Source organism: Saccharothrix deserti, assembly GCF_009769385.1.
GTDB lineage: Bacteria > Actinomycetota > Actinomycetes > Mycobacteriales > Pseudonocardiaceae > Actinosynnema > Actinosynnema deserti.
This window is the reverse complement of the sequence record NZ_VKAB01000022.1, coordinates 171,548-213,494: the sequence shown is the minus strand read 5'-3', so window position 1 is coordinate 213,494 and position 41,947 is coordinate 171,548. Positions and strand designations below refer to the sequence as shown.

Genomic DNA, 41,947 nt, shown 5'->3' with positions numbered 1-41,947 from the left:
GGATGCGTCGGCCTGACCATCTACGCGGTTCTCCGCGAACTGCAACAACTCCTCACCGCCATGGCCGGCGCGTGCCACACCTGCAAACGCCCCTTCCCTTGACACACAACGACCTAACAAAGTACTACTAGTCGCCCGCGGTAAAGATCCGCACATCGCACGCGTCGAGGTGCACGTGCCGGCCGGCGCCGACCGCATCGCCGGACAGCACGTCGGTCAGGTCGCGCGGCGCCCGGACCTCGGTGGGCAGCGGGCTCCAGTTGTGGACGACGTGCACGCGACGGCCGTCCGGTGACGTCCCGGTGGTCGCGGTGGCGGAGGCGGGCAGGTCGGTCCAGCCGCTGACGGGGGAGGGAGCGAGCCAGGTGGCCAGCGACCGGGCCAGATCGCGTCCGGGCACCGTGCCGACGCAGGTGACGCGGCCGGCGCCGTGGCGGCGGGTGGTGACGGCGGGCCAGCGGCCGAAGTGCGGGTGGTCGTACTCGGCGAGCACGTCCGCGTCCACCGTGGTCAGGCCTTCCAGCCACCGCGTCGCGGTCGCGTCGGCGGTGAGGTCGAGCGGGCTGTCAGGCGCGGCGCGGACCGGCAGCGGGGTGGCCAGGTTGCTGAACTCGTCGTACCACGCGCCCGCGGCTTCGACGAGCCGCGGCGGGGCGGGCTCGGGTCGTGCGCGCGCTTCGTGGTCCGCGTAGCCGGTCCGGGGACCGAGGACGAGGTGGCCACCGGCGTGCGCGTAGGCGGCGAGCCAGTCGAGCGTCGCGTCGTCGGCCATGTACAGGCCGGCGGCGATCAGCACCGGGTGGCGTCCCACCGCGGCCTCGGGCGTGAAGCGCTGGTGCAGTTGGCGGGCGTGGATGATGCGCGCCTGTCGGCCCGCCTCGAAGACGCCGCGGTAGAACGAGTCGAAGATGCGGTGGTACGAGGAGTGATCCGGACTGCCGTCCGCGGTCCCCAACGGCGGGTACTTCTGCATCAGCCACTTGTTCGGCATCGAGTAGACCAGCGCGATGTCGGCGTCCGGCTCGATCCCGGCCACCAGGGCGCCGGCGGTGTCGAACTCGGCGCCGAGGCGGGCGATCTCGGCGTAGACCCGGCCGGGACGACCGCTGTGCGGCAGGACGCCGCCCCAGTGGGTCTCCGCGCCGAAGTGCAGCGTGTGCCAGTGCCAGTACTCCACCATCCGCGCGCCGCGCGAGACCAGTGCCCAGGCCGCCTGCCGCCACTGCCCGTCGTAGCCCGGTCGGTTGTCCGACGTGCCGCCGACCGCCTGTGCGTTGGTCTCGGTGATCAGGAACGGCTCCTGGCGGGAGGAGAAGACGCGGTCCGCGTTCTCGTAGAGCGCCCACACGCCGGTGGTCTTCCAGTGCTGCTGTTCGTGGTCGTCGGGTGTCGGGTCGGGCAGCAGGAGGCCGTCCTGCATGTCGTAGTACGGGTTGCCCGCGGTGACGTCCAGCGCGTCGGTGAGTTCGTCGTCCTCGAACGCCGGGTGGCCGTAGGAGATGCACGTGGTGACGAACTGCTCGGGGCCTGCGTACTCCCGCACGATGTCCGTCTGCCAGGCGACGAACTCGGTGGTCTGGCGCGCCTGGAACGCCCGCCAGGCGACGTCGTACTGCGGCTGCGCGTTGTTGTCCGGCGTCCAGAGGTCGGCCCAGGTGGACAGGCGGTGCGACCAGTAGACCAGGCCCCACTCCTGGTTGAGGGCCTCCACGGTCCCGTACCGCTCGCGCAGGTGGTCCACGAACCGCTGGAAGAGGCCGTGGTTGTGCGGCAGTCGCAGGCCCGGTTCGTTGTCCACCTGGAAACCGATGACGGCGGGGTGCGAGGCATACCGGGCGAGGATCTCGCGGGTCACGCGTTCGGCGTGGAAGCGGAACGCGGGGTGGGTGAAGTCCACCTCCTGGCGGGCACCCCAGCCGATGCGCTGCCCCGTGGCGTGCTCGGCGGCGATCTCGGGGTACTGCCTGGACAGCCACGGCGGCACCGCGTAGGTGGGCGTGCCGAGGACGACGGAGATGCCGCGCTCGTGGGCGCCGTCGAGCACCGGTTCCAACCAGTCGAGGTCGAACCGCCCGTTCTCCGGTTCCCAGGTGGACCACACCGACTCGCCGACCCGGATGACGGTGAATCGTGCCTGCGCCATCAGGTCGAGGTCTTCGTTCAACCGGTCGTAAGGCTGGTACTCGTGGTAGTAGGCGGCGCCGAACAGGACGCGCGGGGGCAGGGTGGCCATGGCGGTCAGCCTCCGAAAACCGTGCTGGGTGGCCCGGCGACCGGAGTCCGGTGTGGACTCCGGTCGCCGGGACCGGTCAGGACGTCGTGCCGGTCACCGATGTGCCCGACTTGGTCACGTGGTAGGTCACGGTGGCGCCGCTCCAGAAGTGGAACGTCAGCGTCACCGGTGCGTCGTCGCGGACCGCGTCGAAGAACGCGGAGGGCAGGGTGATGGTCTCGGCGGTGTAGTCCGGCCAGACGTTCACCCGGAACTCCTTGAACGAGGTCCAGTCCGCCGGACCGGCGTTGCTGCCGTCCGCGTACTTGGCCTCCATCGTCGCGAGCACGTCACCCCGGAACCGCGTCGGGACGGTGAGGGAGTTGCCGGTGCCACTCGCGTCCGACAACACCGGCCGGTCATTGGTGATCACCTTGATCGACCAGGGGACCCCGCGCGAGAACCTGGCTTGGATCGTGGCGTTGACGCCGTAGGCGCGGTCGCCGACCAGCCTGGTCACCGCTGCCGCGGTGAGCGTGACCTGGTTGCCGGACACGGTGTAGTCGCGGCCCTCGATCAGCCGGGTGTCGCCCTTCCACAGCCCTCGGAACGCGGTGCCGTTGAGGTTGAGGGTGATGGTCTGGGGCGTGATCGGAGTGGACTTCGGCACGAAGAGCAGGTCCGACGACGCGGTGCCGGACCGGGTGTGCCAGCTCGACCTCATGAGGGCGAACAGTTCCGGGTCGCGCCACACCAGGGCCCTGCGGTCGAGGAAGGCGGCCATGTCCCACAGGGCGGTGGTGACCCCGGCGACGCGTGCCTGGTGCCCCAGGGCCTCGATGTACTTCAGGACCTCGCCGCGCTCGATGATGTCGGGCCAGAGGTGGTCGTAGGCGAGCAGTCCGTACTCGCCGACGTAGACCGGGATGCCCTTGGCGACGAACGTGTCCCGCATTCGGGCGAACACGTCGACCATGTCCTTCTCGACCGTGGCGTCGAAGCGGGTGAAGCCCATGATGTTCACGCTGAACGGCCAGTAGCTGTAGTAGTGCACGGTCGCGACCAGGTTGGGGTCGTGCAGCGAGGTGATCGTGGCGAACAGGTCGTCCATGAGGTTCTGGTCCGGCGTGCACCAGTGCGTGGGCAGCACGAGCAGGCGCGTCGCGTTCCGGCCGCCCGACTCCCGCACGATGCCGTGGAACGAGGTGTTCAACTCGTCCAGCAGCTGCACCTTCCGGGCGGTGTCGTCGGTGTTGAAGACCGGTTCGTTGACGCTCTCGAACAGCAGCCTGCGCGACGAGTCCTTGAACCTGTCGGCGATCTGGACCCAGGTCGCGTTGAACCGGGCCAGCACGTTGTCGTGGTCGGTGGGCATGTTCGCGATCCACTGCCAGGAGTCGTGGTGGATGTTCAGCACGACGTAGAGGCCGTCGGCCAGCGCCCAGTCGACGATCTCCTGCACCCGGTCCAGGTACGCGGCGTCGATGGTGTAGGGGGCCGTGGCCGACTGGCGGTTGGACCACGTCACCGGAATCCGGACGCTGCGGAAGCCCTGCCCCCGCAGCGTGTCGAAGATGGCCTTCGTGGTGGGCGGGTTGTTCCAGGACGTCTCGTCGGGGATGGCGTCGAGGCTGTTGCCGAGGTTCCACGAGGGCTGCATCGCGGCCACGACGTCCATCGCGCTGCGTGGGACGCCGAACTCCGCGTCGGCCTGGGCAGCGGGTGTCGTGCCGGCGGCGAGGACGCCCGTGACGACCAGCGCCACCGGGATGCTCACCGCCCGCCGGAGTCTGGTGCGCCAGGACGGCCGTTGTGCTCGTTCCATGTCGGTAGCCATTTCTGTCGGTGGAATCGGTTCTCCGCCGCCGACAGGGCCACCGTCGGCGGACACCGCTCAGGAGTCGAGCGGCTCGTAGTCGGACCAGTCGAAGTGGACGGCGCCCGCGGTGGCGTACATGCCGACGACCCGACCGGTGAAGCCGCCCGCCACCTCGGTGGAGAGGTAGCGGCCGTCGAGGGTGGCGAGGGTGGTGAACGTCCCGTCCGGTTCGCCGATGCCGAAGGAGACGGTGTCGGGGCCGGTGCGCGCGTCCCGGAGGTTCTTCTCCTCGTGCACGTCCACGCCCAGGACCAGCGGCCCGGCCGGTACCGCCCGGGACGCCACCACGGTCTTCAGCGAGCCGACGCGGGCGATTACCCGCACCTCGCCGGCGGTCGTCTCGATCTCGTAGTGGTGCTCCTCGTCCAGCCGCACCGCCAGACCGCCGGTTCCGCCCTCGACGTCCACGAGCGTGCGCACCTGGCAGGACGGGTGCTGCTGGCGGCGGCCGACGAACACGACGTCGAGCTCGTCCAGGGACTCGCCGCGCGCGCGGAGGGTCAGCCACCCGGCACGTTCCTTCGTCGTGCAGTGCCGCTCCTGGCGGTCGCGCAGCGAGATCCAGGACGGCTGGAGCTCCGGGAGGTCGAAGTCGTCGCGGCGCACCGCGGTCGGCCCCGGTCGCAGTGGCCAGGGCACGGTCGCCTCGGGTGCCAGCGGGCCGACGACCGGCCAGTCGTCCACCCAGGTCACGGGCGCGAGGAACGTCTCGCGGCCCAGCACGTGCCAGCCGGGGGTCCCGCCGCCCGGCCGCACGCCGAGCAGCACCATCCACCAGGAGCCGTCCGGCCCCTGCACCAGGTCCCCGTGCCCGGTGTTCTGGATCGGGTGGTCGGTGCCGCGGTGGGTCAGGACCGGGTTGGCCGGGCACGGCTCGAACGGGCCGGAGGGTGTGCGCCCACGGGCGATCGAGACGCCGTGGCCGCGTTCGGTGCCGCCTTCGGCGATGAGCAGGTACCAGTACTCGCCGATCCGGTACAGGTGCGGCGCTTCCGGGGCCTTCGCACCGGGCGCTCCGGACCAGATCCGCTGCGGTGCACCGAGCACCTGCCCGGTGTGCGGGTCGATCCGGACCTGCGACACCCCGGCGATCGTGCACCAGCACGTGCCGTCGGAGTCCCAGGTGAGGTCCGGGTCGATGCCGGGCAGGTCGGGCAGCAGGATCGGGTCCGACCACGGTCCGGCGGGATCGGTGGCGGTGACCAGGAGGTTGCCGTCGCCGCTCACGTTGGTGGTGATCAGCCAGAACCGGCCGTCGTGGTGGCGCAGGGTCGGCGCGTAGACACCGGCGGACGACGGCGAGTCGAGCGGGAGGCGAAGCTGCTCCGGCCGGTCCAGGACGTTGCCGATCTGCGTCCAGTGCACCAGGTCGCGGCTGTGGAAGATCGGCACGCCGGGGAAGTACTCGAAGCTGGAGCAGACGAGGTAGTAGTCCTCGCCGACGCGGCAGACGCTCGGATCGGGGTGGAAGCCCGCGATCACCGGGTTGGCGAACGTGCTGGGGTTCGGTGACATCCCATCAGGCCCTTCGTGGTTGGGGCGCGCTCCAGCGCTCCAGCGCACCGGTGCGGCACGGCGCACGGTGTGATCGACGGGGTTCGGTGACGGTCAGGGCATCCGGAGCACGGCACAGCCGTGGGGCGGCAGCTCGGTCAGCGGCCCACCGGTGAGCAGGTCGTGTGCGGTCTGGGGGAGCGGGACGGTGTCACCGCCGTGGTTGAGCAGGAACTGCCAGCCGCCGCGCGTGACGGCTTCGACGCCGGGCGGCCACTCGGTGACCACACCGGCTTCCTCCAGCAGGCGGCCGACCAGCTCGGCGTAGTCGGTGGTGTCGAGGACGGTGGAGAGGTACCAGCCGTGGCCGGCGCCGAAGGCGTGACGGGTGAGCGCCGGGCGTCCGGCGAGCATCCCGTGGGTGTAGGAGGCGACCGTTTCGGCGTCTTCCACGCGCATGGATTCGCTCCACAGCGTGCCTTGGGCGCCATTGGACAGCGTGATCCGTTCGTCCCGCCGCAACGGTCGCGGTTCCTCGACCCGGACACCGAGGGCTTCGCGCAGCGCCGGGGCCGGGTAGCCGCCGAGGCGCGCTTGCATCCGTTCGTCGACCGCACCGCTGAAGTGCTGGACGAGCAGCGTGCCGCCCTCGGCGACGTAACGGCTCAGGTTCGCCGCCCCCGCGTCGGACAGCAGGAACAGGGCAGGGGCGAGGACGAGCCGGTACCGGCCGAGGTCGTGCTCCGGGTGGGCGAAGTCGGTCACCACCCCGGCGTCCCACAACGCCCGGTGCGCGTGCCGCAGCCTCGTGTGGTAGTCGGGGTCCGGCGAAGGCAGACCGTCCACTTCGGACGCCCACCAGGCATCGGCGTCGTGCAGCACGGCCACTTCGGCCGTCACGGTCGACCCGGCCACCTCCGCGAGCCGGGCGACGGCCTCGCCGACCTCCGTCACCTCCCGGAAGATCCGGCTGTCCGGCCCGGCGTGCGGCACGATCGCCGAGTGCCACGTCTCGGCGCCCGCCTTCGACTGGCGCCACTGGAAGAACAGCGCGCCGTCCGAGCCGCGCGCGATGTGGCCGAGCGTGTGCCGCAGGATGTCGCCCGGGTCCTTCGGCAGCACCCGGCGTTCGGCGTAGACGGTGTTCGTGCCCTGCTCCATGAGCAACCACGGTCGGCCGCCGCCGAACGAACGGGCGCGGTCCGCGCCGAACGCCGTGTCCGCCGCGGCGTCGAGGCCCGGCCGGTCCGGGTAGTGGTCGATGGTCACGAAGTCCAGTTCGCGGCCGAACGCCCACAGGTCGAGGTTCTGGTAGCCGGGCAGCATCAGGTTGGTGGTCACCGGGCGGTCGCTGTGGGCGCGGATCGCGTCGCGTTGCTCCCGGTAGGCGGCGAGGGCCAGGTCGGACCCGAAGCGGCGGAAGTCCAGCGTCTGCCCGGGGTTGTGGTGCCACTGCGTGGCGCGCGGCGGCAGGACGTCGTCCCACGAGGTGTAGCGCTGGCTCCAGAACGCCGTGCCCCACGCCTCGTTCAGCGCGTCCAGCGTGCCGTGCCGGTCGCGCAGCCAGTCGCGGAACGCGGCGGCGGCGTGGTCGCACCAGCAGAGCGTGGCGTACTCGTTGTGCACGTGCCACAGCGCGACCGCGGGGTGCCGGCCGTAGCGCTCGGCCAGGGCGGAGGCGATGCGGCGGGCCGCGTCGCGGTAGGCCGGTGCGGCGAGGCAGTAGGTGTCGCGGCTGCCGTGGACGAGTTGGACGCCGTCGGGGGTCACCGGCAGCGCGTCCGGGTGTGCCTTGGTGAACCACGGGGGAGGGGAAGCGGTCGGCGTGGCCAGGTCGACGGCGACACCGTTGGCGTGCAGGCGGTCGAGGTGGGCGTCGAGCCAGGCGAAGTCGTAGCGGCCTTCCTCGGGCTCCATCAGGGCCCAGGAGAACACGCCGACCGTGGCCAGGTTGACCCGCGCCCGGCGCATCAGTTCGTCGTCCTCGGCCCAGACCGGCTCGTCCCACTGCTCGGGGTTGTAGTCACCGCCGAACGCGAGACCGCCGAGCCGCTCGATCAGTTCGCGCGCCGTCATGCCTGCTCCTCGTGCAGTGGCAGCCGTGCGTCGTCGCGCACGAACAGCGGGATGCGCTCGATCGGGGCGGCGACGGTGACCGTCTGCCCGCCCACGTGCTCCTGGCCGGTCCACGCGTCGGTCCACCTGGCTCCGGCGGGCAGGTGCACCGTGCGCTCCCGGGCTCCGGCGGCGGTCACGGGCGCGACGAGCAGGTCGGGGCCGAGCAGGAACGCGTCGTCGACCTCCCACGCCCGCTCGTCGTCGGGGAACTCCAGGAACAGCGGCCGCATCGGCGGCAGACCGGTCTCCGCGGCGGCGCGCATCTGCTCCATGACGTACGGCCGCAGGCGTTCGCGCAGGCGGAGGTGGTCGACCAGGATCGGGTAGACCTCGTCGCCGTAGGACCAGACCTCGTTGGGCAGGCCCGTCATGGCCGGCTCCAGGACCTGCGAGGGGCCGCGGAAGCCGTGCAGGCGGAACAACGGGCAGAACGTCCCGTACTGGAACCACCGCACCAGCACCTCGCGGTACGCCGGGTCGTCGGGGTCGCCGCCGTGGAAGCCGCCGATGTCCGTCGTCCACCACGGGATCCCGGACATCATCACGTTCAGGCCGGCCTTGATCTGCGCGCGCAGCGTGGTGAAGTCCGTGCCGATGTCGCCGGACCACAGCGCCGCGCCGTAGCGCTGCGCGCCCGCCCAGGAGGACCGGTTGAGCGAGATGATCTCGGTCTCGTCCGCCGCGCGCAGGCCGTCGTGGACCATGCGCGCGTTCTCGCGCGGGTACAGGTTGGCCACCTCCGGACCCGGGCCCGCGTGGTAGCGCAGACCGGTCTGGTGGCCGGGTTTGAGCTCCGGCTCGGAGGCGTCGAGCCAGAAGACGGTGATGCCCAGCTCGTGGTAGCCGCGGCGGATGCGCTCCCAGACGTACCGGCGGGCCTCGGGGTTGGTGCTGTCGTAGAACGCCACCTGCGCCGAGTACGCGCCCAGGCCCTTGTCCGGCCAGTCGGCGTGGGCCACCGGCCCGTAGTCGGAGCCGATGAACAGGCCCCGGTCCGACATCGGGTGGTAGTTCTCGCTCACCGGGCTGACGGACGGCCAGACCGAGACCATGAGCTTGACGCCCATCTCGTCCAGTTCACGCACCATGCCGGCCGGGTCGGGCCACTCCGCGGGGTCGAAGCGCCACTCACCGAGGTGGGTCCAGTGGAAGAAGTCGCACACGATCACGGACAGCGGCAGGCCGCGCCGCCGGTACTCGCGGGCGACTTCCAGCAACTCCTCCTGGGTGCGGTAGCGCAGCTTGCACTGCCAGAAACCGGCCGCCCAGGCGGGCAGCTCCGGCGCGTGGCCGGTCGCGTCGGCGTAGCGGCGCAGCACGTCGGCGGGGGTGCCCGCGGTCACCCAGTAGTCGATCTGGCGGGCGCTGTCGGCCACCCACCGGGTGCCGGTCTCGGCCAGCTCCACGCGGCCTACGGCCGGCGAGTTCCACAGCAGGCCGTAGCCGCGGTCGGACACCAGCAGCGGGATGGTCACCTCGCCGTTGCGCTGCACGAGGTCGACGACCGCACCCTTCTGGTCGAACATGCCGTGGGTGTGCTGACCGAGGCCGAAGAGCCGCTCACCGGCGTAGGCGCGGAACCGCTGCTCCAGGCGGTGGTAGCCGTTGCCGGTCGGCGCCGCCGACCGCGGACCCGGCCACCAGAAGTGGGCGGGCTGCTCGGCCAGCAGCTCCGCGCCGTCCTCCGTGCGCAGGAACGTCAACCGGCCGGCCGTCGCCGGGAGGTACGGGGTGACCGAGCCGTCGGTGTCGGCGTCGACCCGCACCGTCAGCGCCCCGTTGACCAGGGTCGCGTGGTGCTCGGCGATGCCGATCTCCGGCTTGCCGCCCGGCGGGGCGTCGAGCAGCGCGCCGGGCAGGTCGTCGAGCACCGGCCCGCCAGGGGTCGCCCGAACCCGGACGGCGTCGGGTCCCCACGCCTCGATGCGCAGGGTCTCGCCGTTGGCCTGCCATTCGAGGGCGTTGCCGAGATCGCGGAAGTGCATTCGGGTGCTCCTGGCGGTGGTGAAGGTCGCCCGCGTCCGGGCCGAAGGCGGCGGGACGCGGACAAAGCCGGTGGCGGCATTCAGGACAAGCTGGAGGTCCGGCTGCGGTGCGGACCGGTGCTCTCCCGGACGGTCAGGACGGGGCGGAGCAGGACGAGCTCGTCGTCCGGCTCCTCGTCGCGGCCGGCGGCGGTGATCCGTTGCATGACCTGCTCGACGGCGACCCGACCGAGTTCCTGTGCCGGGCCGGTGACCGCCGTCAGCGCGGGCGCGTACTGCTCGGCGAGCAGTTCGGGGCACAGCGCGATCACGGAGGCGTCCTCGGGAACCGTGCGCCCGCTGATGCGCAGCAGGCTGAGCAGCGGGCCGATCGCACCCTCGTTCTGCACCACGAACCCCGTGGTGTCCGGCCGGTCGGCGAGGATGCGGGCCAGCGTGCCGGCGGTGCTCTCGTAGGTGCCCTCGCACGGCCGGTGCACGAAGCGCAGGCCTCTTTCGTCGGCGCGTTCCCGGAAGCCCATCAGGGTGCGCTCGGCGTACCCGGCGTGCCGCTGGTACACGCCCGAGCCGTACCCGATGAACGCGACCTCCCTATGGCCGAGGTCGGCCAGGTGGTCGGCGCACATCGCGCCCGCGGCCGCGAAGTCGTGGTCCACGCAGGACAACCCGCTCCGGTCGTCGGGAAGGCCGATGAGCGCGGCCTGCGTGCGCAACTCGCGCAGCACCGGGATGCGCTCGTCGTCCAACCCGACGTCCATCAGGATCACGCCGTCCGCCAGCCCGCTCACCGCGACCCGGCGCACACCCTCCGGGCCCTCGTCGTTGGTGATCAGCAGCACGTCGTAACCGTGCTGGCGGGCCGTCATGGTGACCGAGATGGCGATCTGCATCATGATCGGCACGTAGACGTCGGCACGCAGCGGCACCACCAAGGCGATTATGTGGGAGCGCTTGGCGGCCAGCGCTCTGGCGCCGGCGTTGGGGTGGTAGCCGAGTTCGGCCACCGAACGCTCGACGCGGCGCCGGGTCTCCTCGGAGATCGAGCGCTTGCCGCTGAGCACGTAGCTGACCGTGCTGGCGGACACGCCCGCGTGCCTGGCCACATCGGCGAGTGTCACCATGCGTGATGCTCCTGCTTCTTCGTGCGTTTCCGGGCCCGCTCCGGCGCCCGCGTTCGCCCAGTTTGCCGGTTCAGCCCTTGACCGCCCCGGTGAGGACGCCGGTACGGAAGTGCTTCTGCATGAACGGGTACACCAGCAGCAGAGGCACGATCGTCAACACCACCACTGCCATCTGCAACGACAGCGGCGCGGTCTGCGAGAACTGCGAGCCGAAGCCGGAGTTCACCGATCCGGGCAGCCCGTTGCCCCGGTTGACGTAGGTCAGCAGCACGTACTGGAGCGGCCACTTCTCGCTGTCGGTCGGCATGTAGAGCATCACGTTGAAGAACGAGTTCCAGTAGCCCACGCCGTAGAACAGGGCGATCACCGCGGTCACCGCCCGGGACGTCGGCAGGACGATCGACCACAGGATCCGCCAGTCACCGGCGCCGTCGATCCGCGCCGCCTCGATCAGGTCGGTCGAGGTGTCGGAGTAGAACGCCCGCAGCACCAGGATGTTGAACACCGACACCGCGCCGGGCAGGATGAGCGCCCACCACTGCCCGTAGCCGCCGAGTTCGGTGACGACCAGGAAGGTGGGGATCAGGCCGCCGCTGACGAACATCGTGAGGATCAACAGCACCAGGATGAAGCGGTGGGCCACCGAGCCGGACCGGGAGAGGCCGTAGGCGCACAGGATCGACACGACCATGGACACGGCCGTGCCGACCGCCGTGATGCCGAGGCTGACCAGCAGTGCGTTGCGCACGGTGGAGTCGCCGAGCATCACGCGGTACGCCTCGAAGGTCACGTCGGTCGGCCAGATCACCAGGCCACCCGCGCGGTTGACCGCCGCCTGCGTGGACAGGCTGGTCACCACGATGATCCACAACGGGACCAGGACGACCGCGACGACCACGCCGAGGGTCAGGCCCTTGGCGGTCTGACCGGCCGCGGTCGGCGGCTCCTCCCAGACCGGGCGTTTCGCGCGCTTCCGGTGCCGGACGGGCTTGCGACCAGTCACGTCGCGCTTTTCTTTGGTCCGTTCGATGGTCAGCGTCTCGGTCATTTCCGGTACAACCCGTCTTCGCCGAATGCGTGCGCCAGCTTGTTCGCGCCCCAGATGAGCAGGAGCGAGATGACGCTCTTGAACAACCCGGCCGCCGCGCCGTAGCTGTAGTTGTTGGTGGCGATGCCGTAGTAGAACGCGAAGGTGTCGAGCACGTCGGCCGCTTCGTGGCCGACCGCCTCCCGCTGGATCAGGAACTGCTCGAACCCGACGGTGAGCGCGTTGCCCAGGCGCAGCACCAGCATGAGCATGATGACGCCGCTCATCCCGGGCAGGGTGATGTGCCACAGCCGCCGCCACCGCCCGGCTCCGTCCACCGCGGACGACTCGTACAGATCGGTGTTGATGGCGGCGAGCGCGGCCAGGAAGACGATGATCGACCAGCCGGCTTCCTTCCAGATCGCCTGCGAGGTGATCAGCAGCACGAAGGTGTCGGGGTTGGTCATGATGTCCCAGGTGCTCATGTCGTTGCTGCGCAGGAACTGGTTGAGCAGTCCTGCACCGCCGAACATCTGCTGGAAGATCGTGATCGCGAGCACCCACGAGAAGAAGTGCGGCAGGTAGGCGATGGACTGGATGAAGTTGCGCAGCCGTTCGCTGAGCACCGAGTTCAACAGCAGGGCCAGCGCGATGGGGATCGGGAAGAACAGGATCAGCTGCACGAAGCTGAGGTACAGCGTGTTCGTCAGCGATCCCCAGAACAGCGAGTCGCCGAACAGGGTCACGAACTGGTCGAAGCCCACCCACTCGCTGTTCCACACCCCCACCAGCGGGTTGTAGTCCTGGAACGCCGTGAGCAGCCCGAACAGCGGCACGTAGTTGAACACCAGGAGCAGGGCCACGGCGGGCACGGTCATCAACAACAGCGACCGGTCCCGCCGCAGCCTGACCCGCAGGCTCAGCTTGTTCTTCCGTGCGGGCGGCTCCGTGGACACGGAACTCATTGCCCGGTGCCGTACTTCTGGAGGACGTTCTCGTCCATCCACTGGACCAGCTTGTCCCCGCCGCCGCTGGACTTCCAGGTGGTGATGGCCTCCTTCACCTCGGAGACCTTCTTCTTGCCGTGGTAGCAGTCCTTGATGGCGTCCTCGACGGCCTGTGCCGCGTCGGCGGTGGCCATCGCCCGCGGCAGGCTGATGTTCATGTTCCAGAACACCGGCTTCTGCAGGTGCTTGACGTTCGCGGCCTGCCAGGCGGTGTAGTCCTTGGTGACGACGTCCGAGCCGGGGTTGCTGATCACCGCGGGCGGCGAGGCCAGGAACGGGAAGGTCTGCGCCTGGACGTTCTTCTTGCCCTCGTCGGTGGCGGTCGGCACGCCGTTGACCATCGTGTGGTGGACGCCTTCGACACCGTAGTTGACCAGCGTGTACTCCACCGAACCGTACGGCGCGGCCAGGTAGTTCGCGACCGCCAGCAACTCCTCGATCTGCTCCGACTTCAGGTTGCTGTTGAGGTAGCTCATGATGCTGGTGGAGGGACCCATGTAGATCTGCGGCTCGCCCTTGCCGTCCGCGGTGAAGAAGTTGAAGGCGCCCCGCCGGAAGTTCGGGTTGGCGGCCGAGCCGGACTGGTGGTCGGCCGCGTTCCACGCGCCGGTGCCGCCACCGCCGATCAGCACCTTCCCGGAGTAGAAGCGCACGTTGCCGTCGGCGTTGTTGCCGGCCAACGCGTCCGGGTGCAGGTAGCCCGAGGTCGCGAGCGTGTAGTGCCACTCAAGGGCGTCCAGCAGTTCCGGCATGTCGTACTTGTGGATCAGCTTGCCGTTGTCCACCTTCCACTTGAGGGGCACGTTCCAAGCCGGGAACATGTAGGTCCACACGTCGTCGAAGGCCCACACCCCGGCCTTGGCGTCGGTCAGCTCCTTGCCCAGGTTCATCAGGTCGTCGGCGGACTTCACCTGGTCCGCGGTGATGCCCTTGGCCTCGAGGACGTCGCGGCGGAAGAACGTGGCGCCGGCGACCACGAACCCGCTGGAGAACGACGGGACGCCGTAGATCTTGTCGCCCCAGGCGCCGGCCTGCCACGCGCCCGTGGGGATGGCCGCGAGGTTGGGGTACTTCTTGATGTTGTCACCGGACAGGAAGGGCGTCAGGTCCGCGAGCTGCGACCCGGCCAGCTCACCGACGTTGAAGTTGGAGTTCCACCAGGTCGGCAGCTGGATCCAGTCCGGCAGCCGCTTGGCGGCGGTCATGGTGGGGATGATCGTGGCGTAGTTGTTGCCGTCGGCCGGCTTCATGTCCAGCGTGACGCCCAGCGCCTTGTTCATGGCCTGGTAGAACGAGTTGTCGGCGGGTGGGATCGTGCCCCACAGCGGTGTGACGGTCGTGTACTTGCCGCCCTTGCCCGGCACGCCGGATACGGTGGCGACCCGGTCCGACGGGTAGGTGAGGAAGCCGGGGTCGGTCAGGACGTTCGGGCCACCGGCGATGGACGGGATGTCCGGCTTGAGCGTCGTGCTCGGCACGTAGTTCGGCAGCGCGGCCTTGAGGGCGTCGCTGTTGGCGCCGGTTTTCTGCGGCGTGCCCCCACCGCACGCGGACAGCAGGCCCCCCGTTGCCGTGAGCCCCGCGACCGAGGCCGTGACGCTCAGGAACCTCCTGCGGTTCAGCTCAATCCCCACGACTGGCCCACCCTTCTTCATTGAAAGCGGAGTGTCGAAGCGCTTAGACGATGCCGGGAGACTAATCATGTGACCTGCGGCACGGCAAGGGGTAGTTCCTGGGTGGATACGAGCCTGCCGTCTCGATTGACAGCGCTGCCGGCACCGTGTCAGCGTTGAAGCGCTTCACCTGATCTGACGTGAGGGGTTGTGCCGCGTGAGTTCCTCATCCCTGTCCGCCACCGGGCGGCTGCCGTTCCACGACTCCGATCTCGATGTGCGCAAGCGCGTCGATGATCTGCTCGGCCAGCTGACGCTCGACGAGCGGATCGCGATGCTGCACCAGCACGCACCGGCCGTGCCGCGGCTGGGCGTCGCCGCGTTCCGCACCGGCGCCGAGGCGTTGCACGGTGTGTCGTGGCTCGGCGTCGCGACGGCGTTCCCGCAGGCGGTGGGCCTGGGCGCGACCTGGGACGAGGACCTGGTGCGCCGCGTGGCCGAGGCGACCTCGGTCGAACTGCGCGCGTTCCACCTGCACCGCCCACCGGCCGAGGGGGACAGCCGGACGAGCCTGCAGGCGTGGGCGCCGGTGGTGAACCTGCTGCGCGACCCGCGCTGGGGGCGCAACGAGGAGGGCTACTCCGAGGACCCGGTGCACACGGCGCGAATCGCGGAGGCGTTCTGCCGCGGACTCGCGGGCGACGACCCGCGGTTCCTGCGCGCGGCCCCCGTGCTCAAGCACTTCCTGGCCTACAACAACGAGGACGACCGCTGCACCACTTCCTCCGGTGTGCGTCCCCGTGTGCTGCACGAGTACGACCTCGCGGCGTTCCGGCCCGTGGTGGAGTCCGGGGCGGCGACCGGCGCCATGGCCGCCTACAACCTGGTCAACGGTCGTCCGTGCCACGTCAGCCCGCTGATCGAGGACGAGCTGCGCCGCTGGGCCGAGCCGACCGGGCACGAGCTGTTCGTGGTCAGCGACGCGGAAGCGCCGTCCAACCTGGTCGACCCGGAGCACTACTTCGACGACCACGTGGAGTCCCACGCCGCCGCGCTCAAGGCGGGCATCGACAGCTTCACCGACCACGGCCTGGACAGCGACACCCCGGTCGGGCGGCTGCGCGAGGCGCTGGAACGCGGCCTGATCGACGAGATCGACATCGACCGCGCGGTGCGCCGGCAGCTCGCGCTGCGGTTCCGCCTCGGCGAGTTCGACCCGGACCTCGACCCGTACGCCGCGATCGGTCCCGACGTGATCGACCACCCGCACCACCGGGTGCTCGCCGCACGTGCGGCAACCGAGTCCGTGGTGCTGCTGAAGAACGACGGGCTGCTGCCGCTCGACAAGGCCGCGGCGCCCCGCGTCGCGGTCATCGGCCCGCTCTCCGACGTGCTGCACGAGGACTGGTACAGCGGCACGATGCCGTACCAGGTCACCATCGCCGCCGGTCTCGAAGAGGCGGTCGGCGAGGTGGTCCGCGTGTCGGGTGACGACCGCATCGCGCTGCGCTCCCGCACCACCGGCCGGCTCCTCGGTGACACCGAGTTCGACGTCACCGAGTGGGGCGACGACGTGGTGACCCTGCGGTCCGCCGACACCGGTCGCCACCTGGGCGCCAAGGACGGCTCACTGGTCATCGAGGAAGAGCGCATCAAGAGCTGGGACGTGCACGAGACGTTCTGGCTGGAGCCCGTCGCGGACGACGGCGACACGGTGCTGCTGCGCAACGTCCTCACCGGCCGTTACGCCGCGGTCGACCCGGCCGACGGCCGGGTGAACGTCACGGCCGAAACGCCCGAGGCCGCCGAGCGCTGGTCGCGGGAGTTGGTGCGCGACGGCGCGGAGGAGGCCCGCGCCGCCGCGGCCGCCGCCGACCTCGCGGTCGTCGTCCTCGGCAACCACCCGCTCATCAACGGCCGCGAAACCCAGGACCGCACCGGCACCGCGTTGCCCGAGACGCAGGCGGCACTGCTCCGCGCCGTCGCCGAGGTCCGGCCGGCGACCGTCCTCGTGGTGATGAGCAGCTACCCCTACGCCCTGGACTGGGCCGATGAGCACCTGCCCGCCGTGGTGTGGACTTCCCACGGCGGGCAGGAGACAGGTCACGCGCTCGCCGCCGTGCTGCTCGGCGACGCCGAGCCGGCGGGCCGGCTGCCGCAGACCTGGTACCGGGGCGACGACGACCTGCCCCACCCGCTCGACTACGACATCATCAAGGCGGGTTGGACCTACCAGTACCACCGGGCCGCACCGCTGTACCCGTTCGGCCACGGCTTGTCCTACACCGACTTCGCCTACGGCGACCTGCGGTTGTCGTCGGAGGTCGTGCCGCAGGACGGATCGCTCGACGTCTCGGTGACGGTGGCGAACACCGGTGCGCGGCCCGGCAGCGAGGTGGTCCAGGTCTACGCGCGGGCGTTGGGCGCCCGCTACGACGCGCCCCGGCTGCGCCTCGTCGACTTCCGCAAGGTCCGCGTCGGTGCGGGGGAGAGCGAGGCGCTGACCTTCCGGCTACCCGTCGAACGGCTCGCCCACTGGGACGTCGCCCGCGGTGCGTTCACCGTCGATCCCGGCGACTACGAGATCGTCATCGCCCGTTCCGCCGAGGACCACGTCCTCGTCGCACCGCTCACCGTCACCGGCGAGAACCCCACGCCGCGCGCGGTGGTCGACCGGCACACCCGCGCCGTCGACTTCGACGACTACTCGGAGCTCGTGCTCGTCGACGCGACCCGGGCCACCGGCGACGCGGTCGCCCCGGCCGACCCGGCGCGACCCGCGACACTGCTGTTCCGCTCCGCGGACCTGACCGGCGCTGTCGGCGTCGAGGTCGAGGTGGCGCGAGTGGGCGGTTCGGGGGAAGGGCGGCTGGAGTTCCGCCTGGCCGACCGGCCACTCGCCGTGGTCGACGTGCCGGTGACGGGTGATCGCTACACGTGGACGACCGCCACGGCCGAGTTCCCGGAGCGGTTGGACGGAGTCCACGACCTGTGGCTGACCCTGCACGGCGACTTCCGACTCGCCGCGTTCCGCCTCACCTCCTCCCACACGGCTGCCGAATGAGGAGCTCCTGACGTAGTGACTGGTGGCGTCGGAGTCGGCGCCGGCATGTGATGAACAGACCGTTGCCCTTGGTCGGACCCACTTGTGGGTCCGACCAAGGGCAACGGTCTGTTTGGCGTCGGTCGACCGGGACGACAACGCGCCCACCATGCGGACCGAAGGTGGTTCACGCTCATAGGCCAGGTGGAGGCGGAGCGCTCAACTATGAGTGCGACTCTCCACGTGCCGTTCCTTGACGATGGATGTGACACACCTTACTGTCGTGGGCGCTAACATTCGGTAGTTGCTTCGAAAGTTTCGGTCGGGTGGGTGCCTGCCCACTCCGGTGCCGCACTGCCTCCGGGCCGTGACGACCGAGCGCTCAATGCGGCCGTGCCGCCTGTCCCGTCGGTTTTGGAGGAGCGTCGTGAGACTCCGCTTACCACTGTTCTGTGCCGCTGTGGCCCTGGTCGCCGCCTGTACACCCGGCACCGGGGGCGGTGGCGGTGGTGACGGCAAGTCGTTCGAGTTCTGGTCGTTCTCCGCGATCAACCAGAAGCTGTCGGTCGACGCCTACAAGCAGAAGCACCCCGACGTCGACGTCAAGCTGACCGAGGTGGGCTCGTCGGTGGAGACGGCCCAGGCGCTCACCACCGCGCTGGCCGGCGGCAAGGTGCCGGACCTGGTGCTGATCCAGGGTGACGACCTGCCGAAGTTCGTGCAGCAGCCGCAGAACTTCGTCGACCTGCGGACGTTGGGCGCCGACGACATCAAGGGCGACTACCTGGACTGGGTGTTCAAGCAGAGCGTCGCCAAGGACGGCGAGGTGCTGGGCATCCCGACCGACGTGGGCGGCATGGCCATGGTGTACCGGACCGACCTGTTCGCCGCGGCGGGCCTGCCCACCGACCGGGAGGCCGTCAGCGCGCTGTGGCCGACGTGGGACGACTACATCGAGACCGGGAAGCGCTACAAGCAGCAGACCGGCAAGGCGTTCGTCGACAACGCGGCGACCAGCGTGTTCTACCAGGCGGTCAACCAGGTCTCCCAGAAGTACTACGACAACAACGAGCGCAAGCCGGTCTACGACAGCAACCCCGAGGTGAGGGCGGCCTTCGACCTCGGCATCAAGGCGGCCACCTCCGGGATCACCGCCGGGCAGACGTCGTTCGAGACCGCGTGGAGCGCGGGCATGGCGCAGGGCCAGTACGCGACCGTGGCCGCGCCGTCGTGGATGCTCAACAGCATCCGCAGCACCGCGCCCGACACCAAGGGCAAGTGGGACATCGCCCGCATCCCGGGCGGTTCCGGGAACTGGGGCGGCAGTTACCTGGCCATCCCCAAGCGCGCGCAGAACCCCCAGGCAGCCTGGAACTACATCAAGGAGATGCAGTCGCCGCAGGGGCAGTTGGAGCACTTCGGACGAGTCGGCGCCCTGCCTTCCACCCCGTCGGTCTACAAGGACGAGAAGCTCGCCACGGCGAAGGACCCGTTCTTCTCCGACGCGCCGACCGGCACGATCTACACCGACTCGCTGCTGGAGTTGAAGCCCTTCTACATCGGACCGGACAGCGCCACCATCGGCCAGGAGTTCCTCAACTCCATCACCAACGTCGAGCAGGCCGGTGGTAACCCGGCCACCGCGTGGGACGACGCGGTGCGCAACATCAAGACCGCCATCGGCGGGTGACGCCGTGGTCGCCGCGCTCACCCCGGTGCGCCCGGCGACACCGCCTCCCCCAGCCTCCGGGATTTCCCGGGGGCTGGGGGAGCGCCTGTCGCCGTACGCGTACATCGCCCCGTTCTTCGTCATCTTCGCGGCGTTCGGGCTGTTCCCGTTCGCCTTCACGTTCTACGTCGCCCTGTTCGACTGGAACCCCATCGGCGACCAGGAGTTCATCGGCCTGGACAACTTCACCCGCATGCTCGCCGACCCGAGGTTCTGGAACGCCACCCGCAACACGGTGAGCATCTGGGCGCTGTCGACGATCCCCCAGCTCCTGCTGGCCCTGCTGCTGGCCCACGTGCTCAACAACGCCCGGCTGCGGTTCGCGTTGTTCTTCCGCATGTCGATGCTGGTGCCCTACGTGACTTCGGTGGCGGCCACCGCGATCGTGTTCGTGCAGCTCTTCGACCGCGACTTCGGGCTGCTCAACTGGTTGCTCGGGCTGGTCGGTGTGGCACCGGTCGACTTCGTCCAGTCCACGTGGGGCAGTCACCTCCTGATCGCCACGATGGTGACCTGGCGGTGGTTCGGCTACACCACGCTGCTCTACCTCGCCTCGCTGCAAGCGGTTCCCCGCTCGGTCTACGAGGCCGCCGCCATGGACGGCGCGGGCCCCTGGCAGCAGTTCCGCCACATCACCGTCCCCTCGCTGCGGCCGATGATCATCTTCACCGTGGTCACGTCAACCATCGGCGGCCTGCAGATCTTCACCGAACCGCTGTTGGTCGGCACGGGCGGGCCGCAGTCCTGCGGTGTGGTGCGGCAGTGCCAGACACTGACGCTGTTCCTCTACGAGCAGGGCTTCGGGCAGTTCCAGTTCGGCTACGGCTCGGCGGTCGGCGTCGCGCTCTTCGTCATGGTCGTCGCCATCGCAGCGATCAACTACCTGCTGTCCACCCGGATCAAGGCGGACCGATGACGAGCACCACGCCGCAACCCCGACGCCACGGCCGGGTCCGCTGGTGGACCTACGTGCTGCTGGCCGCGGCCACCGTCGCGTGCCTGTTCCCGCTGTACTGGATGTTCATCGTCTCCACCACCGACAGCGCGACCGCGACGGAGATGCCGCCCGAGATCGTGCCGGGGGACAACTTCGTCCACCTCGCGGGACTGGTCCTGGACACCGTGCCGTTCGTGCAGTCGCTGCTCAACAGCCTGTTCGTGGCCACCGCGATCGGTGTGGGCCAGGCGGTGCTGTGCGCGCTGGCCGGGTTCGCCTTCGCCAAGCTCAACTTCTGGGGCCGCAACACCCTCTTCCTGATCGTCCTGCTGACCATGACCGTGCCCACGCAGCTCTCGGTCATCCCGCAATACCTGATCATGTCCTGGCTGGGCTGGGTCGACACCCTCCAGGCCCTGGTCGTGCCCGGCCTGGCCAGCGCCTTCGGCATCTTCTGGATGCGCCAGCACATCATCGCCACGGTCAGTGACGAACTGCTCCAGGCGGCGCGGATCGACGGCGCGAGCACCTGGCAGGTGTTCTGGCGGATCGCCTTCCCGATCGTGCGCCCGGCGGCGTTCGTGCTGGGCCTGTTCGGGTTCATCACCGCGTGGAACGACTTCCTGTGGCCGTTCATCGTGCTCAAGTCGCCTGAGCGGTACACCGCCCAGATCGCCATCAAGGCCCTCCAGAACAGCCTCGACGTCGACCTGGGCCTGGCCATGTCCGGCTCGTTCCTGGCCACCATCCCGCTGGTCGTGGTGTTCATCCTGGTCGGGCGGCGCATGGTCGCGGGCATCCTGGACGGCGCCTTCAAGGGCTGAGTGTGAGCCACCACGCTCTTTTCGGTGTCACGTGGCCGTCGAGTCATACGTGATCTCGACGGTCGTCTAGATTCTGAAACATATGAGATTGCCGATGCGGTCACGACCCGTGCACATGCGAAGGCCCGCACCCGCCGAGCGGGTGCGGGCCCTGGGGCGACTTGGTCAGACGGTGGCGGGTGCGGGCACGGCGGCGTCGAGAAGCGCGTCGACGCAGGCCTCGGCGGGACCGCGCAGCACGCTGTGCGCTTCCAGGAAGACCTCGTGGGCCGTGCGGCCGTGCCAGCCCGCCGGTAGCAGCTCGTGGGGCAGGTCCGGATCCCGGAACGGGAAGTGCCGGTAGTCGTGGACCAGCGTCATCCGCTCGACGAGCGCTGCCGTGCCCTGTAGGGCGCCCGCCCGGTAGCTCGGCAACTTGGGGCGGTAGACGTCGAGCAGTTCGGCGTACTCGCGGTCGAGTTCCGGCAGGTCCCACGCGCGGGCGGCGATATCGCGGTCGGCCTCCGCCCCCGCGGAACGCGACTGGAACACGTCGATCTTGATCGTCGGGTCGTCGACGAACGCGGCCGGCACCTGGCCGCCGCGGTCGTGCGGGCTGAGCCAGACGGCAGGCGAGAGCGGGCCGAACCCCAGCCAGGCCAGCTTCTTGCGCAACTGCTCGCGTGCCGCCCGGTTGGTCTCCGGCACCTGGTAGATCACCATGTGCCACTGCCCGTCCCAGGGACCCGCGGCGCGACCGAAGATGCGTTCGCGACCCTCGTCGAGCATCCGCCACGCCGTGTCGGTCAGCGAGTACACGGTCTCGCGCCCCTGCCGTTCGGTGGCGAGCCAGCCTTCCTTGCGCAACCGCGCGACGGCGACCCGCGTGGTGGCCTCGGGGACGTCGAAGCAGCTCAGCAGGGCCACCAGGCCGCGCAGCCGCACCGCGCCGCCCCGGTACCGCAGGTAGTCGCCGAACAGGTCGAACACCAACGACCGCGCCCGCATCGTCGCCCTCCCTCGCCGTCCGGCCGAGTCCGGCCGGCCCCGATCGAACGCTTGATGTGTGTCATTCTATTGACGCCCGTCGAATATTCGCAGCATACTCTGCCGCGTCTCGTGACGGTCGACGACAGTCACAACGCAGTGGAGGAGTCAGCGATGACCGAGACCTTCGTCCTGATCACCGGAGCGTGGCACGGCGGTTGGGGCTGGCGCCCGGTGACACAGCGGCTGCGTGCGGCGGGCCACGTCGTGGTCGCACCCACCCTGCCGGGGTTGGCCGACGGCGATGACCCGGCCGCGCACAGCCTCGCCGACGTGGTCGACGCCGTCGTGCGCACCGTCGAGGAATCCGACCTGCACGACGTCACGCTGGTCGGGCACAGCTGGGGCGGGTACCCGATCACCGGCGCGGCCCCGCGGCTGGCGGGTCGGCTGCGCAAGCTCGTCTACTGGAGCGCCTTCGTACCGACGGAGGGGCGGTCGCTGTTCGACGAGGTGCCTCCCGCGTACCAGGAGCTGTTCACCGCGCAGGCGGAGGCGTCGGGCGACAACTCCGTCACTTTGCCGTTCGAGGTGTGGCAGCACGCCTTCATCGGCGACGCGCCGGAGCCGGTCGCGCGGCTGCTGCACGAACTCCTGGTCCCCCAGCCCATGCGGTACTTCACCGAGACGGTCGCGCCGGTCGACTTCGACGCGCTGGGCGTGCCCGTCTCGTACGTGCTGGGTGAGCAGGACGTGGCGCTCCCGCCGGGCGAGTACGGCTGGAACCGCTTCGCCGACCGACTCGGTGTGCCGGCCCAGTCCGTGGCGGGAAGCCACGAGGCGTGCTTCACCCAGCCGGACGCGCTCGCCGACGCTCTGCTCAAGGCCTGATCAGCGGAGTCGACGTCGTGGCGGTGTCAGGGTTTCTTGACACCGTGTCCGCTTCGCTGCACCCGCCTTCTCCCACAGGGCAAAGCGTTCGTAGACCGTGGGCCACGGCGGGAAGTCCGCCGGCAGCGCCCGCCACTTGATGCCGTTGTCCACCACGGCCACATCCCGCTGACACCGCGTCGGCGGGATGTGGCCGTTGGCGAGGATCGGCGAACCGCCTACGCCCGAGCCCAGCGCTGGTTCGCGCCGGTGTGGCAGTTCCACACGATCACCGTGGTGCCGTTGGCTGTGCCGGCGCCGTTGACGTCGAGGCACAGCCCGTTCTGTGCGTTGCTGATCGTGCCGTTGCTGTTGACGTTCCACTGCTGGTTCGCGCCACCCTGGCAGTCCCAGATCCGCACCTGGGTGCCGGCGGCGGCGTTGGCCGGCATGTCCAGGCACTTGCCCATCACCTGCAGGGCCTTCCCGTTCACCGTGAACTGCTGGTTGGCACCGCTGTTGCAGTCCCAGATGATCATCTGCGTGCCGTTGGCCGAGTTCGCGCCGTTGACGTCCAGGCACCGGCTGCTCGCCTCGCCGCGCAACCGGAACGTGGTCGGGTCCGGGTCCGGGCCGGGGCCCTGCTCACCGGTGAAGAACTTCCACACCTCGCCCTTGACCCAGCTCCTGGCACCGCTCTCGCAGCCCGAGCACCCGTCCACGGGTCCCTGCTGGTGACCACCGTCGAACGGGGCCCAGACCACCGGGTACCCGGTCCGGCACCCCGAGTAGGCGGTGCTGATGTGCGTGTTGCTGCCCCGGGCCGGCTCCGGTGGGTTCTGCGCCGTGCAGCCGTTGTTGCGGACCCACCTGTCGCGCTGGCTGCGTCCACTGCCGATGTTGTCGTTGATGCCGTGGATGCCCATGTAGGCGACGGGCGCGGTGCCGCCCGCGCATCCACTGATCTCACCGGGCGAGGCGATGGCGGCGATGGCGCGGAACATCGTCGGCCGGGAGCACGCGAGCGAGATGCTCATCGCGCCGCCGTAGCTGAAGCCGAGCGAGAAGCGCTGCGTCGTGTCGACGCAGAGGTCGTCCTCGATCCGCTTGATCATGGCGTCGACGAAGTTGACGTCCTCGCCGCCGGAGTTGCCCCAGCCGTTGTTGAGGCCCTGGGGCGCGACGAAGATCGCGGTGTTGTTCGCCAGCCGCCGCAGCCCGTAGTGGGCGTAGACGTCCCCGTCGCTCCCGCCCGAGGCGACCTGGTCCATGGTGCCACCCAACCAGTGGAACCCGAAGACCAACCGGTGCTGGTAGGTGTTGTTGTAGGTGTCGGGGATGCTCAGGATGAAGCTGCGGGTCTTGCCGCCGCTCTGGATCGTGTGCGTGCCGCTGCGCAGGGTGGGTGTCTTGCCGCAACCCGGGGTGGCGGCGTTGGCGCCGACGTCGGACGCGGCCGCGGCGGGTGCGGCTGCGGGCGCGGGTGCGGACTCGGCGCGGGCGGACTCGGCGCCGGTCAGGAGGAGCACGGCGGCGGCGCCGATCAGCGTCCAACGCCGGTGGAATCTGTTGTCCTTCAACACTGATGTGCTTCCGTTCTGTGTGGTGTGCCTTCTTGATGGGTGCACGCCGGCTGATGGGTGCGGGCCGGCGTCACCCGCTGCCTTCCGGCGCGGTGTCGGCCGGGATCGTGCCGGAGTCCGGCCCGGACGGCAGGTAGACGTGCACGTGCCCCTTGCCCGCGTCGATGCTGATCACGTCCAACTGGAGCGCGGCGACCGACCAGGTTCGCAGTGCGAGCGTGCGCTGCGCGCCGGCCAGGGGCAGCAGGTCGCGCGCCAGTGGCTCGGGAGCGGTGGCCGCGGTGGCGAAACCGTCGACCGCGGCGGCGAGTTGTTGGACGGCGGTGCGCATCCCGGTGCGGGCGACGTTCACGCCGTTGCCCGCGGACGGTGTCTCCGCGTACCGCTGCACCTCCGCGGACACCACGTCGCGCCAGCCGCGCACTTCGTCGATCGTGGGCGCGGCCGGCGACGCCGTGTCCTGCAGGGGAGACGCTTTCGCCATCGCCTCCAGCACCGGTGTCAGGCGTTCCCGGCCACCCTTGGCGAGCTCGATCAACGTCCCGACCTGCTCGACGTCACGCTGCGCTTCGGCCTGCTTCAACTCGGCGATCCGGCGCTCCGTCGCGTCCGGCCCCGACGTCCACGAGCCGGACACGAACGCGACGGCGAACCCGAGCGCGAACGTGGTGACCAGGGCGGTGGCCGATCCCCACAAGGACCGCGGTGCTTCAGGGCGGCGGACGGGCTTGCCCGACCGTGTCCGTACCATCGGCGTGGTCCTGCCCATGAGCTTCCTCCTTGCGGGCTGGTGCGAAGGCGCGGCGGAGGTCCGCGGCTCCGGCTCGCGCCGGAGCCGCGGACGACCCGCTCAGGACAGCGTCCACCGCTGGTTGGTGCCGCCGTTGCAGGTCCAGATGATCAGTTGAGTGCCATCGGCCGAACTGCCGCCGTTGGCGTCGAGGCACTTGGTGCCGTTGCGGATCGTGCCGTCGGACTGCACGGACCAGTTCTGCGCGGAGGATCCGTTGCAGGTCCACAACTGCACCAGCGCGCCGTCCGCGGTGCTGCCACCGTTGACGTTGAGGCACTTGCCCAGGGCCTGGAGCGTCTGCCCGGTGCGCGTCCACGTCTGGTTGGTGCCGCCGTTGCAGGTCCACAGCTGGACCTTGGCGCCGTCGGTGCTGCTGCTGCCGTTGACGTCGACGCACTTGCCGCCGATGCCGACGATGCGGTTGGTCCCACCGCCAGGACCCGGTATGCCGACCCCGTTTCCGGTGAACGTCATCGAGTCGAGGTCGTAGGTGGTGCCTGTGCCCGTCTTGAACACCATGAACAGCTCCGTGGTGCCACCGGGGTTGGTGACGTTCACCGCGGGCGTGCTCGCGTAGTTGTCCCAGCCGCCGGTGCTCGGGACCGGGACCGTGGCGATCAACGCACCCGTCGGCGAACCGGCGCGCAGTTCGACCGATCCACCACCGCTCGGCGAGGACAGCCGGAGGGACACCTGGTTGATGCCGGTGAAGTTGTACGGGGTGAACGAGATCCAGTCGTTGTTGCCGATGTCGCCGACCCGCCCGCCGGACTCCGCACCGGACTGCGAGACCACGCGCACGCCGGAGGAGCCGGTGAAGAACTCGGCCTGCTTGCGCTTGGGCTGGAGCAGGACCTTGCGGCTGCCTTCCAGCGCGGGCACCCCGGTCGTGCCGTTGTCGGTGTACTTGCTGGCCGCCACCCAGAACGAGTTCAGCTCGGCGTGCGCGCTGTCGGTCTCGGCCTTGAGCGTGCCCGTGCAGCCGGGGATCGGTGAGAGGTCGTGCCCGTGCTGGTCGTGTCCCAGGGCAGGGGTCGTGGTCACCCTGGCGCAGTCGATGGTGCTGTCCTCGGGGTCGGTGACCGTGACCGTGTACGGGATCGAGTCGCCCCAGCCGAACATGCCGCCGTCCGGGATGCTCAGGTTGACCGTCGGCGCGGTGTTGCCCGAGGTCACGATCACGTTGGTCACGCCGGTCTTCCCACCGCCGTCGGTGACGGTGAGCTTGGCGTTGAACTGCCCCCTGGCGGTGTAGGTGTGCGTGGGGTTGGCCTCGGTGGACGTGCCGCCGTCACCGAACTCCCACCGGTAGGTCACCGGTCCGCCTTCCGGGTCACCGGAACCCGCGCTGGAGAACCGCACCGACAACGGTGAAGAACCCGAGGTGGGTGTCGCGGTCGCGGTCGCGACAGGACTGCGGTCGCCGCTCTTGTAGTCGATGCGGTAGAGCCCGGAGTCCGGGTTGTCCCGACCGTAGCCGGATCCCCACTCCAGCAGGTACATCGATCCGTCCGGGCCGAACTTCATGTCGATCGGCGACTTGAAGCTCAGGTTGGACAGGAAGTCGTTGATCTTCAGGAGCTTCCCGTCCTGGCCGACCCGGAACTCCCACATCCGGTTGCGCGACCACTCGCCGAAGAACGGGGTCTGGTCGAAGTAGGCCGGGAACTTGGTCGCCGACGGGTTGTTCGCGTCGTACTGGTAGATCGGGAACGCACCGGGCGCCTCGCCGCCGCTGGGGCTGCCCATCTCCGGGAACTTGTTCCCGTTCGCGCCGTTGCCGTACCAGACGTCGGCCTTGCGCGCGGCGGGCAGCTCGGTCAGGCCGGTGTTGTTGGGCGAGTTGTTCACCGGCCGGTCGCAGTTGAACTTCGCGCCGGACTGCCCGGTGGCGAAGTTGTAGTCGTTGAACGGGATGTTGTCGCCGATGCAGTACGGCCAGCCGTAGAAGCCGGGCGACGTGATGACGTTCCACTCCACGATCCCGGCGGGTCCGCGGTTCGCGTTGTCGTTGGCCGCGTCCGGGCCGTAGTCGGCCGCGTAGATCACGCCCGTCGTCGGGTGCACCGAGAACCGGAACGGGTTGCGGAAGCCCATCGCGTAGATCTCGGGCTTCGTCCTGGCCGTGCCCTGCGCGAACATGTTGCCGGAGGGGATGGTGTAGGTCCCGTTGGTCTCCGGGTGGATGCGCAGGATCTTGCCCCGCAGGTCGTTGGTGTTGGCCGCGGTGGCCTGGACGTCGTTGCTCGCCCAGCCCGGCCGCTCGTCGATCGGCGCGTAGCCGTCGGAGCGGTGCGGCTGGACGTCGTCACCGGTGCCGATGTAGAGGTTGCCGTTCGGCCCGAACGCGAGGTAGCCGCCGGTGTGGCCCGGCTCCGGGGCCTGCCGCGACGACGGGACCTTCATCAGCACCCGTTCGCTGGCCATGTCCAGCGTGTCACCGTTGACGGTGAACCGGGAGACGCGCGCGATGTCCTCGCCGCCGCCGGCGGGCGAGTACATCAGGTAGATCCACTTCGTGGTGGCGAAGTTCGGGTCGAGCGCGAGCCCGGTCAGGCCGTCCTCACCGCCCGTGTAGACGGGGATGGTGGCCGCGGTGACCGTGGTGCGGGTGTCCGGCTTGAAGATCTTCACCCGGCCGCCGTACTCCGCGTAGAACACGCGGCCGTCCTTGGCGACGTCGAGCTCCGCCGGTCCGACGGTGTTGTCGTCCAGCGCCACCTTCTCGAAGCTGCTCCACGCGGTGGGGCCGCAGTCGGCCTGGACCTTGCCGCCGGCCGACTCCACGCCGCCCTTGACGTGCTCGCGGAACAGCGGTTCGGAGTAGCTGGACGCCTGGTGGCCCATGGCGGTGGCCCACAGCCGACCGCCCTCGAAGTTGCGGCACCACGAGATCGGGTGGTCGTAACCCATCCTGCTCGTGCCGGGGTCGTACGTCGTCTCGTCCGCGGTCACCAACACGTGCGCGTTGCCGCGCGCCGAGCGGTTGAAGTTGTACCACTCCTCGGTGCGCGTCCACCGGTCCGGCAGCGCCGTGCCGGACGGGTGCTTGCGGTCGGCGACCTTGGCGGTGCCGGACACGGTGGCCGAGTGCTGCGTCATGGTCATGCCGAGCATCTGGTCCCACCACGGGAACTGCTGCTCGATGTTCATGTCCGTCGCGTTGTGGATCGCGACGAAGCCGCCGCCGGCGCGCATGTACTTCTGCGCCGCTGCGCGCTGCCCGTCGTTGTCCCACACCATGCCGGAGGTCTGGAGCATGACGACCACGTCGAACGTGGCGAGCGCGGCGTCGTTGAAGACCGACGAGTCCTCGCTCTTGGTCAGCTCCCACCCGTTCTGGGCGGCCAACTGCTCGAACATCGTGATCCCCGCCGGGATCGAGTCGTGTCGGTAGGCCCCGGCAGCGGTCTTGCTGAACAGCAGGACGTGGAACCCTTCAGGGTGTGCGGGCGCCGGCGGAGAAGCCAGCCCCGTCATCACCAACGCGCAACCTATGATCGATAACAGGCGCGCGAATCTGTGTCGCATTGCCACTCCTCTGGGGCATGTGAAGGCGACTGACTGGATTACGCGGCGGCGGCGTGCGGGAAGGTCGGCGGCGTCCGGCGGGTGTCACGGAACCGGTGGTTGCTGTACGCGTGCTGCGCTAGCCCGGTGCACGAGGGTCCGGCCGGCGCGGCGCACGGCACCGGCTCGGATTCGGCTGGAACACTCCGAGGTGTCGACCGCCGTGGGACTCAGGGCGTTTCACCAGGGGAGGCGGACTCTTCCGCACTCACCGGTGGCGATGATCGAACCCATCGACGAGCAGACATGAGCGCTCCCTCGGTGCGTCATTGCCCGGGTGCTGGATGTCATACAAGTACTCGTAGATCCGCCACGATTTGTAACACACATCCGCCGGGCGAGTCCAGATACGCGATCGCCGCGCGGGTGCTCCGACCGTCGCGGACAAGGGGCGCAACGTGGCCGATCGGCGCCCGGTCGCGGGTGTCAGCCGAAGAGGCGGCGCTGGATCTCGCGGCGGTAGTCCTGCAGGGTGTTGTCGAGGTGGAGGCCGGCGGCCGCCGCAGCGGCTTCGGGGTCGCCGTCGCGGATCGCCCGGTAGATCGCCAGGTGTTCCTCGACCGCCTCGGCCGCGTGGCCGCCGACGCTGCCGTGCAGCCCGATGGTGCTGGACTGGCGCTGCAGGCGGCGGGCTTCGCGCACCGCGGCCACCAGGAACTGGTTGTGGGACGCCGCGGCGACGGCGAGGTGGAAGTCCTCGTCGCCGCGATCGAACAGCGAGGTCTCGCCGGTCAGGTGGCCCTGTCGGCAGGTTTCGGCGGCGGCGCCGATGGCGCGCAGTTCGGCGGGGGTGGCATGGGTCGCGGCCAGTCGACTGGCCGCGGTCTCCTGCACGCGGCGGAACTCGAAGAGCATGTAGACGTGGTCGAGGTTGGTCGGCAGGAAGAAGCCTCCCCACCGGGAGGAGCCGAGCATGCCCTCGTCGTCGGCCACGTAGAGCCCGCGTCCCTTGTGCGCCCGCACCCTTCCGATCGCGGAGAGGATCTTGACGGCTTCCCGCACGACCGTCCGGCTGGTTCCCATCCGCGCGGCCAGTTCGTTCTCGGTCGGCATCCGGTCGCCCGGTTGCAACTCCAACTCGGCGATCAGCTGGAGGATCTGCTCCGCGACGAGCTCGTAGCCCGGCCGGTACGGACCGGTCGCCGGGGTGGTGTCCGGCTGCCCGGTCGGGTCCTCCGGCACAAGTGCGCCATCCGTCAACGCTGCTCCTTAGTGACGGGTCACCTGAAGAGTATGACGGCTCACCGCCGGCCACACAGCCTACATCTCAAGGGGGACGACCCGCGGGAGCATGCGGTGCGGTGCCTGACGCCGCACATCAGACGCCTGATGTGACGCGTCGCGGTCGCGGTGTGGTCGGCCCGCACCGGATAAGCATGCTCATCTGTCCTTGAGTGGATCCAGCCGGCAGTGGTTGTTCCTTGCTCACGCCGGCGTCGAACAGCGGTGTGCGGATGCCGCGTTCTCGACCCGCTCGGCTGCCCGTGCGGTGGGTACCAGCTCCACATCGCCCTCGCCGACGGCCTCGCCCAAGGTCACGGCGGTCACGTTCGGGCGGTCCGCCAGGCGGCGGCTGCCGGCGCCGTAGCCCGTGACGATCGCGGTCATCAGCGGCGGCACGTCGTACCGGGTGCCTGCGGCACGCAGCAGAGCGGCGCCGGTCGGCGTCACCGTCTCGCCGGGCACATCCGTTCCGGTGACGACCGCCCCGGTCAACAGGGCCGTTCACCGCGGACCAGCCGCGAGGTAGGGGATGGTCTGGGGTCCTTCCGGCGGACGCACACGCGCGCGCCGGGTGCCGTCGCAGGCCGAGATCGCGACCGTCTGGCCGGGGCGCACGCGGTCGCGCAACGGCGGTCCGGCGACGGGGGAGCGCAGCGCCGCGCGCAGGACGCCGACCTGATCGGCGGCGGCTTCGTGGTGCACGGGTTGGACCACGGTGGTGGCCGCCGGGTCGAGGTGGATGTCGAGCCCCGAGTCCCCGTAGGCGAGACGCACCTTCACAGTCGTTCCCCCGGCAGTCGGTAGGCGCGCGCGGCCGTGCCGCCGAACACCTCGCCGCGCTCGGCGGCGGTGAGCCCGGCGGTCAGCCCTTCGGCCGCCGCGACGACCTCCTCGTAGGAGGCCGCGAGCAGGCAGACCGGCCAGTCGGAGCCGAACATCACCCGCGACGGACCGAACGCGTCCAGCACCACGTCGGCGTACGGACGCAGGTCCGCCACGGTCCACCCGACCCGGTCGGCCTCGGTGACCATGCCCGACAACTTGCAGGTGACGTTCGGTTCGGCGGCGAGCTCACGGATGTGGGACGCCCACGGTTCGCGGTCACCGGCGGCGATCGGGGGCTTCGACAGGTGGTCCAGGACGAACGTCGCCCCGGGCAGCGCGCGCACGGTCTCGATCGCCGCCGGCAGCTGGTGGACGAGGGTGAGCAGGTCGTAGGCCAGCCCGGCCTCCGCCACCGCGCGCAGTCCGCGCCGGACGTCCGGCCGGGTCAGCCAACGCGGGTCCGGCTCACCCTGCACCAGGTGCCGCACACCGACGAGCAGGTCGCCGCCGGGACCCGCGCGCAGGGCGGCGAGTGCGTCGCCGATGCCGGCGTCGGTGAGGTCGACCCACCCGACGACGCCTGCCACCAGGCCTTTGCCCTCGTCGGCGGACAGGGACAGGAACTCGGCGGTCTCCTCGACGTCCGGGACGACCTGGACCAGGACCGTCCGGTCGATCTCCGCCGCCGCGGCGACGGACGACAGGTCGTCCAGGGTGAAGTCGCGGCGGATCGGGGCGAGGTCCGCTCCGTTCAGCCAGTCGTGGGCCCGAGGGCTCGGCCCCGTTCGGCCGGGGGCGCCAGGCAGGAGTCGCCAGACGTGGTGGTGCGCGTCGATCCGGATCATGTCGGGCGATGGCATCGGACTCCCTGCTCCGGCGCAAGTGTGCGCCGGCAGGCTAGCAATACATCCCATCTCATCGGAAGGGTGGTTTGTTCGCGCGGTCCCGGTGTTCGGCCTGTTCTATCGCTCTCACATGCGCATATGTCCTCGGGTGGCGCCTCGGTATGCCGTGTGATGCCGACGCGACTACGTCGGCGCCTCCCGAATCCATCCGATGTTCGCGTGCCGGTGGGCTGCCGGAGGTGACGGCGAGGTCAGGCGCGCTGGAGTTGGAATCGCTGGTTGTCGCCCCCGCCGGGGGTCCACTGCGAGATGCGCGCGCCGTCGGTGGTCGACGCGCTCCACACGTCCATGGCCAGGTTGCTGAGGCGGTTGACCAGGCTGACGACACCGCCGCCCTGGTCGACCACGCGCCACTGCTGGCTCGTGGCGTTGGTGTCCGGCCGCTGGGTGATGTCGGCGCCGGTGCTCGAGCTCGCGACCTGGAGCACCAGCCCGCTGTGCCGGGCCCGGACGCGGTAGTAGCCGCCGCCCGAGTCGACGAAGTCGAACTGCTGGTTCAGCCCGCCGGTCGACGACCACTGTTGCAGCAGGGCGCCGGAGGCGGTGGACACGCCGCTGATGTCGGCGAGCTTGCCGCTGTGCCGCGCGACGAGCCGGTAGTACACCCCCGGCTGGACGACCGACCCGCTGCCGCCGCCCTGCCCGGTCGCCCGGTACGTGTGCCCGGCCTGGCCGGGGAACTCGATGACGTCCGCCTCGGGCTTGGTCGGCTGCACGACCGCACCGCTCGTCGTGTCGCTCAGTTCGAACGTGCCGGTGAACACCCGGTTGCGGACCCGGACCGTGCCGTCGCGGTCCGGCGTGACGGAGAGGGTGATCGCGGTGCTGCTCCAGGTCGCCCCGACGGTGTGCCCGCCGCGCCCGCGCAGACCCGTCACGCTGCCGGCCGACCACGCCGGCGGCAGCGCGGGCAGCACGTGCAGCTCGCCGTTGTGGCTGTGCAGCAGCATCTCGGCGATGCCGGACGTGGCGCCGAAGTTGCCGTCGATCTGGAACGGCGGGTGCAGGTCGAACATGTTGGGCGCGAGCCTCGCCGGTGTCACGAGGTAGCGGATCAGGTCGTGCGCCCGGCCGCCCTCCTCCATCCGCGCCCAGTAGTTGATCTTCCAGGCCAGTGACCAGCCGGTTCCGTCGTCGCCGCGCAGCTGGAGGGTCCGGCGGGCGGCCTCGAACAGCTGGGGGGTGCCGCGTTTGGTGATCTGGTTGCTCGGGTGCAGGCCGTACAGGTGCGAGACGTGCCGGTGGTTCGTCTCGGGCTCGACCCAGTCGTAGAGCCACTCCATGATGTTCCCGCGCGAACCGACCCGCATCGGGGCGAGCCGTTGACCCGTCGCGCGGACCCGCGTGCGGAAGTCGGCGTCCACACCGAGCACCTCCGAGGCGCGGGCGCAGCCTTCGAACAGGTCGCGCAGGATCTGCATGTCCATCGTGGGCCCCGCGGCCACGCTGGCGTTCGCGTGGTGCGGCAGTTCCGGCGAGTTCGAGGGGTTGGTGACCAGCCACTTCAGCGTCGGTTCCTCGACCAGGGTGTCGAGGAAGAACTGGGCGGCGCCCTTCATCGCGGGGTAGTACGACCGCAGGAACTCGACGTCGCCGGTGAACAGGTAGTGGTCCCAGATCATGGTGGCGAGCCACGCGCCGCCCGTCTGCCACATGCCCCACATCGCGCCGTCGACGACCGAGGACCCCCGCCACCCGTCGGTGTTGTGGTGCGTGACCCAACCACCGGCGTTGTACTGCGCACGCGCGGTGCGTGCACCGGTCACGGTGAGGTCGTTGATCATGCGGAACACCGGCTCGTAGCACTCGGCGAGGTTCGTCGAGTCGGCCGGCCAGTAGTTCATCGGCAGGTTGGCGTTGATGGTGTACTTCGAGTCCCACGAAGGTGTCAGCTGGTCGTTCCAGATGCCTTGCAGGTTCGCCGGCTGGGTGCCCGGCCGCGACGACGAGATCAGCAGGTACCGGCCGTACTGGAAGAGCAGTGCGGAGAACTGCGGGTCGGACGTGGTGTTGTGCTGGGCGATCCGGACGTCGGTCGGCTGGTCCGCCGCCGCGGTGCGGCCGAGGTCGATGGCGACCCGCCCGAACAGCCGCTGGTAGTCGGCCACGTGCCGGCTGCGCAGCACGTCGTACGCCGTGCCCTGCGCGGCGTTGAGGCGTCCCCGGGCGATGCCCTGGTAGTCGCCCGCCACGTTCCGGTAGTCGACGTAGCTGGTGCCGATCGAGATCAACAGGGTGACGCTGTTGGCGTTGGTCACCCGCAGCGTGCCGCCGGAGCTGCTGGTGCTCCCGCCCTCGGCGATGGCCTTGGCCAACGCGAGGAACCGGACCGAGCCCGCGATGCCGCGCTGGTCGCCGGACCGGCCGTCCAGCCCGATCGTGGTGCCGTCCGGGCTCGACGCCGTCGCCCGCTGCGGCGTGCTGAACGACGCGGTGAACGAGATCGACCCGGGCGTCTCGGCCGTCAGGCGCATCGCGATCACCTGGTCGGGCGCGCTGGCGATCACCTCGCGCCGGTACCGCACGTTGTTCGCCACGTAGGTCACGACCGTCGTGGCGGTGGTCAGGTCGAGCCACCGCTGGTAGCCGGAGACCGTGCCGGGGCCGGGGAAGGCGAGCCTGAGGTCGCCGACGGTCTGGTAGGCGAGCTGGCCGGCCGGGTTGCCCAGCATCGCCTGGTCGATGAGGGTCTGCGCCTGCGACCACTGGTTCGCGAACACCAGGCGTCTGATCTCCGCCAGGGCGGCCGCACCTCGCGTGTTGGTGTAGTCGTGGGGACCGCCGGCCCACACCGTGTCCTCGTTGAGCTGCAACCGCTCCGTGTCGGCGTTGCCGAAGACCATCGCGCCGAGGCGGCCGTTGCCGATCGGCAGCGCGCGGAGCCACTCCGTGCCTGCCTGCCGGTCGTACCACAGCGCCAGGTCGTTGACCGCGCGCACTTCCGGCGGCGCGGTCGACCCGGCACGGGCCACCGCCGTCCAACCGCCCGGCATCAGCACGGCTCCGGCGCTCGCCGCACCGAACTTCATCAGTCGCCTACGTGGCAGATCGGGCATGCCGGGTCCTCCGGAGTGGGTGGATGGAGGCAGGGTTGTCCCTGTCGCAGAACCGGGAGCGAGGCGGAACCGTCCTCAGTGGAGCACCAGAAGCACGGCGCGTGTTCGAAGGTAGCCATCGGCGAACCTGGTCGTCAACGCAATGCCCGATCCGCTCGCAGCCGGATGAGGCAATCCCGAGCGCTAACAATTTAGCAATGGCGGTCCCCGGCCTCCGGTGTCGGCGCTCCATTGAGGACATTGGATGGGCCGAATGCATTAGACGTACGACGCCGTTGCTTTAGCCGGTTTTTAGCACCTAGCCTTCATCCCTGGCTCGAACCGGTTCGAACCCTGCGTTGCCCGATTCGTTCGGAGTCCTCATGGTTCAATGGCGAACTGTCCCTGTCGTGTCCGCCGCGTTCCTGATCGCGTGCGGAGTCGGTCCGCCGCGGCCATCTCGTGTCGGCGCCGGCCGGTCGACGGGTTGACCGCAAAGGGTCGTCCGAGTTTTCGCGAGTTCGCCTGGGAGCGCTCCCGGAGAGGGTGCTGCCCCGGTGCCGCGCGTCTTTTTCGCAAATCCGCTGCGCAATCCGCTCCCCGCGGACAGCGCCGGCCGTGTCGAAGCCCGTCAGATGAGATCAAAGGGTGTGAGCCTGCCATGAGATACCGAGTCAGGGCGGCGTTGACCGCCGCTCTCCTCGTGGCCGCCGGTGTGGTGGCGACGGTGATCGGCTCCTCGTCACCGGCCGCCGCGCACGCGGTCAACCCCGCCGACTTCCAGCAGGTCGAGCTGGCCCGAGGGGTCGGCGAAGTGGGTGAGCCGATGACGCTCGCCGTGTTGCCGGACCGCTCGGTGCTGCACACCGCCCGCAACGGGACGGTGCGCCGCACCACGGCCGCGGGCGTCACCAGCGTGATCGGCACGGTGCCGGTCTACACGCACGACGAAGAAGGCATGCAGGGCATCGGGGTGGACCCCGGCTTCGCCGCCAACCGGTTCATCTACCTGTTCTACGCGCCGCCGCTGTCCACCCCGGGTGGTGACGCACCGGCCACCGGAACGGACTTCTCGGCGTGGAAGGGGGTCAACCGGCTGGCCCGGTTCACCCTGAACGCCGACTTCACGCTGAACATGGCCAGCCAGGTCACCGTGCTGGAGGTGGGGACCGACCGGGGCAACTGCTGCCACGTCGGCGGCGACATCGACTTCGACGCGGCCGGCAACCTGTACCTGTCCACCGGTGACGACTCCAACCCGTTCGACTCCAGCGGCTACACCCCGATCGACGAGCGGACCAACCGCAACCCGGTCTACGACGCGCAGCGCAGCGCGGGCAACACCAACGACCTGCGGGGCAAGGTGCTGCGGATCAAGGTGAACCCCAACGGCTCGTACTCGATCCCGCCGGGCAACCTGTTCCCGGTCGGCACGGCCAACACCCGGCCGGAGATCTACGCGATGGGCCTGCGCAACCCGTTCCGCTTCAACGTGGACCAGGCGACCGGCGCGATCTACCTCGGCGAGTACGGGCCGGACGCGGGCACGAGCAGCAACACGCGTGGGCCCGCCGGCCTGGTGGAGTTCAACCGGATCACCTCTGCGGGCAACTACGGCTGGCCCTACTGCGTCGGCTCGAACACCACGGCGGAAGCGTACGTCGACTACACGTTCCCGTCGGGGCCGTCCGGCAGCCGGTTCAACTGCGCCGCGCCGGTCAACAACTCGCCGCGCAACACCGGGCTGGGCACGCTGCCCGCCGCGCGCTCGGCGTGGATCAAGTACGACAACTGCTCCTTCGCCGCGTTCGGCTGCGGCTCGGAGTCCCCGATGAGCGCGCCGGTGTACCGGTACGACGCGGCCAACCCGTCGTCGATCAAGTTCCCGGCCGCGCTGGACGGGCACGTGTTCGCGACCGAGTTCGGCCGGCGCTGGATCAAGGCCATCGACGTCAACGCCGACGGATCGGCCGGACAGGTCAGCGAGTTCCCGTGGCGCGGCACGCAGGTCATGGACGCCACCTTCGGGCCGGACGGCGCCCTGTACGTGCTGGACTACGGCACCGGCTGGGGCAGCGGGGACGCCAGCTCCGCGCTCTACCGCATCGAGTACAACCCGGCCGGGAACAAGGCGCCGACCGCGCGGGCCGGCGCCGACCGAACCTCCGGCAGCGCACCGCTGACGGTGAACTTCTCGTCGGCCGGCTCCTCCGACCCCGAGGGCAGCGCACTGACCTACTCGTGGAACTTCGGCGACGGCACGACCTCCACGGCCGCCAACCCGAGCCACACCTACACGGCCAACGGCCAGTACTCGGTGACGCTCACGGTGACCGACACCGGCGGACGCTCCGGCTCCGCCAACGTGTCGATCTCGGTCGGGAACACCGCGCCGACGGTCAAGCTGGACGCGCCGATCAACGGCACCCTGTTCAGCTTCGGGGATGCCGTGCCGTACACCATCACGGCGTCGGACGCGGAGGACGGCACGATCGACTGCAGCCGAGTGAAGCTGAGCTACGTGCTCGGCCATGACAGCCACGGACACCCGATCACCACGCAAACCGGCTGCTCGGGCACGTTGCAGATCCCGGTGGACGGTGAGCACGACACGGCGGCGAACCTGTTCGCCGTGTTCGACGCCGAGTACACCGACTCCGGCGCGAACGGTCAGCCGCCGGTGACCACGCACACGCAGCACGTGCTGCAGCTGCGGCACCGCCAAGCCGAGCACTTCTCGACGCAGTCCGGCACCGCTCTCTACGACAAGGCGACCGCCGAGGGCGGGCGGACCGTCGGCGACATCCAGAACGGCGACTGGATCGCGTTCGAACCGTACGCGCTGGGCGGGACCACGAGGTTCACCGCCCGGGTGTCGTCCGCCGGCTCGGGCGGCACGCTGTCGGTGCGGACCGGTTCGCCCACCGGACCGGTGCTCGGCACGGTGACCGTGCCGGTGACCGGCGGGTGGGAGACCTTCACCGACGTGTCCACCACCCTGTCCAACGTGCCGAGCGGAACCGTCGCGCTGTACCTGACGTTCGCGGGCGGCACGGGCACCTTGTTCGACGTGGACGCCTACACGTTCGGCACGTCGACGGGTGGCACGCGGACCGGGCCGATCGTTGGGGTCGCGAGCAAGTGCGTGGACGTGAACGGTGGTAGTTCGACCGATGGTGCGAAGGTGCAGTTGTGGACGTGCAACGGTGGTGCGAACCAGCGTTGGACGGTGACCGGGTCCACGTTGCGCGCACTGGACAAGTGCATGGAAGTAGCCGGTACCGCTGACGGCAGTGTGGTGCGGTTGTGGACCTGCAACGGCGGTGGTGGTCAGAACTGGACCGCCGGTGCCAACGGTTCGTTGGTGAACCCGCAGTCGGGCAAGTGCCTGGATGCCAATGGCGGTAGTTCCGCGGACGGCACGCAGTTGATCATCTGGAGCTGCCACGGCGGCACCAACCAGCGATGGACCCTGCCCTGACGAACCCTGCCCTGACGAACCCTGCCCGGATGAAACCGGCAAGGACCGCGATGTGGCATCGCTCCCACGACAGGAGCGATGCCACATCGCCCTCCTCCCAGGAGGCTAAGAGATGAGAAACTCCCTCACCCGACGCGCGATCGGCGTGGTTGCCGCCGCCTTGACCGTCGCCGCGCTCAACTCCAGCCCACCGGCCGTCGCGGCCGACGCGCCGTACGACGTGCTGGTGTTCTCCAAGACCGCGGGCTTCCGGCACGACTCGATCCCGGCCGGCATCCAGCTGATCCGGGACCTGGGCGCGGCCAACAGCTTCACGGTGACCACCACCGAGGACTCGAACCAGTTCACCACCACCAACCTGGCCCGGTACGAGACCGTGGTGTTCCTCAACACCACCGGGGACGTGCTCAACACCACGCAGCAGACCGCGTTCGAGTCCTACATCCGGGGCGGGGGCGGGTACGTCGGCATCCACTCGGCGTCCGACACCGAGTACGACTGGCCGTTCTACGGCGAGCTGGTCGGCACGTACTTCACCTCGCACCCGGCCATCCAGCAGGCGACGGTCCGAGTGGAGAACCGGGCGCACGCGGCCACCGCGCACCTGAGTCCGGCGTGGACCCGGACCGACGAGTGGTACAACTTCCGCGGCAACGTCCGGTCCACGGCACGGGTCCTGGCCACGTTGGACGAGTCGACCTACTCCGGCGGCTCGATGGGTGCCGACCACCCGCACACCTGGTGCAAGACCGTCCAAAGCGGACGCTCCTTCTACACCGGCAGCGGCCACACCCAGTCGACCTACGCCGAGGCCGGGTTCCGCTCCATGATCCTCGGGGGCATCCGCTACGCGGCCAACCGGACCGATGCCGACTGCCGGCCGGAGAACGGCTACACCGCGCTGTACAACGGCTCCACCACCGGCTGGTCACAGGCCGGACCGGGCGGCTTCACCAACAGCGACGGCACGCTGACCTCGTTCGGCGGCCAGGGCCTGTTCTGGAACAGCGCGCGCGAGTACCGCTCGTACTCGCTGAAGCTGGACTGGCGGATGCCCGGCGACGACAACTCCGGGGTCTTCGTCGGCTTCCCGCCCAGCACCGACCCGAACTCCGCGATGAACAACGGCTACGAGGTGCAGATCGACGCCACCGACACCGCGGACAAGACCACCGGCGCGATCTACGGGTTCAAGGGCGCCGACCAGGCCGCCCGTGACGCCGCGCTCAACCCGCCCGGCGAGTGGAACACCTTCGAGCTGCTGGTCGAAGGCGAGCGCCTGCAGGTGTTCCTCAACGGCGTGCAGGTCAACGACTTCACCAACACCGACCCGGCCCGGTCGCTGGTGTCCGGGCACATCGGCATCCAGAACCACGGCACCGGCGACGACGTGTCGTTCCGCAACATCCGCATCAAGGAACTGGGCGGCACCGTTCCGCGCACCGGGCCGATCACCAGCGGCTCCGGTAAGTGCGTGGACGTCAACGGTGGCAGCTCGGTCGACGGTGCGAAGCTGCAGTTGTGGACGTGCAACAGCGGTGCGAACCAGCGTTGGACGGTCAACGGGTCCACGTTGCGCGCGCTCGACAAGTGCATGGAGGTGGCGGGTACGGCCAACGCCGCCGCGGTTCGGTTGTGGACGTGCAATGGCAGCGGTGGTCAGAACTGGACTGCCGGTGCCAACGGTTCGTTGGTGAACCCGCAGTCGGGCAAGTGCCTGGACGCCAATGGTGGTAGTTCCGCGGACGGCACGCAGTTGATCATCTGGAGCTGCCACGGCGGCACCAACCAGCGGTGGACCCTGCCTTGAACCGAAGGAGTGTTCGATGAAAACCAGCGGTGAGGCCCCCGCCTCCCCACAGGCACGACGCAGGCGACCGGTGACGGCCGCCGTGGCGGCGGTGCTCCTCGCGGCCGGCACGATGACCGCGGTGAACGCGTTGCCGGCGTCGGCGGCCACGGTCGACACGAGCGCGTGGTACGTCCTGGTGAACCGCAACAGCGGCAAGGCGTTGGACGTGTACGGCCTGGCCACCAACGACGGTGGCCGCATCACCCAGTGGTCCCGCAACGACGGGGCCAACCAGCAGTGGCAGTTCCTGGACTCCGGCGGTGGCTACTACCGGCTCAAGTCCCGCCACTCCGGCAAGGTCCTCGACGTGCCGAACTCGTCGACCGCCGACGGCGCCGCGATCCAGCAGTGGACCGACCACGGTGGCACGAACCAGCAGTTCCGACTGGCCGACTCCGACGGCGGCCACGTGCGGTTGATCGCCCGGCACAGCAACAAGGCGGTGGAGGTGCAGGGCTCCTCCACCGCGGACGGCGGGAACGTCGTCCAGTACGCCGACACGGGCGGGAACAACCAGCAGTGGCAGTTGGCCAAGGTGTCGGGCGGCGGTGATCCCGGCGGCAGCGGCTGTGGCAAGGCGCCGACGTTGCGCAGCGGCCCGCACACGATCCAGAGCAGCGGCAAGAACCGCAGCTTCGTCCTGCGGGTGCCCGACGGCTACGACAACACCCGTCCGTACCGGTTGATCTTCGGGTTCCACTGGAACGGCGGCACGATGAACGACGTGTCGGGCGGTGGGACGAGCGGTGCGGCGTGGTCGTACTACGGGATGCAGGAGCAGTCGAACAACAGCGCGATCCTGGTGGCGCCGCAGGGCCTGGGCAGCGGGTGGGCGAACTCCGGCGGTGAGGACGTCACGTTCGTCGACGACATGATCAGGCGGATCGAGAGCGACCTCTGCGTCGACCCGAAGTTGCGGTTCGCGATGGGGTTCAGCTACGGCGGCGGCATGAGCTACTCGCTGGCGTGCTCCCGGCCGACGGTGTTCCGCGGGGTGGTGGTCTACGCGGGTGGGCAGTTGAGCGGGTGCGCCGGCGGCACGCAGCCGGTCGCGTACTTCGGGATCCACGGCATCTCGGACAACGTGCTGAACATCTCGGCGGGCCGGTCGTTGCGCGATCGGTTCGTGGCGAACAACGGTTGTGCCGCGCAGAGCCCGCGCGAGCCGGCTGCGGGCAGCCGCACGCACATCACGACCACGTACTCGTGCCGGGCGGGGTACCCGGTGCAGTGGGCCGCGTTCGACGGGGGCCACGGGCCGGGTCCGGTCGACGGCTGTGCCTGTGAGGACGGCGCGCGGACCTGGACCAAGGGCGAGGCCTGGAGGTTCATCGCCCAGTTCTGACCGCACATCGACCCACCCGGCACAGCAGGCGGGGCACCTGGGCTTCGCGCTTCGTGATCATCCCGGCCAGAGCGATGAGCTCGGCGCCGGTCGCGGAGCGGCGAAGCCCATGTGCCCCAGCCTCGTCGCGCCGTTCGAACGCCAGGTCGGCCCGCTCGCCGTCGATGAGGTCGAGCACCGCGGCCAGGGGCGAGCCTTGTCCACAATGGAGGGTTGCGGTCACCGCCACCCACGACGAGAGCGAACCGCACATCGCAGCTATGCCAACGGTTTTGATTGACATGCACCCGACGGCGCTCCTACGGTTCGCGTCATGGCCGTGGTCCGCCGAACAGCGGCGGACGGGGCGGCCGACCGAATCCCCGGAGAGCGCGGCCGTTCGGCGGGCACGTGCACGGCTGCTGCCACGACGCTCGCCGGGAACGTGGACGGAGGTGCGCGTGTGAACGTGCGGCTGGAGGGCATCACCAAGAGCTTCCTCGGCGTCACCGTGCTGCGCGGCGTGGACC

At 69.8% G+C, this 41,947-nt stretch carries 28 protein-coding genes and 1 pseudogene (1 of these 29 only partly in view); 9 read left to right on the top strand and 20 right to left on the bottom strand.

Features of this window, described 5'->3' with window-relative positions; genetic code table 11:
• Positions 1–127 precede the first annotated feature (127 nt).
• From FM051_RS31405 to FM051_RS31365, 9 genes are all read right to left on the bottom strand, one after another.
• A complete protein-coding gene (locus FM051_RS31405; protein ID WP_158849693.1) occupies positions 128–2,233 on the bottom strand; it encodes a beta-galactosidase in 2,106 nt (701 codons plus the stop codon).
• Positions 2,234–2,309: 76 nt separating this feature from the next.
• Positions 2,310–4,037 carry a cellulase family glycosylhydrolase gene (locus FM051_RS31400; protein ID WP_158849691.1) on the bottom strand — a complete coding sequence of 576 codons (1,728 nt, stop codon included), beginning with the start codon at positions 4,035–4,037 and terminating at the stop codon, positions 2,310–2,312.
• Between the two features lie 69 nt (positions 4,038–4,106).
• The gene (locus tag FM051_RS31395) at positions 4,107–5,606 is read right to left on the bottom strand and encodes a glycoside hydrolase family 43 protein (protein ID WP_158849689.1); all 1,500 of its coding nucleotides are present in this window, start codon (positions 5,604–5,606) and stop codon (positions 4,107–4,109) included.
• A gap of 93 nt (positions 5,607–5,699) precedes the next feature.
• Positions 5,700–7,661: a beta-galactosidase gene (locus FM051_RS31390; RefSeq protein ID WP_158849687.1), complete on the bottom strand. Its 1,962-nt coding sequence runs from the start codon at positions 7,659–7,661 to the stop codon at positions 5,700–5,702.
• On the bottom strand, positions 7,658–9,688 hold the full coding sequence (locus FM051_RS31385) for a glycoside hydrolase family 31 protein (protein WP_158849685.1): 2,031 nt from the start codon (positions 9,686–9,688) through the stop codon (positions 7,658–7,660). Before FM051_RS31385 ends, FM051_RS31390 begins: the two co-directional genes overlap by 4 nt.
• An 80-nt stretch (positions 9,689–9,768) precedes the next feature.
• Positions 9,769–10,809, bottom strand: coding sequence for a LacI family DNA-binding transcriptional regulator (locus FM051_RS31380; RefSeq protein ID WP_158849683.1), 1,041 nt, complete (start codon positions 10,807–10,809; stop codon positions 9,769–9,771).
• Between the two features lie 70 nt (positions 10,810–10,879).
• On the bottom strand, positions 10,880–11,857 hold the full coding sequence (locus tag FM051_RS31375; protein ID WP_158849681.1) for a carbohydrate ABC transporter permease: 978 nt from the start codon (positions 11,855–11,857) through the stop codon (positions 10,880–10,882).
• Entirely contained in the window at positions 11,854–12,801 is a 948-nt protein-coding gene (locus FM051_RS31370; protein WP_158849679.1) for an ABC transporter permease, read from the bottom strand. Before FM051_RS31370 ends, FM051_RS31375 begins: the two co-directional genes overlap by 4 nt.
• Positions 12,798–14,477 carry an ABC transporter substrate-binding protein gene (locus FM051_RS31365; RefSeq protein WP_158849677.1) on the bottom strand — a complete coding sequence of 560 codons (1,680 nt, stop codon included), beginning with the start codon at positions 14,475–14,477 and terminating at the stop codon, positions 12,798–12,800. Before FM051_RS31365 ends, FM051_RS31370 begins: the two co-directional genes overlap by 4 nt.
• Positions 14,478–14,673: 196 nt before the next feature.
• On the opposite strand from FM051_RS31365, the gene FM051_RS31360 reads away from it, so the two are divergent.
• From FM051_RS31360 to FM051_RS31345, 4 genes are all read left to right on the top strand, one after another.
• Positions 14,674–17,520 (top strand): glycoside hydrolase family 3 protein, encoded by a 2,847-nt coding sequence (locus tag FM051_RS31360; RefSeq protein ID WP_158849675.1) that lies wholly within the window; start codon positions 14,674–14,676, stop codon positions 17,518–17,520.
• A gap of 439 nt (positions 17,521–17,959) precedes the next feature.
• Positions 17,960–19,189: an ABC transporter substrate-binding protein gene (locus FM051_RS31355; RefSeq protein ID WP_202919108.1), complete on the top strand. Its 1,230-nt coding sequence runs from the start codon at positions 17,960–17,962 to the stop codon at positions 19,187–19,189.
• 4 nt (positions 19,190–19,193) lie between these two features.
• Positions 19,194–20,144, top strand: a complete 951-nt coding sequence (locus FM051_RS31350) for a carbohydrate ABC transporter permease (RefSeq protein WP_238412782.1) — start codon at positions 19,194–19,196, stop codon at positions 20,142–20,144.
• Positions 20,141–20,989, top strand: coding sequence for a carbohydrate ABC transporter permease (locus FM051_RS31345; protein ID WP_158849673.1), 849 nt, complete (start codon positions 20,141–20,143; stop codon positions 20,987–20,989). The genes FM051_RS31350 and FM051_RS31345 overlap by 4 nt, the downstream gene beginning before the upstream one ends.
• A 165-nt stretch (positions 20,990–21,154) precedes the next feature.
• Here the strand turns inward: FM051_RS31345 and FM051_RS31340 are convergent, their stop codons facing one another.
• Positions 21,155–21,976, bottom strand: coding sequence for a PaaX family transcriptional regulator (locus FM051_RS31340; RefSeq protein ID WP_158849671.1), 822 nt, complete (start codon positions 21,974–21,976; stop codon positions 21,155–21,157).
• Positions 21,977–22,129: 153 nt separating this feature from the next.
• Between FM051_RS31340 and FM051_RS31335 the strand changes: the two genes are divergently transcribed.
• Positions 22,130–22,846, top strand: coding sequence for an alpha/beta fold hydrolase (locus FM051_RS31335; protein ID WP_158849669.1), 717 nt, complete (start codon positions 22,130–22,132; stop codon positions 22,844–22,846).
• On the opposite strand, the gene FM051_RS54075 is transcribed toward FM051_RS31335, so the two are convergent.
• The 9 genes from FM051_RS54075 to FM051_RS31290 all read right to left on the bottom strand — a co-directional run bounded on the left by FM051_RS54075 (position 22,847) and on the right by FM051_RS31290 (position 34,781).
• Complete coding sequence (locus FM051_RS54075; protein ID WP_420803639.1) at positions 22,847–22,999, bottom strand: transposase; 153 nt, start codon at positions 22,997–22,999, stop codon at positions 22,847–22,849.
• A gap of 65 nt (positions 23,000–23,064) precedes the next feature.
• Positions 23,065–24,405, bottom strand: coding sequence for an RICIN domain-containing protein (locus FM051_RS31325; protein ID WP_238412781.1), 1,341 nt, complete (start codon positions 24,403–24,405; stop codon positions 23,065–23,067).
• Between the two features lie 73 nt (positions 24,406–24,478).
• Positions 24,479–25,159: a hypothetical protein gene (locus FM051_RS31320; RefSeq protein ID WP_158849665.1), complete on the bottom strand. Its 681-nt coding sequence runs from the start codon at positions 25,157–25,159 to the stop codon at positions 24,479–24,481.
• A 99-nt stretch (positions 25,160–25,258) separates the two neighbouring features.
• On the bottom strand, positions 25,259–28,681 hold the full coding sequence (locus tag FM051_RS31315; RefSeq protein ID WP_238412786.1) for a ThuA domain-containing protein: 3,423 nt from the start codon (positions 28,679–28,681) through the stop codon (positions 25,259–25,261).
• 516 nt (positions 28,682–29,197) lie between these two features.
• Positions 29,198–29,971 (bottom strand): FadR/GntR family transcriptional regulator, encoded by a 774-nt coding sequence (locus FM051_RS31310; RefSeq protein ID WP_238412780.1) that lies wholly within the window; start codon positions 29,969–29,971, stop codon positions 29,198–29,200.
• 225 nt (positions 29,972–30,196) lie between these two features.
• Complete coding sequence (larC, locus tag FM051_RS31305; protein WP_202919107.1) at positions 30,197–30,487, bottom strand: nickel insertion protein; 291 nt, start codon at positions 30,485–30,487, stop codon at positions 30,197–30,199.
• 9 nt (positions 30,488–30,496) lie between these two features.
• A complete protein-coding gene (locus FM051_RS31300; RefSeq protein WP_238412779.1) occupies positions 30,497–30,775 on the bottom strand; it encodes a lactate racemase domain-containing protein in 279 nt (92 codons plus the stop codon).
• Entirely contained in the window at positions 30,772–31,680 is a 909-nt protein-coding gene (locus FM051_RS31295; protein ID WP_238412778.1) for an amidohydrolase family protein, read from the bottom strand. The genes FM051_RS31300 and FM051_RS31295 overlap by 4 nt, the downstream gene beginning before the upstream one ends.
• A 236-nt stretch (positions 31,681–31,916) precedes the next feature.
• Entirely contained in the window at positions 31,917–34,781 is a 2,865-nt protein-coding gene (locus FM051_RS31290; protein ID WP_158849661.1) for a glycosyl hydrolase family 95 catalytic domain-containing protein, read from the bottom strand.
• 640 nt (positions 34,782–35,421) lie between these two features.
• Here FM051_RS31290 and FM051_RS31285 point away from each other — a divergent pair.
• The 3 genes and pseudogenes from FM051_RS31285 to FM051_RS52160 all read left to right on the top strand — a co-directional run.
• Complete coding sequence (locus FM051_RS31285; protein ID WP_158849659.1) at positions 35,422–38,241, top strand: PQQ-dependent sugar dehydrogenase; 2,820 nt, start codon at positions 35,422–35,424, stop codon at positions 38,239–38,241.
• Between the two features lie 112 nt (positions 38,242–38,353).
• The gene (locus FM051_RS31280; protein WP_158849657.1) at positions 38,354–40,051 is read left to right on the top strand and encodes a ThuA domain-containing protein; all 1,698 of its coding nucleotides are present in this window, start codon (positions 38,354–38,356) and stop codon (positions 40,049–40,051) included.
• Between the two features lie 112 nt (positions 40,052–40,163).
• Positions 40,164–41,435, top strand: a pseudogene (locus tag FM051_RS52160) (RICIN domain-containing protein); the annotation flags it as partial.
• Here the strand turns inward: FM051_RS52160 and FM051_RS31270 are convergent.
• A complete protein-coding gene (locus FM051_RS31270) occupies positions 41,422–41,721 on the bottom strand; it encodes a hypothetical protein (protein ID WP_158849653.1) in 300 nt (99 codons plus the stop codon). The pseudogene FM051_RS52160 and the gene FM051_RS31270 sit on opposite strands and share 14 nt — an antisense overlap.
• Positions 41,722–41,751: 30 nt before the next feature.
• Here FM051_RS31270 and FM051_RS31265 point away from each other — a divergent pair, with 30 nt between their 5' ends.
• Positions 41,752–41,947 carry the beginning of a sugar ABC transporter ATP-binding protein gene (locus FM051_RS31265; protein ID WP_158849651.1) on the top strand. Its footprint extends 1,412 nt past the window's final position, so the window shows 196 of its 1,608 coding nt (coding positions 1–196); it begins with the start codon at positions 41,752–41,754; the stop codon falls past the right edge of the window.

Bases quoted from the DNA above. Each gene is read 5' to 3' on its own strand.
- FM051_RS31405 (WP_158849693.1), bottom strand. From the start codon at position 2,233: ATGGCCACCCTGCCCCCGCGCGTCCTGTTCGGCGCCGCCTACTACCAC.
- FM051_RS31400 (WP_158849691.1), bottom strand. From the start codon at position 4,037: ATGGAACGAGCACAACGGCCGTCCTGGCGCACCAGACTCCGGCGGGCG.
- FM051_RS31395 (WP_158849689.1), bottom strand. From the start codon at position 5,606: ATGTCACCGAACCCCAGCACGTTCGCCAACCCGGTGATCGCGGGCTTC.
- FM051_RS31390 (WP_158849687.1), bottom strand. From the start codon at position 7,661: ATGACGGCGCGCGAACTGATCGAGCGGCTCGGCGGTCTCGCGTTCGGC.
- FM051_RS31385 (WP_158849685.1), bottom strand. From the start codon at position 9,688: ATGCACTTCCGCGATCTCGGCAACGCCCTCGAATGGCAGGCCAACGGC.
- FM051_RS31380 (WP_158849683.1), bottom strand. From the start codon at position 10,809: ATGGTGACACTCGCCGATGTGGCCAGGCACGCGGGCGTGTCCGCCAGC.
- FM051_RS31375 (WP_158849681.1), bottom strand. From the start codon at position 11,857: ATGACCGAGACGCTGACCATCGAACGGACCAAAGAAAAGCGCGACGTG.
- FM051_RS31370 (WP_158849679.1), bottom strand. From the start codon at position 12,801: ATGAGTTCCGTGTCCACGGAGCCGCCCGCACGGAAGAACAAGCTGAGC.
- FM051_RS31345 (WP_158849673.1), top strand. From the start codon at position 20,141: ATGACGAGCACCACGCCGCAACCCCGACGCCACGGCCGGGTCCGCTGG.
- FM051_RS31340 (WP_158849671.1), bottom strand. From the start codon at position 21,976: ATGCGGGCGCGGTCGTTGGTGTTCGACCTGTTCGGCGACTACCTGCGG.
- FM051_RS31335 (WP_158849669.1), top strand. From the start codon at position 22,130: ATGACCGAGACCTTCGTCCTGATCACCGGAGCGTGGCACGGCGGTTGG.
- FM051_RS31320 (WP_158849665.1), bottom strand. From the start codon at position 25,159: ATGGTACGGACACGGTCGGGCAAGCCCGTCCGCCGCCCTGAAGCACCG.
- FM051_RS31315 (WP_238412786.1), bottom strand. From the start codon at position 28,681: ATGACGGGGCTGGCTTCTCCGCCGGCGCCCGCACACCCTGAAGGGTTC.
- FM051_RS31295 (WP_238412778.1), bottom strand. From the start codon at position 31,680: ATGCCATCGCCCGACATGATCCGGATCGACGCGCACCACCACGTCTGG.
- FM051_RS31290 (WP_158849661.1), bottom strand. From the start codon at position 34,781: ATGCCCGATCTGCCACGTAGGCGACTGATGAAGTTCGGTGCGGCGAGC.
- FM051_RS31285 (WP_158849659.1), top strand. From the start codon at position 35,422: ATGAGATACCGAGTCAGGGCGGCGTTGACCGCCGCTCTCCTCGTGGCC.
- FM051_RS31280 (WP_158849657.1), top strand. From the start codon at position 38,354: ATGAGAAACTCCCTCACCCGACGCGCGATCGGCGTGGTTGCCGCCGCC.
- FM051_RS31270 (WP_158849653.1), bottom strand. From the start codon at position 41,721: ATGTCAATCAAAACCGTTGGCATAGCTGCGATGTGCGGTTCGCTCTCG.